Here is a 54,889-nt window from a genome sequence, read left to right as displayed (position 1 = left end):
CATCGCCGGCCAGGTGCCCACGGCGGCCATTGGCCTGGACGCTTTCCAGGAGTGCGACACCGTCGGCATCACGCGGCCTATCGTCAAGCACAACTTCCTGGTCAAGGATGTGCGTCAGATGGCCGAGGTGATGAAGAAGGCCTTCCACATTGCCCGCAGCGGCCGCCCCGGCCCGGTGGTGGTGGACATTCCGAAGGACGTGTCCTTCAACAAGACCGCTTACACAGGCTATCCCGAGTCGGTGGAGATGCGCTCCTACAACCCGGTGCGCAAAGGCCATGGCGGCCAGATCCGCAAGGCGCTGCAACTGTTGCTGTCGGCCAAGCGTCCCTACATTTACACCGGTGGCGGCGTGCTGCTGGGCAACGCGGTCAACGAGTTGCGCACGCTGGTGGACATGCTGGGCTATCCGGTCACCAACACGCTGATGGGCCTGGGCGCCTATCCGGCCACCGACCGCAAGTTCCTGGGCATGTTGGGCATGCACGGCACGCTGGAAGCCAACAACGCGATGCAGAACTGCGATGTGTTGCTGGCCGTGGGGGCCCGATTCGACGACCGCGTGATCGGCAACCCCAAGCACTTCGCTTCGGTGGACCGCAAGATCATCCACATCGACATCGACCCGTCGAGCATCTCCAAGCGCGTGAAGGTGGACGTGCCCATCGTGGGTGACGTCAAGGACGTGCTGACGGAACTGATCAGCATGGTGCGCGAGAGCAGCCACAAGCCCGACGAGAAGGCCTTGTCGGCCTGGTGGGAGTCCATTGAAGGCTGGCGCTCGCGCGACTGCCTCAAGTACGACCGGGGCAACACCGAAGTCATCAAGCCGCAGTTCGTCATCGAGACGCTGTGGAACATGACCCAGGACGCCGATGCCTACATCACCTCCGATGTCGGCCAGCACCAGATGTGGGCCGCACAGTACTACCGCTTCAACCAGCCGCGTCGCTGGATCAATTCCGGTGGTCTGGGCACCATGGGGGTCGGTATTCCCTACGCCATGGGCATCAAGCTGGCCAAGCCCGAGAGCGAGGTCTACTGCGTCACGGGTGAAGGCTCGGTGCAGATGTGCATCCAGGAGCTGTCGACCTGCCTGCAGTACAACACGCCGATCAAGATCCTGTCGCTGAACAACCGCTACCTGGGCATGGTGCGCCAGTGGCAGGAGATCGAGTACTCCGGCCGCTACAGCCACAGCTACATGGATGCGCTGCCCAATTTCGTGAAGCTGGCCGAGGCCTATGGCCACGTCGGCATGCTGATCGAGCGGCCCCAGGACGTGGAGGGTGCGCTGCGCGAGGCCCGCAAACTCAAGGACCGCACCGTGTTCATGGACTTCCGCACCGACCCCACCGAGAACGTGTTCCCGATGGTCCAGGCCGGCAAAGGCATCACCGAGATGCTGCTGGGCGCCGAAGACCTGTAATGTCCCCGCCGCCGGTACCGTGATCGGTGCCGGCAGTTCCCTTCAGACGAATCTATTTGTCGCCAAGCCCGCGGCTTACCGGCCACGGGGGAGGGCGCAGAAAAGAGGAATCGCACATGAAACACATCATCGCTGTCCTGCTCGAAAACGAGGCAGGCGCTCTCTCCCGCGTGGTGGGCCTGTTCTCGGCCCGTGGCTACAACATCGAGTCGCTGACCGTGGCACCGACGGAGGATCCGTCGCTTTCGCGCATGACCATCCAGACCACGGGGTCGGACGACGTCATTGAGCAGATCACCAAGCACCTGAACCGCCTGATCGAAGTCGTCAAGGTGGTGGACCTGACCGAAGGGGCCTACACCGAGCGCGAGCTCATGCTGGTGAAGGTACGCGCCGTCGGCAAGGAGCGCGAGGAGATGAAGCGCATGGCCGACATCTTCCGCGGTCGCATCATCGACGTGACCGAGAAGAGCTACACCATCGAACTGACGGGCGATCAGGGAAAGAACGACGCGTTCCTGGAAGCGATCGACCGCAGCGCGATTCTCGAAACCGTGCGCACCGGCGCCTGCGGCATTGGCCGGGGCGAGCGCGTGTTGCGCGTCTGACCCAGTTCTCCGGGCACCGCTGCGTCGCTTTCGCTGGCGAGGCGGTGCCTGCAACGGGGCTCGGTCGGCCGGTGGCGCTGGGGAGCCTGGCGCCACACTCGTTACCATTGCTGGTTTTTTTCAAGATTTCAACCGGAGCAACCTCATGAAAGTTTTCTACGACAAAGACTGTGACCTCAGCCTGATCAAGGGCAAGACGGTCGCCATCATCGGCTACGGCTCACAAGGCCACGCCCACGCCCAGAACCTGAACGACAGCGGCGTGAAGGTCGTGGTCGGCCTGCGCAAGGGCGGCGCCTCCTGGGACAAGGTCGGCAAGGCCGGCCTGAACGTGCTCGAAGTGAACGACGCGGTGAAGGCTGCTGACGTCGTCATGATCCTGCTGCCCGATGAGCAGATCGCCGAGGTGTACAAAAACAACGTCGAGCCGAACATCAAACAGGGCGCCTCGCTGGCCTTTGCCCACGGCTTCAACGTGCACTACAACCAGGTCGTGCCCCGCGCCGACCTGGACGTGTGGATGGTCGCCCCCAAGGCCCCCGGCCACACCGTGCGCTCCACCTACGCTCAGGGCGGCGGCGTGCCCCACCTGGTGGCCGTGCACCAGGACAAGTCCGGCAAGGCTCGTGACCTGGCGCTGAGCTACGCCATGGCCAACGGCGGTGGCAAGGCCGGCATCATCGAGACCAACTTCAAGGAAGAGACCGAGACCGACCTGTTCGGCGAGCAGGCCGTGCTGTGTGGCGGTGCCGTCGAGCTGATCAAGATGGGCTACGAAACCCTGACCGAAGCCGGCTACGCACCCGAAATGGCCTACTTCGAATGCCTGCACGAGCTCAAGCTCATCGTGGACCTGATCTACGAAGGCGGCATTGCCAACATGAACTACTCGATCTCCAACAACGCGGAGTTCGGTGAGTACGTGACCGGCCCCGAAGTGATCAACGACCAGTCCCGCGTGGCCATGCGCAACGCCCTCAAGCGCATCCAGAACGGCGACTACGCCAAGATGTTCATCCAGGAAGGCCGCCTGAACTACCCGAGCATGACCGCTCGCCGCCGCAACACCGCCGATCACAGCATCGAAGTGGTGGGTGCCCAGCTGCGTGCCATGATGCCCTGGATCGCCAAGAACAAGCTGGTCGACCAGACCCGCAACTGATCCCGGCGATACCCTGAGCCAAGGCCACTTCGGTGGCCTTGGCCATTTTCGGGCCTGTCCGGTGGCTTACACTGGCGAGCTGCGCGTGCGGGCCCATGTCTGTCACGCAGGCGGCGAGAACTTCATGCACGACGGAACCGATCCTCAACACGACTCTGCGGTCGACGCTCCCCGTCGACCCAAAAAGGGCATCTACATGCTGCCCAACATGATCACGCTGGCAGCGCTGTTCGGCGGCTTCTATGCGGTGGTCATGGCCATGAACGGGCGCTACGATCTCGCGACCACGGGCATCTTTGTGGCCATGGTACTCGACAGCCTTGACGGCCGTGTGGCGCGCATGACGCACACGCAGAGCGCCTTTGGCGAACAGATGGATTCGCTGGCTGACATGGTGTCTTTCGGCGCTGCGCCCGCCCTCATCGCCTACGAGTGGACCCTGCGCGACCTGGGTCGCTGGGGCTGGATCGCTGCCTTTGTCTACTGCGCCTGCGCGGCTTTGCGGCTGGCGCGTTTCAACGTCAACACCGGTGTCGTGGACAAACGCTGGTTTCAGGGGCTGCCATCGCCAGCTGCTGCAGCGTTGGTGGCCGGTTTCATCTGGCTGATGACCGATACCGAGGTGCCGGCCAACGAAGTCACCTGGATCATGTTCTGCCTGACGCTGTTTGCGGGCCTGACCATGGTGACCAACGTGCCGTTCTACAGCTTCAAGGACCTGAGCATCAAAAAGAGCGTGCCGTTTGCCGCCATCGTGCTGGTGGCCCTGGGCATTGCGGTGATCAACATCCATCCGCCCACCGTGCTGTTTGGCCTGTTCATCTTTTATGGCCTTTCCGGTTACGCCGTCTATGGCTGGCGCAAGGCCAAGGGCCGGCCCACCAGCGTCATCAGCACCTCGACCGACGAACCGGACGAGCGTGGGCTGCACGACTGAGTGCACCATCGCGCGCAATCTGTGCTACATTGATCGCCATGCAAAACCTGTCGCTAGCTCTACTACTGTTGTCCCACGGGCAGGTAAGGTAGCGCGCGTCAGTTTTTCTCTACCCGATCGGCCCGTATGCCTCCAGCAACGGGCCGTTTTCTTTTTTGTATGCAGGTTGCTGGTCGCTTTCCCTCCACCTTGGAAGACCCGCACCATGCTCAAGCAGCCTGCCACCAAATACCGTCCCTTCGCCCCCATCGGTCTCCAGGACCGCACCTGGCCGGATGCCGTGCTGACCGAGGCGCCGATCTGGTTGTCCACCGATCTGCGTGACGGCAACCAGGCGCTGGTGGAGCCGATGGACGCGGCGCGCAAGCTGCGCATGTTCGAGCTGCTTCTGTCCATCGGCTTCAAACAGATCGAGGTCGGGTTTCCGGCCGCTTCGCAGATCGAATACGACTTCCTGCGCAAGCTGATCGACGAGAAGCGCATTCCCGATGACGTGACGATCCAGGTCATGACGCCCGCTCGCGAGGAGCTGATCGCGCGCACCATCGAAGCTCTGCGCGGGGCACCGCGCGCCATCGTGCACGTGTACAACGCGGTGGCACCGGCCTGGCGCGAGGTGGTTTTCGGGATGACGGTGCCACAGGTGATGGAACTGGTGGCGCGCAGCGTGACCCAGGTGCGGCGCCTGACCGACGCCGCGCCGCAGACCGAATGGACGCTGCAGTACTCGCCCGAGACTTTCAGCCTGGCGGAGCTGGAGGTGTCGGCCCAGGCTTGCGAAACCGCGATCGCCGCCTGGGGCGAGGGACGCACCATCATCCTCAATCTGCCGACCACGGTGGAGAACGCCACCCCCAATGTGTTCGCTGACCAGATTGAATGGATGAGCCGGCGTTTCGGTCAGCGGCCGGGCGTGGTGCTCTCGGTGCACCCGCACAACGACCGTGGCACCGGCACGGCCGCGGCCGAACTGTCGCTCATGGCTGGCGCGCACCGCGTGGAAGGTTGCCTCTTCGGCAACGGTGAGCGCACCGGCAACCTCGACATCGTCAACGTCGCGCTGAATCTCTATACGCAAGGTGTTTCGCCAGGGTTGGATTTCTCGAACATCGACGAGATCCGTGCCACGGTTGAACACTGCAACCAGCTCCCTGTGCACCCGCGCCATCCTTACGTGGGTGATCTGGTCTACACCTCCTTCTCAGGCTCCCACCAGGATGCCATCCGGAAGGCGTTCGCCGCTCACGAGGCCGGCGACATCTGGGAGATCCCGTACCTGCCCATCGATCCGAAGGATTTGGGTCGCAGCTACGAAGCTGTGATCCGGGTGAACAGCCAGTCGGGCAAGGGTGGCATGGCCTACCTGCTCGAAAGCGAATACGGGTTGGCTTTGCCACGGCGCCTGCAGATCGAGTTCAGCCAGATCGTGCAGCGGGTGATGGACGTGCAGGGCAAGGAGCTCAGCGCGACCGATCTCTGGCAAATATTCCGCGACGAATACCGCCTTGACACGGAAGACGGCCTCCAGCATCGGGTGCAGGAAGTGCAGGGCAGTGGCAGTGACGCCGTGACGGTGCTGCACGGCGAGCTGCGCTGGCGCGGTGAAGCGCACGCCATTCGCGGGCGAGGGACCGGGCCGATCGATGCATTCAGCCGCGCCCTGGGCGAGGTCTGTGGCCATGCCATTCGCGTGGTCGATTACCACCAGCACGCCATGGGCGCTGGCGCCGATGCCCGTTCGGTGGCGTATGTCGAGATGCGGGTGGACGACTCCCGCACGCTGTTTGGCGTCGGTGTCGACGCCGACACCACGGCCGCGGCGCTGGCCGCGGTGGTTTCCGGCCTGGCGCGTGTGGCGGACCGTTCACCGGAGCAGGCACAATCCCAACCCGAGCCGGTCGCCGTGGCGGCCTGATACCCATAAGGAGAGACCCGATGACCGACAAGCTGATCATTTTCGACACCACCTTGCGCGATGGCGAGCAGTCGCCCGGCGCGTCCATGACCAAGGACGAGAAGCTGCGCATCGCCCGCCAGCTCGAACGGCTGAAGGTGGATGTGATCGAGGCCGGCTTTGCGGCCAGCTCGAACGGTGACTTCGACTGCGTGCAGGCGATTGCCAACACCATCAAGGATTCGACCGTGTGCTCGCTGGCGCGGGCCAATGACCGCGACATCGCGCGGGCTGCCGAGGCGCTCAAGGGCGCCCAGCGTGCGCGCATCCACACCTTCATTGCGACCAGCCCGTTGCACATGGAGAAGAAGCTGCGCATGACGCCCGACCAGGTGTTCGAGCAGGCCAAGCAGTCGGTGCGTTTTGCCCGCAACCTCGTGGACGACATCGAGTTCAGTCCGGAAGACGGCTATCGCAGCGATGTGGACTTCCTCTGCCGCGTGCTCGAAGCCGTGATCAACGAAGGCGCGACCACACTGAACATTCCGGACACCGTGGGTTATGCGATTCCCGAGTTGTACGGCAACTTCATCCAGACGCTGCGCGAGCGCATTCCCAATTCCGACAAGGCCATCTGGTCGGTGCATTGCCACAACGACCTGGGCATGGCGGTGGCCAATTCGCTGGCCGGCGTGAAGATTGGCGGCGCACGCCAGGTGGAATGCACCATCAACGGCCTGGGCGAACGCGCCGGCAACTGCTCGCTGGAAGAGGTGGTGATGGCCATCAAGACCCGCCGAGACTACTTCAACCTCGACGTGGGCATTGACACGTCGCAGATCGTGCCCGCCAGCCGCATGGTCAGCCAGACAACGGGCTTCGTGGTGCAGCCGAACAAGGCTGTGGTCGGCGCGAACGCCTTCGCGCACGCTTCGGGCATCCACCAGGACGGCGTGCTCAAGGCACGTGACACCTACGAGATCATGCGCGCCGAGGACGTGGGCTGGAGCGCCAACAAGATCGTGCTGGGCAAGCTCAGCGGCCGCAATGCCTTCAAGCAGCGCCTGCAGGATCTGGGCATCGAGATGGAGTCGGAAAGCGAGATCAACACCGCGTTCGCCAAGTTCAAGGAACTGGCCGACCGCAAGGCAGAGATCTTCGACGAGGACATCCTGGCTTTGTGCAGCGACGAGAGCGTCACCGCTGAGCGGGAGCAGTACGGCCTGGTTTCGCTGGCCCAACACAGCGAAACCGGCGAGCGACCGCATGCGGTCGTGGTCTTCACCGATGGGGGGCAGGAACTGCGTGGCGAAGCGGATGGCAACGGACCCGTCGATGCATCGCTCAAGGCGATCGAAAGCCATGTCCAGAGTGGGGCCGAGTTGGTGCTGTATTCGGTCAATGCCATCACCAGTGGCTCGACTGAAAGCCAGGGCGAGGTGACCGTGCGCCTGCAGCACAGCGGTCGGGTGGTCAACGGCGTGGGGGCCGACCCGGACATCGTGGTGGCGTCCGCCAAGGCTTACCTGAGCGCGCTCAACAAGCTGCAGAGCAAAGCCGAGCGCGTCGCCGCGCAAGGGTAGGGCCTTTTAAATCAAGAACTTGCAACGATTTCCATCGCCAGGACGCGCTTCGAAACCAAAAGTAGCACTTGTTCCGGTGGCTAATGAAGAAATCCATACAAGTTTTTGATATTGCTGATTTTTTCCGGTGTGTCTATACTCCGCTTCAGCGCATTTTTGGTTGGTTGGAGTGGGGTATGTTTTTTCGCATCGCACGGATTCGTCGGGTCTTGGGAATCGGCGCGGGCCTGATGCTCGCGTTGGCGCTTTCAGCGCCGGTGGTGGGTGAGGCGGCAACCAAAGCGAAGAAGCCGGTCGCCACTGCCAAGAAGAAAGACACCCGGAAAAGCACCGCTGTAGCCAAGTCGTCCAAAGGCAAGACTGCGGTCGCGAAAAAGCGATCACGTGACGACCGTGTCGCATCCAGGTCTTCGCGCAAAAAAGTCACGCTGGCCAAAAATGGCCGCAAGCAGGCCGTGACGACGGCAGTGGCAGCTTCGAGCATGGTACGCGTCGCGGCCGAACCCCGGTCGTCGGTGGGGCAGCGTTTGGGCCTGCGGGGCAGTGACGATCCGCTGGACCTCAATTCCAGCGTGGCCCTGGTGATCGATCAGGACACCAACGAAGTGCTGTTCAGCAAGAACGATGCGGCGGTGTTGCCGATTGCGTCGCTGACCAAGCTGATGACAGGCCTGGTGATTGCCGAGGCCAACCTGCCGATGGATGAGCAGGTCACGATCACGTCGGAAGATGTGGATGTCTACAAGGGCAGCAGTTCGCGGCTGACGGTGGGTTCCACGCTCACGCGCGGCGAGTTGCTGCACCTTGCCCTGATGTCCAGCGAAAACCGGGCAGCGCATGCTCTGGGGCGGACCTATCCGGGCGGGCTGCAGCAGTTTGTGCGGCAGATGAATGCCAAGGCACGGGAATTGGGTATGTTCGACACCCGTTACGTCGAACCCACCGGGCTGCTCAGCCAGAACCAGTCCAGTGCCCGCGATCTGGCGATTCTCGTGTCCGTGGCCTATCAACGGCCCCTGCTGCGCGATTTGTCCACGTCGCCAAGCCATCTGGTCGATCTGGGCAGTCGCACGCTGCAGTACAACAATTCCAACCGCCTGATCCGCAGCCCTGAATGGGATATCGGCTTGCAGAAGACGGGCTACATCTCCGAGGCAGGACGCTGCCTGGTCATGCAGGCCAAGATTGCCGGGCGTCAGCTCATCATGGTGTTTCTCGATGCTGCGGGCACGCTGGCCAGGGTGCAGGACGCCGAGCGCGTGCGCCGCTGGGTGGAGGCTCAGGGCAACCTGCAACTGCATGCTGTCCGGCCGCAGGGGTGAGGTGGTGTGATACGGCATGACCCGCCGCCGACCATAAAAAATAGCCTCCGCAGGAGGCTATTTTTTATGGTCGGCTCATGGGGCAAGACCGTGGGCGATCACCGCAGGCTGTGCTGAGGCAGGTCCACCGGGCAGCCCAGCGCGGCAGAAATTTCATGGGCGGTGGCTCGCAATTTGGGCACCCAGCCTTCATCGATGCGGTCGGCCGGTGCCGAGATCGACAGTCCGGCGACCAGCTTGTTCTGATCGTCGTAGATGCCTGCCGCCATGCAGCGCACGCCCAGCTCCAGCTCCTCGTTGTCGCGGGCCAGACCCGCCTGCCGGCACTGTTGCAACTCGCGTTCCAGCAGCGGCAACTGGGTGATGCTGTTGCGGGTGTTGCCCGCGAGGCCGGTGCGCGTGGCATAGGCCCGAACGCGCGTGGACTCTTCGGCCGCCAGGAACAGCTTGCCGGTGGAGGTCAGGTGCAGGGGCGCACGGCCGCCGATGGCGCGCACCACCTGCATGCCTGAACGTTCGCTGTAGGCCCGCTCCACATAAACGATTTCGTCGCCCTGGCGCACACTGAGGTTCACCGGCTGCTGGATCTGACGGTGCAGTTCGCGCATCGGGAGCAGCGCCGCGTCGCGGACATTCAGCCGGGCCTTCACGAGGTTGCCCAATTCGAGCAGACGCATTCCCAGGCGGTAGCTGCCTGCTTCAGGCCTGTCGACGAAACGGCCGATGGTGAGATCGTTGAGGATGCGATGGGCAGTGGAGGGGTGCAGACCCGTCTTTTCGCTGATTTCCTTGAGCGACACAGGCTCTTCGCGCGAGGCCAGCACTTCCAGCAGGTGGAACATGCGTTCGATGACCTGGACGGTGGGCGTGGAAGGCAGGGTATCGGATCGTTTGGTCATGACAGAGCAGGCCTGAACAGGCGTTTGCTCTATTTTACCTAATGAAATGCCGTTTCCTGTCGCGAGGGCGTGGCTGGCGGAAACGGTGTATGGGTTTCACCCTTGAACCCAGTGGCCGTCGATCAGCAGCTCATGGGGTTGAAAGCGCTCCTTGTAGCGCATCTTGTCGCTTTGTCCGATCCAGTAGCCCAGGTAGACGTGGGGCAGTTTGAGCGAGCGGGCCTGTTCGATCTGCCAGAGCACGCTGTAGGTGCCGTAGCTGGCTTTGTCATCGGGCTCGTAGAAGGTGTAGACGGCCGAAATGCCCTGGTTGAGCACATCGACGATGGACACCATCTTGAGCCGGGGAGGCTCGCCGGCGGGGCCCGGCTCGTAGAACTCCACCAGCCGCGAATTCACCCGGCTTTGCAGCAGGAACTGGGTGTACTGATCGATGCTGTCGTGGTCCATGCCACCGCCGGCATGGCGGCTGTTCTGGTAGCGCAGGTAGAGCTGGTAGTGTTCGGGGACGAAACACAACTTGAGCACCCGGGTCTGCAAGGCGGCATGCTGTCGCAGGCAACGCCGCTGGGTCCGGTTGGGTTCAAAACGGGCCACAGGGATGCGCAGCGGCACACAGGCATGGCAGCCGTCGCAATAGGGCCGGTAGGTGAACATGCCGCTGCGGCGGAAGCCATGGCTCACCAGGTCCGAGTAGGCGTCGTTGTGAATGAGGTGACTGGGGGTCGCCACCTGCGAGCGGGCCTGGTGGCCGGGCAGATAGCTGCAGGGGTAGGGCGCCGTCGCATAGAACTGCAGCGCCTGGAGCGGAAGTTCCTTGGGGTGCGTCACGCCTGCGGGTCGGTGTCGGTAAAAAGGTGATTCCAGTATACGGGGTCGAACCGCCAGGCGGGGGACGGATGTTGCAGTGCCTGACGCAGGTGGCGGCAGAATTCGGCGCGCGGCATGGTGGCCGCCCCCATGGAGGCGAGATGCGGGGTTTCCTGCTGGCAGTCGATGAGGGGCAGATGGTGGTGGCGTGCGAAAGCCACCAGAGCGGCCAGGGCCAGCTTTGACGCGTCGTTGCGCCGGCTGAACATGGATTCGCCGTACACCATGGCGCCCAGGTTGATGCAATAGAGTCCGCCCGCCAGATCACCGTCGATCCAGGCTTCCACGCTGTGGGCCGAGCCTGCCTGGTGCAGCTCGCTGTAGGCCTGGACCATGGCCGGAAGAATCCAGGTGCCGTCCTGCCCACGGCGGGGCGTGTGTGCGCAACTGCGGATGACCCGTTCGAAATCGTGATCGAAGCGGATGTCCAGTCGCGCGTCGCGCAACAGGCTGCTGAGCGTTTTGCGCAGGGAGCGGTGCAGGCGAAACCGCGCCGGATCCAGCACCATGCGCGGGTCGGTACTCCACCAGAGGATGGGCTGACCGGCGCTGTACCAGGGGAAGATGCCCCGCGAATACGCGCCCACCAGGGTCGGTACGTCCAGCACACCGCCGGCAGCCAGCAGACCGGGGGCCGGCTCTGCAGGGCCCCAGGCTTCTTCCACCGGTGGAAAGGCCTCGCCCGGTTCCAGCCAGGGCAGTGGATGAATGTCCTGCAGCCGGGTCATGCAGGCAAGGCAGGGCGTGGCCCGTATCGGTAGGCACCCATCACCGCGACAACCCCGACGGCGTCGGCGATCCAGTCCAGAACGTCGCCATGGCGCCAGCCCGTGGCCGCCTGAGCGCATTCGATCAGCACACCGAACGCCAGCAGTCCCACCGTCAGGCGGGAGGCTCGGGAAGGGTAGGCCAGCAGGCCCAGAACGCTGAGGATGGCAAAGCCCAGTGCGTGTTGGGCTTTGTCCCACCAGTCGAACCATTGAGGCGGCAGCTGGTCAACCGGGGTGACGGACAACGCGAACACGGTGCCCGTCGCCAGCCAGAAGGCCAGTTGCCACAGGGGCGTACGGGGATGAAACCAGGAGGCAGGAGGGCGCATGCTCAGGTTGAGAGTGGGGCTGAGCCATGGCAGGCACAGGCTTCGCCGTGCGCGGCAGCCACCAGTTCGTCCAGAATGCCGCAATTGCCATCGGGATGGCGGCCATCGCAGCGGGACTGCAGCCTCAGCAACTGCTTTTCCAGGGCGTGCATGCTCTGGAGCCGGGCGCGCACGCGGGCCAGTTGTTCCCCGATGAGGTCGTCGACACCGTCGCAGTGGCTCCCGGGGTCGTCCACAAAGCCCAGCAGGCGGGCAATCTCGGCCAACGGCATGTCGAGAGCCCGGCAATGGCGCACGAACGACAGCCGCTCCAGGTGGTGCGCTTCGTATTCGCGGTAGCCGTTGTCGCGCCGCGCGGGTGCCGGCAGCAAGCCCTGCTTTTCGTAGTAGCGGATGGTCTCCACGTCCACGCCCGTGGCGGCGGCCAGTTGTTTGATCTGCATGTCAGTACCTCGACAGGTTTGACACTGTAGCCGCTCCAAGGTTTCCAATGGGCGCCTTCTTGATCATTTTGCGGTGCTGCTGTTGCGTCCCTTGCCCTTCCTTGCCCGTTGCTGCGCGCTCCTGCTCGCCGGCTGCTGGCTGGCCTGGGTGCTGGGCGCCGGGCTTGGCGCGCTGGAGCCCCAGTCGACCACGCTTGAGCATTCGACAGTGCTCGATGCCGACGCGGTCGTGCACTTGGTTGCCAGTCTCCCGTCCGATACGGCCGCGCAGGCTTGCGAAACAGGCTGTCACGCGCATTGCTGCCAAAGCCTGTGGGCCGAGCCGTTCAGACTCGGCGTCCCCGACGCTCGCCATCGGGTGCCCATGTTCGAGGGCATCTGCTTGTCTGGCGCACCCGCCAGGCGGCCCGAGAGGCCCGACTGGTTGCTGACCATCTGAGCAGAGAGCCACGGCTGCGGCGTGGTGTCGCTGCAAAAGTGGTGCGGTGTGCACGCGGGTGCCCGCACACGGTGCAACCCTTCCTGGGTTGCTGAAACGAACCGATGGATGGCAGGGTTTTCAATGGCTCTTTTGGCTTGGTGGCGGCGGCCATCGCGCGCCCGTTGGTGTCTGGTGGTCGCCGCGCTGGCGGGACTGGACCAGATCAGCAAGGCGTTTTTTGCAGACTGGATCCCGCTTTACGGTGTGGTCGAAGTCACGCCCTTTTTCAATCTCGTGCACACCTTGAATGAGGGGGCTGCGTTTTCGTTTCTCGCCGATGCGGGCGGCTGGCAGCGGCTGTTCCTGATCGTGGTGAGCGTGGCAGTGATCGTGCCGGTCACCCTGGTGAGTCTGGCGGCATCCACTTCACCGATGGAGCGCAAGCTCGGGGCGCTGGTCGTTGCTGGTGGCCTTGGCAACCTGGTGGACCGGGTGCAGACCGGCGCAGTGGTCGACTTCCTCGACTTTCATGTCCAAGGCTGGCATTGGCCGGCATTCAACCTGGCCGATGTGTTCATCGTCTGCGCGGCCATGGTCTGGGTGATCTTGGCATGGCGCCCGGCGACACGGGTGCGTGACCACGCACCCGTGTCACCCGTTTCCGGAGACCGCTCATGAAGGCACCCTGGCTGTGGTTGCTGGCAGCGTGCGCGATGGCGGTATGCGCCACGGCGGGCGCCCTGTTTCTGGGGGAGGTCATGGGCATGACCCCGTGTTCGTTGTGCTGGTACCAGCGCATCTTCATGTTTCCCCTGGCCATCGTATTGCCCATGGCCTGCTACGTCGGTGATCGCCGCGGTGCCGTCTATGCCCTGCCGCTTGCAGCAGGGGGCACGCTCGCGGCGATCTATCACACCCTGCTGCTCGCCGGCATCGTGCCCAAAGCCTGGGTACCGTGTGGTGCCGGTGCCTCCTGTGCCGACCAGCGCCTTCTGATTCTCGGAGGGGTTCCCATCCCCTGGCTGTCTCTGGCCGCTTTCCTCGTCATTCTGGGCTCGCTGGCCCTCTATCTGAAAAAGACCTCACCATGAACACTCGCAAACTCATTGTGCTGGGCCTGGTGGCTCTGGTGCTGCTGGCCTTCGCGCTTGGCACCCAGGTCTATCAGCGCCAGACACAACAGGCCCAGGCCGACAAGGTGGCTCAGGAGACGGAGCGGCTGGTGCGCATGCATGCACCTGTGCTCGGGCCGCAGAACGCACCGGTGACCATCGTGGAATTTTTCGACCCGGCCTGCGAAACCTGCCGCGCGTTTTATCCACTGGTCAAAGAGCTCCTGCAACGCTATCCCGATGACGTGCGCCTGGTGATTCGCTACGCCCCTTTGCATCAGGGTTCGGATCAGGTGGTGCGCCTGCTCGAAGCCGCGAAACGACAGGGCCGGTACTGGCCGGTCTTGGAGGCGGTGCTGGCCGCGCAGCCCCTGTGGGCCGATCATGGGCAGCCCAATGTGGAGCTGGCGTTTGAAGCCGCTGCCCAGACCGGTCTGCTGGACATGGCGCGGGTGCGGGCCGATGCAGGCAGTGAGGCGGTGACCGCCATCCTGCAGCAGGACATCGCCGACCTCACCGCGCTGGGTGTCAACAAGACGCCCACCTTTTTTGTGAACGGACATCCGTTGCCGACCTTCGGTGCTGACCCCTTGAAGGCGCTCGTGGCGGAAGAAGTTGCAAAGAATCGGACTGGGCTTGAAAAAGGCAAAAAAATGTCGCTATAATCGTGGTCTGTTCCCTGATAGCTCAGTCGGTAGAGCGACGGACTGTTAATCCGCAGGTCCCTGGTTCGAGTCCAGGTCGGGGAGCCAGAACATTGCTGACAAGCAAAATTGAAAAGCCCTTGGTTTGAGAAAGCCGAGGGCTTTTTTCTTGCTGGTGTCGCGGTATGGCTGGAGGGGCGCCCGCTCTGTTGTTATCTTGTCCCGATATGACATCGACTTCAGCCCCTTCTTCCACGCCGGCACCAGCACCGGCTTCCATCTGGTTCACCCCACCCGATCCGGTCGCGCTCAATGCGCGGGGCCGGGGCACCGCGAATGAGCATGTGGGTGTCGAAGTGGTGGAGGTTGGTCCCGACTACCTCAAAGGGCGCCTGCCGGTGGATGATCGTACCCGGCAGCCGGCCGGGGTGTTGCATGGTGGCATGTCTGTGGTGCTGGCTGAAACCTTGGCGTCCTGGGGAGCGGCCTGCACCGTGGACCCGCAGCGCTTTCATTGTGTGGGGCAGGAGATCAATGCCAACCACGTGCGTGCGGCTCAGCGCGGCTGGGTCTACGGCACCGCGAGGCCCTTGCACATCGGTCGCACCAGCCAGATCTGGGAAGTGCACATCCATGACGAAGCAGGGCGCCTGGTCTGTGTTTCCCGGATGACTGCGGCTGTGCTCGCCACGGCGTCGCGCTATCAGCAGGTGCCAGCAACGCCATCGACTGGCGACTGAGGCTGGTCGGCCGGATTCAGGCCCCGCGCGCGGCGACGCCCAGCAACTGGTGCAGGCGGGAGCTGGAGGTGGTGTATTCAAGATGCACCGGCTTGCCCGGGAACACCAGGGGCACGGCTCCGTATGCGGCCATGACGCATTCGTGGAAGCCGGAGACGATGAGCTTTTTCTTGCCCGGGTAGGTGACGACGTCGCCCACGGCAAAAATGCCGGGCGCGCTGGTCGCCAAGGTGGCCGTGTCCACGACGACCTGTTTGCGTTCCAGTGCCAGGCCCCACTCGGCGATCGGCCCCAGGCGCGGCGACAGACCCAGGAAGGCGAGGATGCGGTCGACCGGCAGTGGGGTCTGTGAGCTGTCGGGCTCCAGCACCTGCAGGGTCGTGAGCCGGTCGCCCTCGGTGCCGATGCCTGTCGGCTGGCCGATGACCAGGCGCAGGCGGCCCGCCTGACAGGCGTCGCGCATGGCCTGCACGCGCTCGGGTTCGGCCTGGAAGACGTCGCGCCGGTGCATGAGCGACACGCTGGCGGCCTGGCCGCCGGTGCTCAGGGTCAAGGCGGCCGCCAGGGCCTCGTCGCTGTCCCCGGCGACCAGCACGTGCTGACCGGTCACCACCGGCAGCGTGGCCGGGTGGTAGAGCAGTTGCGTGCCCTCAAAGCGGTCCATGCCGTCAACTTTGAGCGGTCGCGGCTCGAACGCGCCCACCCCCGCAGCGATGAACACCGTGCGGGTCACGAAGCGGGTGCCTCTGTTCGTGGCGACGAGCCAGCGACCATCGGCCTGCGGTTCGACCTGGCGGACCGTCTGGCCCAGATGAAAGCGGGGGGTGAAAGGCTTGAGCTGCTGCAGCAGCCCCTCGGTCAGTGACCCACCGGTACATACCGGCACGGCCGGGATGTCGTAGATGGGTTTGTCCGGGTACAGCGCGACGGGCTGGCCGCCGGGCTGGGGCAGGGCGTCGACGATGTGGCAGGCGATTTCGAGCAGGCCGAGCTGGAAAGCCTGGAACAGGCCCACCGGGCCGGCGCCGATGATGACGGCATCGGTCTCGATCAGGTCGGTTGCGGCGGCGCCCGCGGCGTTCATCGGCGCGGCAGTGCGCTCAGCGGATCAGCTCGGAGAGCTTGCCGGTGCGGTCCTTCCACGCCTCGTGGTCGGGCAGCGGGTCTTTGCGCTTGGTGATGCTCTTCCAGTTGGGCAGTTTGGCCAGCTCGGCGTTGAGCTCGGTCATGTGCACCTGATCCTTGGGCAGATCTTCCTCGGCGTAGATGGCGCTGACCGGGCATTCCGGGATGCAGACGGCGCAGTCGATGCATTCGTCGGGGTCGATCGTCAGGAAGTTCGGGCCTTCGCGGAAGCAATCCACCGGGCAGACATCGACACAGTCGGTGTATTTGCAGCGGATGCAGGCTTCGGTGACAACGTGGGTCATGGTGCTGGGGACGTGCTGATTTCGGGGAAACCGTGGATTTTAGGCCGGAGCGAGGGTAGGCCTTCTGCAAAGGCCTTGTCTTGATCCAAGTTAAGCGGGAGCGGGGCTCAGAGCACCATCAGGGCGCCGGCGGTCTTGTGGCTGGCGGTGTCGACCAGCACCAGAGCGCCCAGGGCGCGCGACTGGTTGTAGGGCAGGGTCACCAGGGACTCCTGCAGCGCCAGCTCGATGTGGCCGATGGCGTTGGGCTCCAGCTGTGTGGCGTCCTGCTCTGCCAGGGTGTGGATGTCCAGCTTGTGCACGATGCGCTGCACCTTGGCCTTGACCCAGCGGTGGCCGTGCAGCGCCCAGTACACGCGGCCCGGCACCAGGGGCTCGTCGTCCAGCCAGGCGACGGTGGCGCGCAACTGCCGGCTGGCTTCGGGCAGACTGCCGTCGCCGGAGGCGTCCGCCAGCAGCCAGTCGCCGCGCGAGACGTCGACTTCGCGGTCGAGCACGATGCCGGCGCTGTGGCTGGCCGCCACATCGCCCGGCTGGCGCACATGGTCGAGCACCTGGGCGATCACCGCGGTCTGGTTGCTGGGCAGCACGCGCACCGCCTGGCCGGGCTGGGCGGCGCCGGTGGCCACACGGCCCCAGAAGGTGCGTCGGCCCTGGCTCGTGTCGGACGAGCTGCTGGGCGCTGCCGCCGGGCCGCCCCAAGGCTGCGCAGCCCCCTCGGGGGGCAGCGAGGACGCGCCAGCGCCGAGCGTGGGGGCGCCGGGCTTTTCCACCCACTGCACCGGGAAGCTGAACGGGAGGCCGGTGTCGGGCCGGGTGACGGGCAGGTGCTCCAGGATGTCGAGCAGCGTCGGCCCCTGGTAGCCGCACCAGCCGGCGTCGGCCGCCGCGTCGACCACGTTCCAGCCCTTGAGCGCCGAGACCGGCACGGTGGCGGCCACAGCGATGCCGGCGTCGCGGGCGAAGGTGGCCAGCGCGTCGGCGATGTGGCGGTAGGCCAGGGCGCTGTCGGCCACGGCGTCGAGCTTGTTGATGGCGAACACCACCGAGGGCACACGCAGCAGCTTGAGCAGCAGGCTGTGGCGGCGGGTCTGCGGCAGCAGCGCCAGGCCGGCGTCCTGCCAGGGCAGCTTGGTCGCGTCGACCAGCACCACGGCCGCATCGGCGCTGCTGGCGGCGGTGACCATGTTGCGGGTGTACTGCTCGTGGCCCGGCGCGTCGCCGATGATGAATTTGCGCGTTTCGGTGCTGAAGTAGCGGTAGGCCACGTCGATGGTGATGCCCTGCTCGCGCTCGGCCGAGAGGCCGTCGGTCAGCAGGGCCAGATCTGTCTCGCCCTGGCGCTGCACGCCGGCCAGGTGGTCCTGCAGCACGGCCTTGCTGTCGACCAGCAGGCGCCCGATCAGGGTGCTCTTGCCATCATCGACCGAGCCGCAGGTGATGAGACGCAAGGCGGCGCGGGTGTCGACGGAGGTGGATTCAGAAACAGCGGTGTTCATGAGGCTATGTTCGAAAGCAGTGTCTTAAAAGCGAGGGCGCCGCGGAACCGGCTTCGCCGGGCCGCCAGCGCCGCCCCTTGAGGGGCTGAGCTGGCTACACGCAGTGAGTCAGCGATGGGGGTGGGCTAGAAATACCCGTCCTTCTTGCGCTTTTCCATCGAGGCGTCGGAGGTCTTGTCGTCCATGCGGGTGGCGCCGCGTTCGCTGACTTCGGCGGCCAGGGTTTCGATGACGATGTCGTCCGGTGTGGCGGCCAGGCTGGCCACGGGGGCCGTGCAGGTGATGTCGCCCACGGTGCGGAAGCGCACGTCACGCACTTCCACGGTTTCGCCCTCGCGCGGCGGCGTGAGTTCGGTCACGGGCATGAGCAGACCACGGCGGTCCACCACGGGACGCTTGTGCGTGTAGTAAATGCTGGGCAGACCGATGTTTTCACGCGCGATGTACTGCCACACGTCCAGCTCGGTCCAGTTGCTGATGGGGAACACGCGGAAGTGTTCGCCCGGTTGCAGCCGGGTGTTGAACAAGGTCCACAGCTCCGGGCGCTGGGCCTTGGGCTGCCATTGGCCAAAGCTGTCGCGGTGGCTGAAGATGCGCTCTTTCGCTCGGGCCTTCTCTTCGTCGCGGCGGGCGCCGCCGATGAGCGCGTCGAAGCGGAATTCTTCAATCGCTTCGAGCAGCGTGACCGACTGGTGCACATTGCGGCTTTCGCCGGGGTGCGACAGGCGCACCGTGCCGCGCTTCATGGAGTCTTCCACGCTGCGCACGATGAGTTCGGCGCCCAGTTCCTTGGCGCGCTGGTCGCGGAAATCGGTCACTTCGGGGAAGTTGTGCCCGGTGTCGATCATCAGCAGCGGGTAGGGAATGCGGCCGGCACCAAAGGCCTTTTCGGCGCACTTGAGCATGACCAGCGAGTCCTTGCCGCCCGAAAACAGCAGGGCGGGGCGTTCGAAGGCGCCAGCCACCTCGCGCAGGATGAAGATGGTTTCTTCTTCCAGGGCGTCCAGGTGGGTGTTGCTCAGGTGGTGTTCGGCGGTTTGCAGCACGGCGGTGTCGGTTCGGGCGTTCATGGCGGGGTCCGTCGTTCGGGTCAGTGGGCCAGGTGCAAGCCGCATTCGCGGTTGTCCTCGCCCTTGGTCGGGTCCACGTAATCGAAGTTGTTGGGCAGGCCGTGCTTCACGCAGTATTCGTGCAGGTCTTTGGACGACCAGTGCAGCAGCGGCGCCACTTTGATGAGGCCGTCGGGATTGATGCTCACGGGGTCCATCTGGGCGCGCACGGCGGTGTCGGTGGCGCGCAGGGCGGTGAACCAGACCTTGGGCGCCGTCTCGCGCAGGGCGCGGGCAAAGGGCTCCAGCTTCACTTCTTCGGTGAAGGCAGCGTGGCGTGGATCGTCGAGCGCCGGGGTCGGGCCGTCCACGGCCTCGCGGTGGGCGCGCGAGCGGCGCGGCAGGTAGATCTTGAGGTTCAGGCCGAGCTGGCGCGTGACGGCGTCGGCGAACTGGTAGGTCGCTTCGGTGTTGTAGCCGTTGTCCATCCACACCACGGGCACGTCGGGGCGCACCTGGCTCACCATGTGCAGGATCACCGCCTCGAAGGGGCGGAAGTTGGTGGTGACGATGGCCGGCTGGCCCAGGCCGAGGGCCCAGGCCACCAGTCCGGGGGCGTTGCGGCCGAGGTTGGCGTTGACGGTGGCGAGGTCGATGGCGCTCATGCTGCGGGGTCCGTTCAGGCGTTGGCGAAGTGCGGGCGGGTGTCGACCGCGTCGCCCTGGTAGAAACCGGCGTAGTGCGCCAGCAGGCGGCGGCCGTGCTCGGCACTCTGGTCGGCGCGCAGCACAGCCTGGGTGAAGCCGCTGCGCTGCATCTGCACTAGCTGGTCGATCAGCACGTCGCCCGTGGCGCGGATCTGGCCGGCAAAACCCAGCCGGCGGCGCAGCAGAAAGGCCTGGCTGAAGGCGCGCCCGTCGGCGAACTTGGGGAACTGCAGTTCCACCACGTCGATGCCGTCGAGGCGCGCTTCGCGCGGGTCGGCGTCGTTGGCCAGCACCAGGCGGCGGCTGGCGTCTTCAGGTGGCACGAACTGGTCGGCCTGGAACAGCTGGAGGGGGGCTTGTGGGGCGCTCATGGGGGTCTTCGGTCGGTCTGGCTCAGGCGGTGGCGGCGCGCGCGGTGTGGGTGCGCACGGCATTGGCGGCGGCCTTGAACGCGTCGAGGCCGGTACGCCGCACCGTGGCGGTGAAGGTTTCGCCGTCCTGGCGTTGCGCGCGGTAGGTGTCGAGCAGGGCTTCGATCACGTCGGGCATTTCGTCGGCCGCGAACGAGGGGCCGATGACCTTGCCGGGCGTGGCCGCGCCGGACAGCCGCGTGCCGTCGGAGCCACCGAGCGTGACCTGGTACCACTCCTGGCCATCCTTGTCGACACCCAGCACGCCGATGTGGCCGCTGTGGTGGTGGCCGCAGGAGTTGATGCAGCCGCTGATGTGCAGGTCGATCTCGCCCAGGTCGTGCAGCTCGTCCAGGTCTTGGTAGCGGCTGAGGATGGCCTGCGCGATCGGCAGAGAGCGGGCGTTGGCCAGATCGCAGAAGTCACCGCCCGGGCAGGCGATCAGGTCGGTCAGCAAGCCGATGTTGGGCCGTGCCAGGCCCAGGCGCCGTGCTTCGCGCCACAGCTCGGGCAACTGGTCGCAGCGCACCCAGGGCAGCACCAGGTTCTGTTCGTGGGTGATGCGGGCTTCGCCGGCCGAGAAGCGGTCGGCCAGTTCGGCGGCCCGGTCGAGCTGGTCGGCCGACGCGTCGCCCGCGGCCTGGCCGACGCGCTTGAAGGACAGCGTGACGGCGCGCAGGTCCGGGTTGCGGTGGCCCCGCACGTTGCGTTGCAGCCAGCGGCCGAATTCCAGATCGTCCTCGGCTGCGACGCGCAGGATGTGCGCGATCTTCTCGTCGGCGCTCTTGCGGTCGCAGGTCAGGGCCTGCGGTTCGGCGAAGAAGCCGGTCACCCGCGCCAGTTCGGCTTCGGTGATGGTGTGGGGGGCGCCGTCCTTGTCGAGGATGTCGACGAACTCGGCCTCCACCGCGTCTATGAAGGTCTGGCCTTCGGCCTTGACCAGGATCTTGATGCGCGCCTTGTAAGCGTTGTCGCGGCGGCCGAAGCGGTTGTAGACGCGCACCACGGCTTCGAGGTAGTTGAGGATCTGCGCCCAGGGCAGGAATTCGCGGATCACGGTGCCGACGATGGGGGTGCGGCCCATGCCGCCGCCCACGCGCACCTGAAAGCCCAGTTCGCCGTCCACGTTGCGCACCAGGCGCAGGCCGACGTCGTGCCAGGGCGTGGCGGCACGGTCTTCGGTGGCGCCGGTGATGGCGACCTTGAACTTGCGCGGCAGGAAGGCGAATTCAGGGTGCAGCGTGCTCCACTGGCGCAGGATTTCGGCGAAGGGGCGCGGGTCGGCCACTTCGTCGGGGGCGATGCCGGCGTAGGCATCGGTGGTGATGTTGCGGATGCAGTTGCCGCTGGTCTGGATGCCGTGCATGTTCACGGTGGCCAGCAGGTCCATCACGTCGGCCGCGCGGTCCAGCGGAATCCAGTTGTACTGGACGTTCTGGCGCGTGGTGAAGTGGGCGCAGCGGTCGGGCAGGGAGGGCACGTCCGACAGGGCAGCGTTGGCCTGGGAAATGTCGTTGTCTTCCTTGTGGTCGTACTCGCGGGCGATACGCGCCAGCACACGCAGCTGTGCGCTGTTGACTTCGCCATAGGGCACGGCCACGCGCAGCATGGGCGCGAAGCGCTGGATGTACCAGCCGTTCTGCAGCCGCAGCGGCTTGAACTCGTCGCCGCCCAGGGTTCCAGCCTGGAAGCGCTCCAACTGGTCGCGGAACTGGGCCGCACGCTGGCGGACGAACTGTCGGTCGAAATCGGTGTACTGGTACATCGCGGGGCGGGTCGTGGGTCGTTGTGACGGAGAAAAGAAGCGGTGCGGATCAGAGCGCCATCAGCTTGAAGCCGGCATAGGCCAGCAGTGCCGACAGCACGGCGCGCACCAGGCGTTCGGGGGTGTGGCGGATCAGGCGCGTGCCCAGCCAGATGCCGGGCAGCGAACCGGCGAGCAGTTGCGCCAGCAGCGGCCAGTCCACCGAACCGAGGCTCGCGTGGCCCAGGCCGGCCACCAGGGTCAGCGGCACCGCGTAGGCGATGTCGGCGGCCACGATGCGGGGCAGGGGCAGCAGCGGATACAGCAGCAGGAGGACCGAGACACCGATGGCACCGGCGCCCACCGACGTCAGCGTGACCAGCGTGCCGATCACGGCGCCGAACAGCACTGGCAGGCTCCAGTGGCGGGCTTTGAAGGCCAAAGCCTCTTCACCGGCCGCCAGGGTGCGTGGCACCTGCTTACCCCGGAAAGCTTTGTAGAGCATGGCGGCGGCGGTCAGCAGCAGCGCAATACCCAGGGTGGCGGTCATCACCGACTGCACGCCCGGATTGGCGGGGCCGACACGGTGCAGCGCGAACAGCGTGAGCAGCGCCGCAGGCAGGCTGCCTGCGCACAGCTGCCCGACCACACGCCAGGGCACCAGGCGCTGCCGGGCCAGGTTCACCGTGCCGCCGGCTTTGGTGACGGCGGCGAACAGCAGGTCGGTGCCGACCGCGAGATAGGGCTTGACCCCGAAGAAGAAGATCAGGATCGGGGTCATCAGCGAGCCACCGCCCACCCCCGTCAGGCCCACGATGAGGCCAACGGCGAAACCGGCAAGGATGAGGGCGAATTCGGGCATGCCGGCACTGTAGTGAGGCAGGCTTATATGACAAACTATTTTTTGGTCATTCGAATATGTGTTTTTGGTAATAAGGGCGTGGACTACCGCTGAAGGCAGGCCTGGTTGTCTGGTCGATGCCGTGGACATCGCCGTCGCCGTAACATGCGCGCCATGCCTCCGGCGTGCATCTTTGTCAGCGTGATCGGTTTTTCCGATGTGGAACGCCACGCGCTCAATACCCTGTTCCGGCTCTCCCGCGACGGGGCGGTGGCTTACGCGCCCTGGGAGCCGCTGACCGCCCCCGGCGTGCCGGCCCCGACCACTCAAGCGGATGTGCTGCTGATCGACGGAGCGTGCGCCGAGGCGGTGATGGCGCAGGCGCGCGCCTTGCCCGCGGGGCCGCGCCTGATCTGGGTTGGCCCGGGTGCGCCCGAGCAGGCCTGGCGCGTGCTGGATCGGCCGATCCGCTGGGCGGAACTGCTCGACGACCTCGATGCCGTCTACGCGGCGCGCCAGGCCGGCCTCGGTGGGCTGGACCTTGACGTTTCGGCGCCAATGCCCCTGGACGTGCCCGAACCCACCCGGCGCCGCGCTTTGCTGGTGGGGTTGGCGCCGACCGAAAGCGCGCTGCTGCACCAGCGCCTCGCGCTGCGCGACATCACCGAGGTGGACGAGGCCGGCAGCACGGAGGCGGCGCTGGACCTGATGGGGCGCCACGCCTACGTGTGCGGGGTGTTTGATCTGGACGAACCCCACTTCGATGGCTGGTCGCTGGCGCAGTGGTTTGCCCGGCGCCATCCGCACGCGCTCAATGTGGGGTTGAGCCAGCATGCCGGACCGCTGGCCGGCTGGTGGCGGCGGCGGCGTGTCCGGCGCGACACGCGGCGCGTGGGCATCCATGCCCTGTTGCCCAAGCCGATGCCGGTCGCCGAACTCGGCGAGTGGCTGGGCAGGCTGTAGCCGCCTCAGGGACGGCAGAAGAAGCGGCTGTTCAGGCTTCGGCGGTGAGGGCGACGGGCTGGCGGCGCTCGGTTTTCCACGCAAAACGGGCCGGGTCGATGGCTCGGCGCAGATCGGGCGGCAGCGGATCGGGTTCCCCGCTGATCTGGCGAGCCAGGTCCTGTGCGCCCCAGTGCGACAGCGTGAGTCCGCGAGAGCCCAGCGCCGCAAACACATAGAGGCCAGGCAAGCGCGGCACTTGGTCCACGGTGAGGCGGCCGCGCCGGTGGCCGGCCTCCGCCATCAGCCGGCGCAGCGCTGGCACGTCGGGCACGGCGCCGATCAGGGGCACGCGGTCCAGCGAAGCGCAGCGCACGTCGGCCCAGCCCAGCAGGCGGCCTTCGTCCAGGGCCTGGCGCAGTTGTGTGGCCGCCGGGCGGCACAGGGCATCCAGGCTTTCCGCATTGCGCCGATGGGCCTGCTCGCTGAGCGTGCGGGTTTCCATGCCGCGCTCGTAGGTGGAGCCCATGGCCCACACCGTCTCAGGCCAGGCCGGGGGCAGGCCGCTGTCCTGATAACGCGGCACGAACACACCGTTGTCGCGCTGGGGGCGTTCGGCCAGCGGCGGGCCTTCCAGTGGCCCCAGGCTCATTTGCCCCTGCACCGGGCGCAGGGGCAGGGGGGCACCGGCCAGGGCGGGATCGGTGGCTTCGAGCAGCGCCAGGCTGCCCCAGGCGGCGGCGGCCACCGCGACCGGGGCGCTGACCAGCGTCTGGCCGTCTCGTGCCAGCGCTTGCCAGCCGGCTTCGGTGTGCCGGAGTCGGGCCACGGCAAAGCCGCAGCGCAGCGACAGCCGGCCCGTGGCGGCGGCTTCGTCCAGCCAGGCCTGTACCAGCGCGGCGGGACGCACCATGGCCGCCGGCCAGCGGCCCGGGTCGTGGCCCAGGTTGTCCACCTCGCACGGTTGCCAGCCGGCGCCGGGGCGAAGGCTGCGCGCCAGTTCGGCCCGCATGTCGTCCACGCCCAACGCCGACAGGCGCGACATGGGGGTGGGGGCGCGGGTCACGTGTGGGCTGAGCATGCCCACGGGCAGGGCCGATGCCCGTTGCGCCGGGCCATTTTCGGCATCGAGCAGGGTGACAGACCAGCCCCGCTGCACCAGCGCCAGCGCGGTGGCGGCGCCGGCCAGCCCGGCGCCGACAATCAGCGCATGCGACGGGGCCTCTGGCGGGGCAGACACGGTGTCGAAGGCTTCAGCCGTTGGCCGGCGGCGGCACGAAGCCCGCAGCGGCGTCGGCGCCTTCGCCGAAGAAATGCTTTTCCATCTGGCGCGCCAGGTATTGGCGGGCACGGGCGTCGGCCAGATTCAGCCGGTTCTCGTTGAGCAGCATGGTCTGGTGCTTGAGCCAGCCGGCCCAGGCTTCCTTGCTCACGTTTTCATAGATGCGCTTGCCCAGCTCGCCCGGGTAGGGCGGAAAGTCCAGGCCTTCGGCTTCCTTGCCGAGCTTGATGCATTGAATGGTGCGGGCCATGTGGGGTTCTCCAAAGATGTGAAACCGTATGAACGAAATGAATAAATATTCGTTCTGGTTTTGTCGGGAATACGGCAATATCGGCCGCCCCTGCAGGTCAGGGGCCGGTGGCCGGGCGGCCAAGCCCTCCACTTTAGCGCCGAACGGTTGATGAGCCGATGTGCGGGGTTGTTGCCCGCACGGTTTCTGACCTGGCGCAAAACCGGGTGGGGTACCGGGTTTCATACAATCCCCGATTGACTTTTTGCTTTTCTCGCGGCCTGGCAGCCCCATCTTTTGCCACCCGGGCTGTTTCTGTCCACCCCGGCCGTTCCCTTTGGCGGCCCCGAACCCTCGCAAGACCATGAGTGCATTCCTGGAAGAGCGCGTCCTCAGCGTTCACCACTGGACCGACCGCCTGTTCAGCTTCACCACCACGCGCGACACCGCGCTGCGTTTTTCCAATGGCCACTTCACCATGATTGGCCTCAAGGGCGAGAACGGCAAGCCGCTGCTGCGTGCCTATTCCATCGCCAGCGCCAATTACGAAGAGCACCTGGAGTTCCTGAGCATCAAGGTGCCCGATGGCCCGCTGACCAGCCGCCTGCAACACATTCAGGTGGGCGACACCATCATCGTCGGCAAGAAGCCCACCGGCACGCTGCTGATCGACTACCTGCTGCCGGCCAAGCGCCTGTACTTGCTGGCCACGGGCACCGGTCTGGCGCCCTTCCTGTCGATCGTGCGCGATCCCGAGACCTACGAAAAGTTCGAGCAGGTCGTGCTGGTGCACGGCGTGCGCGAGGTCAAGGAGCTGGCCTACCGCGACATGCTGGAAACCCAGCTCAAGCAGCACGAATTCCTGGGCGAGATCGTGTCGCAGCAATTGATCTACTACCCCACGGTCACACGCGAACCCTTCGTGCACCAGGGCCGCATCCCCAACATCATCGAAAGCGGCCAGATCGCCAAGGACACCGGCCTGCCCGAACTGAACCCGGCCGAAGACCGCGTCATGATCTGCGGCAGCCCGGAAATGCTGCGCGACCTCAAGGCCCTGTGCGAGAAGCGCGGTTTTGCCGAAGGCAACACCACGCGCCCGGGGCAGTTCGTGATCGAGCGCGCGTTCGCCGACAGCTGAGGCCAGCCGGCCCACGCATCCGGGAGCGCTGGTGACGGCTGCCGGTGCAGCCTCCATCCGTTCCTTGTTTCCGCCAGCAGCGCAGGAACTCCAGGGCGCTTGCCGGGTCCACCGGGGCGCCTTGTTTCATTTTCAGGAGTTCGCCTTGAGCGACACGATTGCAGCCCCTTCGGCATCCCTTTTTTCGGTCGCTTATTGGTTCGACCGGCATCCCCGCCGTTTGCTGGCGCTCGTGGCTGTGGGCTGTGTGGGTCTGCTGGCTTTCGGCATGTATCTGCAGCATGTGGTGGGGCTGGAGCCTTGCCCCATGTGTATCGTGCAGCGCTATGCCCTGATTCTGGTGGCCATCGTTGCGGCCATCGCTTCGGCCTTTGCCGGTCGCCTGGGGCGCTCCGTCGGGGTGGTGGGCGTGGGCGTGCTGGCGGCCTTCGGGGCGTTTGTGGCCGCGCGCCAGAGCTTCCTGCAATGGAACCCGCCGGAGATCATGGCCTGCGGCCGCGACTTCTACGGCATGATCGAATCGTTCCCGCTGCGCCGTGCCATCCCCATGATCTTCCGGGGCAGCGGCGACTGCGCAGCCATCGACTGGACCTTTCTCGGGCTGACCATCGCCAACTGGTCCTTCCTGTGCTTCAGCACCATCGTGCTGGTGTCGATCGGCCTGCTGTTGCGCGGCCGGCAGCGCGCCTGATGCCTCAGCATCCGCGGCCGCACGTTTGACACGCTGCGGCAAAGCCCCTAGAGTCGGCGCATGGCCTTCGTCGCACACACACTGGTTGCCCGCACCGAAGCCGCCCTCCTGGCGGCGGGTTTCGTGCTGCGCGCTCGCACCGTGGTCAGCGGCGGACTGCGCCAGCCGGCCGCAGATTCCCAAGCCCGGCGATAGCACTTCTCCTTCAAGCGCAACTCTCTATCGCCGGGCCAGAACCCGCGCGATGCCGTGCGGCTTTGCCGCCGCTGGCGCTTTTGGGAATTTGCCATGTCCACCTCCAAAATTGTGGAGCGCCTGCTCACGCGCTCTGACCACATCCGTCTGTCCCAGCTCGCTTCCGACGGTCTGGCCGACCTGCTGGCCGACGCCCAGGTGGTCGAACCCCCGTCGATCCCGGCCGATGTGGTGACCATGTACAGCCAGATCCTTGTGGCCGACGGGCCGCAAGGCCAGCTCCAGAAGTTCACCCTGTGTTACCCCGATGACGCTGAACCGCCGCGCGGTTTTATTTCGGTGTGCTCGCCTTTCGGCAGCAGCCTGCTCGGGCTGCGGGTTGGCCAAGCTGCGCACTGGCTGACGCCGGGCGGGGATGCGCGGACGGTGTGGGTTCGCTCCATCCTGTTCCAGCCCGAAGCCACCGGCGATTACGCCCTCTGAGCGCGGAGGGCATCGCATGGACTTTCCGAACAACGGCCCCGCGGGGGCCGATGGGGCATTGCCACGCCGTGTGCTGGTTCTGACGGACCTGTCGCTGGAGGCCGAAGCCGTGCTTGAACAGGCGGCGGCCCAGGCGCAGCGGCGTGGCGCCACGCTGACGGTGGCGCTGTGCCTATGGCAGCGGCCCGCGCGGTCGATGGACCTGCAGGCGCGGCTTCAACAGCGTGCGCGCCGGCTGGGGCGCCTGTGCGGGCAGGCGGTGACCGTGGCCGAAGGCGTGATCCGTGACGCAGCTTCTTTCGCGGCGGCCACGCAGGGGTATGACCTGGTCTTTCTCGCGCGGTACTGGCTGCTGCGCGACTGGTCGCATTGGCGCCTGCGGTGGCTGAAGCAGGCTTTGCTGCGCAGCACGGTGCCGCTTTGGCTGGTGGGCCCGGTGCCAACACGAACCGTGTCGCGTGTGCTGGTCGCGACCGCACCCGATGCGGGCGCCCGACACCTGGTGGCTTGTACGGAACAGTGGGTGCCGCAAGCGCCGGTCACGATCCTGCACGCGGTCACCTACCCGCATGGGAGCCTCCGCACCGAACGCGAGCACCCGGCGCTGGGCGACTTCCACGTGAACCGCCTGCGCGTCGAGAACGTCATGGCCTTGGAAAAGGCGGCGTATCCCGATGGGCAACCTGCGCGCGGTGTGCGCTACGCGCTGCCGTTCGGCCAGGCCGAGGTGCAGATCCGCAGGGCGGTGGAGATCGAAGCATCGCAGTTGCTGGTGCTCGGCCGCCGGCCTCCGTCGCGGCGCCCGTTCGCGCCGAACCGCTGGTTGGGGTGGGCGCTGCTGGCGGATTGCACCTGCGACGTGCTGGTGGTGCCGCTGGCGTTGCGCGCAGAAGCGCCCTGGTGGCGCAGACCCTGGCTCACCCGGTTCTGGCCGACCCTGAACAAGGAGCCGTCATGGAGCTGACTCGCGATTTCATCAAGGCCAAACAACCCTGCGCTTCGGGGTTTCGCTGGCTGTTGCGCACCCATGCCGAAGGCGGGGATTACCAGCCCCTGCTCGACGCGCTGGTGCGCGACGGGCGTGTGGGCGACGCCCTCTGGCTGCTGGACCAGTTCGGGCCCACCGATGCGGTGCTGCGGCTGCGTTCGCTGTCGGCCGATGCCCTGGTGTTTGCCGGCACGGTGCAGGTGGACGGCTCCGTCGAGGTGGACGGCGTGCTGCGCGCGGGCCGCTCCATCGTGGTGGCCGGTGGCATCCGGGTCGGTGGTGACCTCATCGCGGGCGAAGACCTCAAGGCCGGGGGTGCCATCCGCTGCCAGGGGCGTTTGCAAACCGGTGGCGACATCCGCACCCAGGCGGCTCTGGAAGTGGGCGGTGCATTGTCTTGCGAAGGCACGCTGCGTTGCGCCTGGCACCTGCAATGCGGAGGCCCGCTCGCCATCGCCGGCGAAGCGCGCGTGGGCGACGATCTGCTGGCCGGCGCCGACGTTCGGGCCGATGCTTCGCTGCACGTCAAGGGCCTCTTGCAGGCACACGGCAGCGTGCGCGTGGCCCAGGGGCTGCTGGGCGACAGCGACATCCGCTGCGCCGGTCATCTGGACGCAGGGTGGGGCATCCGCGCCCGAGGTGCCCTGCAGGCCGGGGGCGCCATCCGTGTGGGCGAAAGCCTGGCAGCGGGCGACGGCATCGTCGTGGGCGAGGGCTATGGCGTGTACGCCGGGCTGGTGGTACCCCGCGAAAGCTGGACCCACAGCGCCCGCGTGGAAACGCCGGAATGCCCGCACCAGCTCATGAGCGGGTGCTGGATCGACCCGCAGGCCGACCTTGCCGACAGAGCGCAGGCGCCCGCACACGCCCCGGAGTGGCCATGAGCACGGCCGCGCTTTCCCTGTGGGGCGCATTCGAGCGACATCCCCCACTCAATTGGGGGACTCGCTGGTGCGAACTGATCACCGAGTTGCGGGTGGACGTGTTGCTGCCGGAGCTTGAGCTGCAACAGGAACTGCAGCGGCTGAACGGGCGCTGGTCGCGGCTGCAACCGCCGCCCGAACCCCTGGCCAGCCTGCACCTGCCGGGGCGTGGGCTGGAAGTGCAGGCGCGCACCGCCGATGGCGAGCACTTTCTCTACGTGATCGACCGTCTGACCCGCCAGGTCGTGGCTTACGTCACCTTCAGCCGTCTGGTGGAAATCCACCGCCGTGCCGACCCGCACTTGCGCGCGCCGCACACCAAGGTCATGCCGGCGTGGCGGCGCCAGGGCATTGCCAGCGCCGTCTACCGCTGGTGGCTCGACAGCGGGCGTTCGGCCATCACGGGCGCCCGCCAGTCACCCGCAGCGCGCGCACTGTGGCTCTCGCTGGCACGGCACTACCGGTTGGTCTATGTGCGCATCGACCACAAGTGCCTGTACCCGATCGAAGCACCGGCCGACGCCGCCGCCCTGAGCGCGCTCAACGTGCGCGCGGTGCTGCTGGGGCGGGGGTGTGAGCTGGCGGATTTTGCGGAACCCGCATCTTGAAGGGGCGCGAAATGCGAGAAAGCTGCGATACACAGCGGTGGCGCTACTGGCCAAATGGAGTTGGAGTTGGAGTTGACCCACTTTGTGGACAGGGTCGGTTTGATTCTTAAACCCTATCGGGTGCTGTTTCGACCGGCACGATGGTGTCGTCGACAACGGTTGATTTTCCTTTCCGCTGCTAGACTCAATGCTCTCTAGTCTGTTCACAAACACATTGCTATTGACGGACCCGAGAGGCTATCCAATTCGTCAACGCAGCTCCTTCGGAGACTCCTACCCTATGAATAATCGGCACCCCTTCGCCACCCTCGGCCTTAGCCTCGGTCTTTGCCTGCCCGCAGGCGTTTTCGCGGCCACCGTGTCCCCGGATGATGTCAAAGCTTTGCCCATCGGAACTTCCTTTGTGGGGATCCCCTCGGGTGAGTTTGTCAAGGGTACGCCCATCACACAGAACAAAGGTAGCGAAGTCGAACTGCTGCGCACGGCCGACGGCTTCACGTACATCCATGCCAATGAAGGGCGTGGCGGCTCTGAGGCACAGAAGGTGGCGTGCAACAACATCACCCGGTCCGGCGGCAAGGGCAATGCGAACATCAATTGCGAACTGCCCGGTGGCAAGCAGATTCGTTTTGAGTGGCTGGATCTTGATAAGGTCAAGTACGAGTACTGGTTCAGCATGAAGGACAAAGCCGGACAGACGCAGAACAAGCCCGGGCAGGCGTCGGTCACGCTGGTCAAGAAGGAGCCGGTTCGCACGGGCAAAGTCATTCCGCCCGGTGTCTACACCGTGGACTTCGATGCCGAACTCAAGTGGGCTCCGGTCACCTACCTCCTGGAAGCCAACGGCAAATTTTTCGAACGGGGTGACAAGCTCCGTCAAGGCACGTGGCAGGAGATTGATGGAGATTTCTGTCACATCGACAGTGAAGTTCATTGCTACAAGCTGCTGCCGAGGGCTGCTGGCGACAAGGCATTCAAGCTTCAGTACAAGAGCGCCAACGGCAGCAACTCCTACGGCGCCACCTGGACACCGAACTGATCCTGTATTGGCGGGGCGGATTCCCGGATGCCAATGACACCGCCTGTCACATGACGGGCGGTGCCCCCGGGCAGATAGATTCCCAGTGCACCCTCCGCTGGCGAGCGACGGCCTCGAAAGAGCCATTGGCTGCAGCCTGTGCGGTCACTTTGTCCGCCTCCTCTGTTCCATGGGATCGGTGCCCTGGATCACACAGTTGGGAGCTGGTGAGCGTCGTCTCGTGACTGGCGGGCCTGTGCCAGCGTAACGTTGAGGCACTGCCCTAAAGGCATCAGCTTTTCTTTGCCCAGATAACGGTGCTTCCACCGCCACAGCTTGGACCCAATGGGGTTGACCAACAGACACAGGCCCGCTCCATCACGGAGTTTGGTGGGCTTGGGGCCGGGTTTGGTTTGTCGAATGGCCGTTTCAACCAGCGGTACGGCGGACTTTCCGGGGCGTGGGAGCACGATACCCCCAGGTCCCCGACTCAGTACCCCCCCAAAAAATACCCCCGAGCATGACAGGCTGTCAATGAACCAACGTGGATGATCCTGGAAAGAAAAAAAGCCCGCTTCCTAGGGGAAAACGGGCTCTTTGGTGTGTCTCGTGGACTTTGATGGAAGTCCTTGGACAGATCTGTGGCGGAGAGGGCGGGATTCGAACCCGCGGTGGGGATTAGCCCACACACGCTTTCCAGGCGTGCGACTTAAACCGCTCATCCACCTCTCCGCGAAGCCTGCGATTGTAGCAGGCTTGCGGGCTGTTTCCGGGATCAGGCGCCGGCTTTGCCGGTGGTGACCATCTTCATGGCCGACGCAATGAGGGCGGAAACCTCGGTCATGTTGCCGGGCACGATGAGGGTGGTGGTTGCGTCGGCAGCCACTTTGCCGTAGGCGTCCACGGCACGCTCGGCCACTTTCAGCTGCACCGCCTGTTCGCCGCCAGGTTGCCGGATGGCGGCGGCGATGCGTTCGATCGCGCCGGCCGTGGCGTCGGCCACGGAGGTGATGGCAGCGGCCTCACCCTGCGCGTTGTTGATCTGGGCCTGTTTTTCGCCCTCCGACTTGGCGATGAAGGCCGCACGCGCGCCTTCGGCCAGGTTGATCTGTTCCTGGCGCTTGCCTTCGGAGGCGGCGATCAGGGCGCGCTTTTCGCGTTCGGCAGTGATCTGGGCCTGCATGGCGCGCAGGATTTCGGCCGGCGGGGTGAGGTCCTTGATCTCATAGCGCAGCACTTTCACGCCCCAGTTGAGCGCGGCCTCGTCGATGGCCGACACCACGCTGGCGTTGATCATGTCGCGCTCTTCGAAGGTCTTGTCGAGTTCCAGCTTGCCGATGACCGAGCGCAGCGAGGTCTGCGCCAGCTGGGTCACGGCCATGATGTAGTTGGACGAGCCGTAGCTGGCCCGCATGGGGTCGGTCACCTGGAAGTACAGGATGCCGTCCACCTGCAACTGGGTGTTGTCGCGTGTGATGCAGACCTGGCTGGGCACGTCCAGCGGGATTTCCTTGAGACTGTGCTTGTAGGCCACCCTGTCGATGAAGGGCACCAGGATGTTCAGGCCCGGTGCCAGGGTGGCTTGGTACTTGCCCAGGCGCTCGACGACCCAGGCCGTCTGCTGCGGAACGACCTTGACGGCGCGGGTGATGAAGATGGCGGCTGCGACGAGCAGCAGGATGGCGATTTCCATGGATTCCTCTCTGGGTAGCGGGGTTCAGGCCTTGTCGACCAGCAGGCGGTTGCCCACAAGTTCGGCCACGCGGTAGTTGCCGGGCACGGGAGCCTGGCCGGGGCGCAGCATCACGCCCCACTGGGCTCCCCGGTATTTGACGCTGGCCGTGCCGTCCGGGTGCCATTGTTCGATGTGCACGATTTCGCCCACATCGAGGTTGACGCTGCGCAGGCTGCGCGGCGACGGATCGCCCGGGCGGCGCTTGCGAGCGAAGTACCCACCGAGCACCGCGGCCAGACCGACGATGGCAGCGACCACGACCTGGCTGGTCTGGCCCGCACCGAGGTGGGCGGCGACGGCGCCCGCCGCGGCACCGATGGCGAGCATGAGCAGGTAAAAGGTGCCGGTGAGCAGTTCCAGCACCACCAGCCCGCCCGCCAGCAGCCACCAGAGTGTTGAGTCGGCCATGGTTCCTCTCCTGTTTGAATGATGTTGTGAAGGCACGGCTGCGGGCCCGGTGCCCAGTCTGACGACATTCTGCAACGGATCGCTGCCGGTTCCTGCGCCGTGTCACGGGTTTTCCGTACACTTCGCGGCTTCCTTGGATCCCAATTTTGCGCGCGGCGACAGTGCCAGTTCGGAGAACGCCATGAAATTCCGCTTTCCCATCGTCATCATCGATGAGGACTTCCGCTCGGAGAACACCTCCGGCCTCGGCATCCGTGCGTTGGCGCAGGCCATCGAATCGGAAGGTTTTGAAGTGGTCGGCGTGACCAGCTACGGCGACCTGAGCCAGTTTGCCCAGCAGCAGAGCCGCGCCAGCGCGTTCATCCTGTCGATCGACGATGAGGAGTTCAGCCAGGGGCCGGACCTGGACCCGGCGGTGCTGAACCTGCGCACCTTCATCGAAGAAGTGCGGCGCAAGAACGCCGAGGTGCCGATCTACATCTACGGCGAAACCAAGACCAGCCGCCACCTGCCCAACGACATCCTGCGCGAGCTGCACGGCTTCATCCACATGTTCGAGGACACGCCGGAGTTCGTGGCGCGCCACATCATTCGGGAAGCCAAGAGCTACCTCGAAGGCATCCAGCCGCCGTTTTTCAAGGCGCTGCTCGACTACGCGGAAGACGGCTCCTACTCCTGGCACTGCCCGGGCCATTCGGGCGGTGTGGCCTTCCTCAAGAGCCCGGTGGGCCAGATGTTTCACCAGTTCTTCGGCGAGAACATGCTGCGCGCCGACGTCTGCAACGCGGTGGAGGAACTGGGCCAACTGCTCGACCACAACGGCGCCATCGGCGCCAGCGAACGCAACGCGGCGCGCATCTTCAATGCCGACCACTGCTATTTCGTGACCAACGGCACCAGCACCAGCAACAAGATGGTCTGGCACCACACGGTGGCGCCAGGCGATGTGGTGGTGGTGGACCGCAACTGCCACAAGTCCATCTTGCACAGCATCATCATGACGGGCGCGGTGCCGGTGTTTCTCAAGCCCACGCGCAACCACTACGGCATCATCGGCCCGATCCCGCAGAGCGAATTCGAGATCGAGGCGATCCAGGCCAAGATCCGCGCGAACCCGCTGCTGGCCGGTGTTGACGCCGAGAAGGTCAAGCCGCGCATCCTGACGCTGACACAGTCCACCTACGACGGCGTGCTCTACAACACCGAAACCATCAAGCACATGCTCGACGGTTACGTGGAGAACCTGCACTTCGACGAGGCGTGGCTGCCGCACGCGGCGTTCCACCCGTTCTATGGCACCTACCACGCCATGGGCAAGAAGCGCGCGCGGCCGCAGCAGTCGGTGGTGTACGCCACCCAATCGATCCACAAGCTGCTGGCCGGCATCAGCCAGGCCAGCCATGTGCTGGTGCAGGACTCGCAGAACACCAAACTGGACCGGCACCTGTTCAACGAGTCCTACCTGATGCACACCAGCACCAGCCCACAGTACAGCATCATCGCCAGCTGCGACGTGGCCGCCGCCATGATGGAGCCGCCCGGCGGCACGGCGCTGGTGGAAGAAAGCATTGCCGAGGCGCTGGATTTCCGCCGCGCCATGCGCAAGGTGGAAGCCGAATTCGGCACCGGTGAATGGTGGTTCCAGGTCTGGGGCCCCGATGAACTTGCCGAAGAGGGGGTGGGGCAGGCCACCGACTGGGTGCTCAACCGCGGCAAGGACGACACCGCCACCGAGGAGGACTGGCACGGCTTTGGCGACATGGCGCCGGGTTTCAACATGCTGGACCCGATCAAGGCCACCATCGTCACGCCGGGCCTGAACCTCAAGGGCGACTTCGCGGCCACCGGTATCCCCGCCAGCATCGTGACCAAGTTCCTGGCCGAACACGGTGTGGTGGTGGAGAAGACGGGCCTGTACAGCTTCTTCATCATGTTCACCATCGGCATCACCAAGGGCCGTTGGAACACGCTGCTGACGGCGCTGCAGCAGTTCAAGGACGACTACGCCAAGAACCAGCCGATGTGGCGCATCATGCCGGAGTTCTGCGCCAAGCACCCGCGCTACGAGCGTATGGGCCTGCGCGATCTGTGCCAGCACGTGCACCAGCTCTACGCCAAGTACGACGTGGCCCGTCTGACCACCGACATGTACCTGAGCGACCTGACGCCGGCCATGAAGCCCAGCGACGCGTTTGCCCACATCGCCCACCGCACCACCGAGCGTGTGGCGATCGACGAACTGGAAGGCCGGATCACCACGAGTCTGGTCACGCCGTACCCGCCGGGCATTCCGCTGCTGATTCCGGGCGAGGTGTTCAACAAGAAGATCGTCGACTACCTCAAGTTCAACCGCGAGTTCGCGCGCGAATGTCCGGGTTTCGAGACCGACATCCACGGCCTGGTGCAGGAAGTTGCGGCCGACGGCACCATTCGTTACTTTGCCGACTGTGTGAAAAAGGGGTAACCTGCTCCCGTACGGATTCAATCACCGACAAGGAGACCGGATGTTCCCTGAATACCGCGACCTGATCACCCAGATCAAGGGGCACGATCACCACTTCACCCGCCTGTTCGACAAGCACAACGCGCTGGATCAGGAGATCAAGAACAAGGAAGCCCACATCGAGCCGGGCACCCAGTTGGAGATCGAGCGGCTCAAGAAGGAAAAGCTGGCCATCAAGGACCAGATTTACCAGCACCTCAAGCAGGTCAGCGCGAACGCCTGACCGGGCGGGCGCCTTCGGCGGTTCAACGGGCCGTTTCGGCGGCTTCAGGCTGGTAGTCGGGCCGCTCGCGGACAAAGCTGGCAAAACGCGGCAGGCCGCTGCCGTGCAGCCCGCGAAAGCGGTAAGTCACCCAGGTGCCGATGGCCGGCGGCTCGCGGCGCTGGGTATCGGTGAAGCCGCTGCCGAGGCGAAAGCGGCGTCCGTCCGGCGTGCGCACCAGCAGGGCGCCCATCTGCCCGGTGTATTTGCCCTGGCCGGGCAGGTGTTCCAGCACCTGCGCTTCGGCGTCGTCGTGCGTTTTCAGTTTGAGCAGGTCGTCGCTGCGCAAGCCTCGGTAGGGCGCATCGCCCCGGTGCAGCATCAGGCCCTCGGCCCCTTCGAGCACGGCCCGGTCGAGCCGGGCCATCAGGTCGGCGTGGCTGTGCACGCGGGTCTGCGGCACGGCTTCCAGCCAGGGCTGCCCGACGCGGGCGATCAGGGTCTGGCTGTGCGCCAGGCGCTCGTCGAACACGCCGGGGTGGTCGGGCAGGTCGAACACCATGAATCGGATGCGGCGCCAGGCGGTATCGTCGGGCGTCTGCCGCCGCACAGTCGACAGCGCCCACTCGAACTGTCCGCGCCCAGCCCAGAGTTCGCCATCCATCGCCTCGGTGGGCCAGCCAGCGGTGAACCAGGCGGGTGCCTGGATCGCCTCGCCGCCACGGGTGATGAGCTGGCGGCCGTTCCAGTACCCGCGCACGCCGTCGTATTTTTCGCTGACCCAGTAGGCGCTGACGTCGATGCCCGGGTGGTAGACGTTGGCCAGCATGAGGGCCGGCCGGGTGGGGGCAGTGCCGTCGGTGGCCTGGGCGTGACCAGGGGGCGAGAGCGTCAGGCTGGCCAGGCAGGCCAGCAACAGGACCAGAGCACGGCGGCGGATCATCGGACCCTGCGCACCGTGCTCAGAGCACGCCTTCGCTGTCGCGGCTCATGCCGCCGGTCTGGCTGAAGCCGCCGTCCACGTAGGTGATTTCGGCCGTCACGCCCGAGGCCAGGTCCGACAGCAGAAACGCCGCCACGTTGCCCACTTCTTCGATGGTCACATTGCGCCGGATTGGCGAGGCGGCAGCGACCACCGCCAGCAACTTGCCGAAGTCCTTGATGCCGCTGGCGGCCAGGGTCTTGATCGGGCCGGCGCTGATGCCGTTGACACGCATGCCCCGTGGCCCGAGCGACTCCGCCAGGTAGCGCACCGACGCTTCAAGGCTGGCTTTGGCCAGGCCCATGGTGTTGTAGTACGGAATGGCCCGCATGGCGCCCAGGTAACTGAGTGTGAGCAGCGATGCGCGTTCATTCAGGTAGGGCAGGGCCGCCTTGGCCATCGCCGGGAAGCTGTAGGCGCTGATGCTGTGCGCTACCTGGAAGGCTTCGCGCGAGAGGCCCTCGAGAAAATCGCCCGCGATGGCTTCGCGCGGGGCAAAGCCGATGCTGTGCACAAACCCGTCGAACCGCGGCCAGACCTGACCGAGTTCGCTGAACAGCCGTTCTATCTGCGCATCGTCCGACACGTCGCACTCGAAAACCAGCGACGAATCGCATTCGGCCGCGAACTCGGTGATGCGGTCGCGGAAGCGTTCCCCCACGTAGCTGAAAGCCAGCTCGGCCCCTTGCGCATGGCAGGCCTTGGCGATGCCGTAGGCGATGGAGCGGTTGGACAGCACGCCCGTGATCAGCAGTCTTTTTCCTTGAAGAAAGCCCATTGCGGAGGTTCCTCTGGTGATTTCGGCCAGAATTGTCGCATGCGATTTTTGTGTCTGAAGCGACCCTTGGCCCGCCTGGCAGCCCGTCTCCGGGCGTTGGCCGGCGTGGTGATCGCCGCGGGGGTCACCTGTGGCGCAGTCCCGGCACTGGCGGCGTCTGCCTATGCGCTCTGGGGGCAGCCCAAATACCCGCCGGGCTTTGCGCATTTCGATTACGTCAATCCCGACGCCCCCAAAGGCGGTGAACTGCGGCTGGTGAGCAATCTGCGGGTGTCGACCTTCGACAAATACAACCCGTTCACGCTGCGTGGGACGGCGCCGGCCTATCTGTCGTCGCTGATGTTCGACACGCTGCTGACCGGATCGCTCGACGAAACCGGCTCGGGCTATGGCCTGCTGGCCGAAGACGTGGTGGTGGCGCCCGATCGCCTGTCGGCCACCTTCCGCCTGCGGCCGGAGGCGCGTTTCCACGATGGCCGGGCGGTGCTGGCCGCCGACGTGAAGCACAGCTACGACACGCTGATGGGCCCGCACACCTCGCCCGCCTACAAGACGCTGCTGGCCGATGTGGCCGGCATGGACGTGCTGGGCGATCGCACCGTGCGCTACCGCTTCCGCCTGCCCAACCGCGAGCTGCCGCTCATCGTGGGCGGCCTGCCGGTGTTCAGCCGTGCCTGGGGCGCCGGCAAGCCGTTCGACCAGGTGGTGATGGACACGCCGATCGGCAGCGGCCCCTACAAAATCGGCCCGGTGCGTTTCGGCAAGGACATCACCTATGTGCGCGATCCCGACTACTGGGCGCGCGATCTGCCGGTGCGCCGCGGCACCGCCAACTTCGACCGCATCACCGTCAAGATCTACAAGGACAACACGGCGCGCCTGGAAGCGCTCAAGGCCGGCGAGTTCGACCTGATGCGTTTTTTTTCAGCCGGTGACTGGGCCCGGCGCGTCAACGGCAAGCGCTTCGACACCGGTGAACTGGTCAAGGCCGAATTTCGCCACAGCCTGCCCACGGGCTTCCAGAGTTATGTGCTCAACACGCGGCGCCAGCCGCTGGACGACATCCGCGTGCGCGAGGCGCTGGGCCTGGCGATGGACTACGAGTGGATGAACCGCCAGATGTTCTACGGCGCCTACCAGCGCGTGCAGGGCCTGTTCGGCAACACCGCCTGTGCGGCGCAGGGCGCGCCGGACGCCGACCAGCTGGCGCTGCTGACACCGTGGAAGGCCCGGTTGCCCCCAGCGGTTTTCGGGCCAGCCTACCAGGCCCCCCGCACCGATGGAGACCGCTCCTTGCGCGACAACCTGCGCCAGGCGCAGGCCCTGCTGAAGTCGGCAGGCTGGCAGTACCGCGACGGCGCGCTGCGCGACGCCCAGGGCCAGCCGATGGTGCTGGAGTATCTGGACAGCGCCGAGACCGGTGCCCGCGTGGTCACCCCGTGGATCCGCAACCTGGAAAAGCTGGGGATTCGCCTGCGCTTTCGGCCCGTGGATTTCGCGCTGTACCAGGAGCGTCTGCGGAAATTCGACTTTGACATCATCTCCATCGCCTACGGTGGCACGCACAACCCCGGCGCGGAATACGCCGACCTGTTTGGCAGCCAGGCCGCCAGGACCGACGATTCGGGCAACTTCGCTGGCGTCAACAGCCCCGCCGTGGACGCGCTGATCGCCCGCCTGGGCAGCGTCTCGACCCAGCCCGATTTTCTGGCCGCTTGCCGAGCACTGGACCGCGTGATCTCGCACAGCCACGTGCTGATCCCGCAGTGGTCGGCCAGCACCCACCGCATGGTCTACAACGCCTGGCGGCTCGCGCATCCGGCGCAGATGCCGCCCTACGCCACGGGCGAGGACTGGGCCATCGACACCTGGTGGTCACGGTGACCACCCGCATCGCTTGCTCGCTGCGCGCAGCCGCTCCGCCCCTCAAGGGGCCACGTTGGCGGCCCGGCAAAGCCGGTTCCGCGGCGTTCTGGACGGCTTCCATTCGCGCCGGATCACCCCGCTTCGGCCTCTGAGATCGGTTACAAATTGACCATGTGGGTCTACATTCTCAAACGCCTGTTGTTGATGATCCCGACGCTGTTCGGGGTGTTGCTGCTGACTTTCGTGGTGATCCAGTTTGTGCCCGGCGGGCCGGTGGAGCAGTACCTGGCCGAAGCCCGTGCAGGCGCTGGCGGCGACAGCGGGGCCTTCAGCTACCGGGGCGGGCAAGGCGTCGACCCGAAGCGGCTCGACGAGATCAAGGCTTTGTATGGCTTCGACAAGCCCGCCACCCAGCGCTTCTGGGAGATGCTGGGCCGTTTTGCGCGCTTCGATCTGGGCACCAGCTTCATGCACAACAAGTCGGTGAGTGAGCTCATTGCCGAAAAGCTGCCGGTGTCCATCAGCCTCGGGCTTTGGACCTTTCTCATCAGCTACGGCGTGGCCGTACCGCTGGGGGTGGCCAAGGCGGTGCGCGCCGGTTCGCGCTTCGATCTGGTGACCACGCTGCTGGTGCTGGTGGGCTACGCCATCCCGGGCTTTGTGCTGGGGGTGGCGCTGCTGGTGATCTTCGGCGGGCAGTTGCAATGGTTTCCGCTGCGCGGCCTGACCTCGGCCAACTGGGACGAACTGAGCTGGGGCGCCCGCGTCGTGGACTACCTCTGGCATATCACGCTGCCGATCACCGCCATGGTGCTGGGCAGTTTCGCCGTCACGGCCATGCTGACCAAGAATGCCTTTCTGGAAGAAATCCGCAAGCAGTACGTGATGACCGCGCGCGCCAAGGGCCTGAGCGAGCGCAGCGTGCTGTGGAAGCACGTCATGCGCAACGCGCTGATCCCCATCGTCACCGGTTTTCCTGCTGCCTTCGTGGGGGCGTTCTTCACCGGCTCGCTGCTGATCGAAACGCTGTTTTCGCTCGATGGCCTCGGCCTGCTGAGCTACGAAAGTGTGATCCGGCGCGATTACCCGGTGGTGCTGGGCACGCTGTTCCTGTTCACGCTGATCGGGCTGGTGACCAAGCTGGTGTCCGACCTGTGCTACGTCTGGGTCGATCCCCGGGTCAAATTCGATTGAGCGACGACGGGCCATGACGACCACATCCCTTTCACCTTCGCGCCGGGCCTGGCAGCGCTTTCGCCGCAACCGCCTGGGGTATGGGAGCTTGCTGCTGTTCTGTGCGCTCGTGATGCTCAGCCTGATGGCCGAGCTGATCTCGAACGACCGCCCGCTGCTGGTGCGCTACGAAGGCCAGCTCTACGTGCCGCTGGTCCAGGATTACCCCGAAACCGTGTTCGGTGGCGACTTCGACACGCCCACCGACTACCTGGACCCGTTCATCCGTGCGCAACTGGCCAAAGACGGCAACTGGGCGGTCTACGCGCCCAACCCCTACGGGCCGAACACCCTGAACTACTTCGCCAAGGGACCGAATCCGTCGGCGCCAACTGCCGACAACTGGTTCGGCACCGACGACCGCGGGCGCGACCTGCTGGCGCAACTGATCTACGGCTTTCGCGTCAGCGTGCTGTTCGCGCTGGCGCTCACCGCCATCGGCACCGTGCTGGGCATCGTGACGGGCGCCATCCAGGGTTTTTTCGGCGGCAAGACCGATTTGGCGTTCCAGCGCTTCATCGAAATCTGGGGCTCCATGCCCGAGCTGTACCTGCTGATCATCTTCTCGGCCGTGTTCGCGCCCAGCGTGGGCCTGTTGCTGGTGCTGCTCAGCCTGTTCGGCTGGATGGGCCTGTCCGACTACGTGCGGGCCGAATTCCTGCGCAACCGGCAGCTCGATTACGTGCGCGCCGCGAGGGCCATGGGGCTGAGCAACGGGCAGATCATCTGGCGCCACGTGCTGCCCAACAGCCTGACGCCGGTGGTCACCTTCCTGCCGTTCCGCATGAGCGCGGCCATTCTGGCGCTCACCTCGCTGGATTTCCTCGGGCTGGGGGTGCCACCGGGCACGCCCTCGCTGGGCGAGTTGCTGAGCCAGGGCAAGAACAACATCGACGCCTGGTGGATCTCGCTGTCCACCTTCGGCGTGCTGGTGCTCACGCTGCTGCTGCTGACCTTCATGGGCGATGCGCTGCGCGATGCGCTCGACCCGCGCAAGCAGGACTGACCAAATGACAGAGACAGCCGTTTCCCCTTTGCTCCAGGTGCGCGATCTGCGCGTGGCCTTTCGGGGCCGTCCGGTGGTGCACGGCATCGGTTTCGACCTGTATGCGGGGGAAAAGCTCGCGCTGGTCGGTGAATCCGGTTCCGGCAAGACGGTCAGCGCCCTGAGCCTGTTGCGGCTGGTGCAGGGCGCGACCGTGCAGGGGCAGGCGCTGCTGGACGGTCGCGACCTGCTGACGCTGAACGAGCGCGCGCTGCGTGGCGTGCGTGGCGGCGACATCGCCGTGGTGTTCCAGGAGCCCATGACCGCCCTCAACCCGCTGTATGCGGTGGGCGACCAGATTGCTGAAGTGCTGCAACTCAAGCGTGGTCTCACGGGTGCCCAGGCAACTGCGGCCACGGTGGAGTTGCTGGCGTCCACCGGCATTCCAGAGCCGGCGCGGCGGGCCCGCGCCTTCCCGCACCAGCTCAGCGGCGGCCAGCGCCAGCGCGCCGTGATCGCCATGGCACTGGCCAGCCAGCCCCGGCTGCTGCTGGCCGACGAGCCCACCACGGCGCTGGACGTGTCCTTGCGCGGCCAGATCCTGGATTTGCTGTCCGATCTGCAACGCCAGCACGGTATGGCCGTGCTGCTCATCACGCACGATCTCAACCTGGTGCGCCGCTTCGCGGATCGCGTGGCGGTGATGGAAAAGGGGCATCTGGTGGAGCAGGGCGCGGTGGCCGAGGTGTTTGCCAGGCCGCAACACGCCTACACCCGGCAATTGCTGGACAGCCGACCGGTGCGCAACGTCTGCGAAGACCCGGTGCCAGCCGATGCCCGGCCGGTGCTGCAGGCGCAAGGCCTGACCGTGCATTACCCCGTGCCGCAGCCCGGCCTGGCGGGCTGGTTCCGCGCCGGGCGTTTCACCGCCGTGAAAGGGGTCGATCTGGCCGTCCCGCCGGGGCGCACGCTGGGCGTGGTGGGTGAGTCCGGCTCCGGAAAATCCACCCTGGCGCTGGCCACGCTGGGCCTGCAGGCTTGCGAGGGTCAACTGCAGGTTGTCGGGCAGGACTGGCAGGCAGCCGCCCGGGCCGGGCAGTTGCGTGCGTTGCGCCGGCAGGTGCAGGTGGTTTTCCAGGATCCGTTTTCTTCGCTCTCGCCGCGCATGACCGTGGAGCAGATCGTGGGGGAGGGCCTGGGCATCCACGAACCGGGGCTGGATGCTGGCCAGCGCCGCGAACGCGTGCTGGCCGCCCTGGCCGATGTGGGTCTCGCACCGACCGCCGATGGGGGCGCCGACTGGTTGCAGCGCTATCCCCACGAGTTTTCGGGCGGGCAGCGTCAGCGCCTGGCCATCGCGCGGGCACTGGTGGTGCAGCCCTCGCTGCTGGTGCTGGACGAGCCCACCAGCGCGCTGGACGTGACCGTGCAGCGCCAGGTACTGGCCTTGCTGCAGCGCCTGCAGCGCGAACGCGGCCTGAGCTACCTGCTCATCACCCACGACATCGACGTGATCCGGGCCATGGCGCACGAGGTGGTGGTCATGAAGGACGGCCAGGTGGTGGAGCGGGGTGAGTGCAGGGCCTTGCTGCGCGCGCCACAGCACCCCTACACGCAAACACTGGTACAGGCTGCCGCCTGATTCGGTTATTTTTCGGGTTGATTTTCGTCAATCCCCCATGCTGGCACACCGTCTATAAACCCGGGTTCCGTGCCGGCATGCGGCTTTTTCGCCTGCTACCGATGGCCATGACTTCCGCTTCCGCCCTTTCGTCCCAAACACCCGGCCCCATTCCTGTGGGCCTGCACTCGCCCTGGCGCTGGCTGGCGCTGGGTTGGGCCGACTTTCGCCGCAACCCCTTGCCCGGCCTCGTGCACGGCGCGCTGCTGGCGGCTTTTGGCTGGCTGTTGCTCTGGGCGGTCCATGACCGCTTCTGGCTCCTGGCGGGCGCGTTCTCGGGCTTTCTCATCGTGGCACCGATTCTGGCCACCGGGCTTTACCACGTGAGCCGGGCTGCTGGTGCGGGCCGGCGAGCCGGGCTGGGCGAGGTGGCCGGGCTGTGGCGCTCGGGCGACGGTCGCCTGGTGCGGTTCGGGCTGTTGCTCGGGCTGGCCGGCACGGGCTGGGTGCTCACCTCGGCCGGCCTGATCACGCTCTGGTCGGCCGAACCCATCCGGCAGCCGGTCGATTTCCTGCGCCATGTGGTGCTGGCGCGCGAACTGGGCCTGTTCGAAGTCTGGCTGCTGCTGGGCGCCTTGCTGGCCGCGCCGGTGTTCGCCTCCAGTGTGGTGGCCATTCCGATGCTGGTGGACACCAGTGTGCCGGTCAGCATGGCCGTGGCCGAGAGCTGGCGCACGGTGGCCGACCATCCCGTGCCCATGGTGTTGTGGGCGGTGATGATTGCCATCCTGATCGGCCTGGGCATGGTCACGGCCCTGCTGGGCCTGGTTGTGCTGGTGCCCGTGATTGCGCACGCCAGCTGGCACGCCTACTGCGATCTCACACGCCGCCCGGCCAGCGGCCATGTCACCCAGTCGGCGCCCGCCTGAGCTGCCGCCATCCCGAACCCATGGAAAACACGATTTTTGGCTACACAGAGGGGCAGATTGCCCAGTTCGGCCTGACTTTTGGTGTCGGTGCCTTCATTCTCTACATGCTGTTCATCGTGTTGAACCTGGCGCTGGAGGCCAAGGCGGGCAAGTTCGGCACCTTCATTCTGTTTCTGGTGTTGTCGCTGGGCATGCTGGGCTTCATCGCCAAAAACGTGATTCAGTGGATCCTGGGTATCTGATAAAGCAATTGGCTTGCCAGCGCGTTGCCGAACAGGTTACAATACGAGCTTCACGACCAAATGGGCGGGTTACTACCGGCCCATTTTTTTTGGTCGCGCGTTTTTCACCTTTTTAGGGCGCCCGTTTCGGGCGGCCTTGTTGCATTCTCAACCACATTCAAGGCGCTTCACGAACCGATGGCCTGGCAAGAAACCGTTGCGCAAACCGTGGCCGGACTCGGCTTCGATCTGGTGGACCTCGAGCGTTCTGCCGGTGGCTTGCTGCGGGTGACCATCGACCTGCCCTGGGAACCGCCGGCCGAGGAGCAGGCCGCCAGCGTGGAGCAGTTTGTGACGGTGGAGGATTGCGAGACCGTGACCCGGCAGTTGCAGTATCTGCTGGAAGTGGAAAACGTGGATTACCGGCGACTGGAAGTCGGCTCACCAGGCATCGACCGCCCGCTGCGACACCAGAACGACTTTCTGCGCTTCACCGGCCAGGTGATCGACATCACCCTGAAGGCGCCGATCGGCGCCACCGGTACCGAGGTGGCGGCCAACCGCAAAAAATTCCGCGGCACGCTCGAGCGGGCCGACGAAGAGGGCCAGTGGCGCATCGTCTGGAGCGATGAGCCGCCGGTCAAGCCGGGTCAGCGCGTGAGCAAGAAGCGGGTGCAGGCCCCGTTGCAGGCGCTGACCTTCCGTCTGGACGAATTGCAGCAGGCGCGTCTGGCGCCGCTGGTGAGCTTCAAGGGGCGGGGCGTCGCAGGCGCCTGAGCCCCGAGTGGACCCGGGAGGGTTGGCTGGGCCAGAACCTCCGATACCCGATTTGACGTACCTGGAAAAAGAAAACTGGAAAGGTGGGCGAGTGAAATGAATCGCGAAATGTTGATGCTGATCGATGCCATCTCGCGCGAAAAGAACGTCGAGCGCGACGTGGTGCTGGGCGCCGTGGAGCAGGCGCTGGCCTCGGCCACCAAGAAGCTGTACAAGGGCGAAGTGGACATCCGCGTGGCCATGGACCCGGATTCCGGCGCCTACGAAACCTTCCGTCGCTGGCTGGTGGTGCCCGACGAGGCGGGCCTGCAGAACCCTGATGCCGAAGAGCTGCTGTCCGATGCACGCGACGACATCGCCGACATCGAGGTGGGCGACTACATCGAAAAACCGGTCGAAAGCGTGCCGATCGGCCGCATTGGCGCCATGGCCGCCAAGCAGGTGATCCTGCAGAAGATCCGCGACGCCGAGCGCGAAATGCTGCTCAACGACTTCATGAGCCGTGGCGACAAGATCTTCGTGGGCACGGTCAAGCGCCTGGACAAGGGCGACCTGATCGTCGAAAGCGGCCGCGTGGAAGGGCGCTTGAAGCGCTCGGAAATGATTCCGAAGGAAAACTTCCGCACCGGCGACCGCGTGCGCGCCATGATCATGGAGGTGGACCTGACGCTGCGCGGCGCGCCCATCCTGCTGTCGCGCTCCGCGCCGGCCTTCATGATCGAGCTGTTCCGCCAGGAAGTGCCCGAGATCGAGCAGGGCCTGCTCGAAATGAAAGCCTGTGCCCGTGACGCCGGCTCGCGCGCCAAGATCGCGGTGCTCTCGAACGACAAGCGCATCGACCCCATCGGCACCTGCGTCGGTGTGCGGGGTTCGCGCGTCAACGCCGTCACCAACGAACTGGCTGGCGAACGCGTGGACATCGTGCTGTGGTCTGACGATCCGGCCCAGTTTGTGATTGGTGCGCTGGCGCCGGCCAACGTGCAGTCGATCGTGGTCGATGAAGAGAAGCACGCCATGGATGTGGTGGTGGACGAGGAAAACCTCGCCATCGCCATCGGCCGCGGTGGTCAGAACGTGCGCCTGGCGTCGGAGCTGACCGGCTGGCGCATCAACATCATGACCGCCGACGAATCGGCCCAGAAGCAGGCCGAGGAAGCCGACGGCATCCGCAAGGTGTTCATGGCCAAGCTGGACGTGGACCAGGAAATCGCCGACATCCTGATCGAGGAAGGTTTCACCAGCCTCGAAGAGGTGGCCTATGTGCCGCTGCAGGAAATGCTGGAAATCGAATCCTTCGACGAAGACACGGTCAACGAGCTGCGCGCCCGCGCCAAGGATGTGCTCCTGACGATGGAAATCGCCAAGGAAGAAAGCGTGGAAGAGGTGTCGCAGAACCTGCGAGACCTCGATGGGATCACGCCCGAGCTGATCGCCAAACTGGCGGACGGTGGCGTGCACACGCGCGACGAACTGGCCGACCTGGCCACCGACGAATTGACTGACATCACCGGTCAAACCCCCGAAGAAGCCACGGCCCTGATCATGAAGGCCCGCGCGCACTGGTTCAGCGGCGACGAAACGCCGGCATCGCACTGAACCCAGGAGGAACGAGCGGAGAACCCCACCTATGACAAGTACCACCGTCGCTGAACTCGCTGCCGAACTGAATCGCCCCACCAACCTGCTGCTGGAACAACTGGCTGCGGCAGGCGTGACCAAGGGCTCGGGCGGCGACACCGTCACTGAAGCCGACAAGCAATCTTTGCTGCAACACCTCAAGGCCGCGCATGGCACGGCCGGGGGCGAGCGCAAGAAGATCACGCTGGTCAAGAAGTCCACGACCGAAATCAAGCAGGCCGATGCCACCGGGCGCGCTCGCACGATCCAGGTCGAGGTTCGCAAGAAGCGCACCTTCATCAAGCGCGACGACGAGCCGTCCGCACCGGCTGAGGCATCCGCGCCCGTGGCGGTAGCGCCAGCGGCACCCGTGATCGACGAGGCCGAACTGGCACGCCGGGAAGAGGAAGCCAGCCGCCAGGCCGAACTGCTGCGCCGTCAGGAAGAAGAGCTGGCGCGCAAACGCCAGGAGCGCGAAGCGGAAGAAGCCCGTCAGGCCGAACTGGCCCGCCAGGCTGCAGAAGCAGAGGCTGCGGCCCAGGAAAAGGCCCGCCAGGCCCAGGCCGCCGAACAGGTTGCCAGCAAGGCCGCGCCCGCTTCCGAATCGGATCAGGCCGAGGCCCAAGCCCGCCAGAAGGCGCAGGAAGAAGCCCGTGCCCAGGCCGCCAAGGCCCAGGCAGACCAAGCCGCCGAAGCGAAGCGCCTGGAAGAGCAGCGCGCCGCCGAACTGCTGGAGCGCCGCCGCAAGGCCGAGGCCGAAGCGGCCAACATCCGCGCGATGATGGCTGCACCGGCACGCACGCTGGTGGCCAAGAAGCCGGAGCCGCCGCCCGAAGCCAAGGCCGGCATCAAGGGCACGCTGCACAAGCCCGCCGGTACGCCGGGCGCGGCCAAGCCGGCCGGTGCGACCGCTGGCGCGGCCGCCGGTGCAGGTGGCAAGAAGGAAGTCAAGTCGGAGAACCTGTCTTCGACCTGGAAAGACGACGCTGCCAAGAAGAAGGAAATCAAGACCCGGGGCGACACCTCGTCGGGCCGGGGCAACTGGCGCTCGGGTCCGCGCGGCGGGCGCAAGGGTGATCGCGACAGCCGCGACCAGTCGTCCTTCGCAGCACCGACCGAGTTCAAGCAGCTGGAAATCCACGTGCCCGAAACCATCACCGTGGCCGAGCTGGCGCACAAGATGGCGCTGAAGTCGTCCGAGGTGATCAAGCACCTGATGAAGCTGGGCCAGATGGTCACCATCAACCAGCCGCTGGACCAGGACACGGCCATGATCGTGGTCGAAGAACTGGGCCACAAGGCGGTGCAGGCGGCGCTGGACGATCCGGAGGCTTTCACCGAAGAGGAAATGGCGCACCACGATGCCGATCAGGCGCCGCGCGCGCCGGTTGTCACCGTCATGGGCCACGTCGACCACGGCAAGACCTCGCTGCTGGACTACATCCGCCGCGCCAAGGTGGCGGCGGGCGAAGCTGGCGGCATCACGCAGCACATCGGCGCCTACCACGTCGACACGCCGCGGGGCATGGTCACTTTCCTCGACACCCCGGGTCACGAGGCCTTCACGGCCATGCGGGCTCGCGGTGCGCAGGCGACCGACATCGTGATTCTGGTCTGCGCCGCCGATGACGGTGTGATGCCGCAGACCAAGGAAGCGGTCAAGCACGCCAAGGCGGCAGGGGTGCCCATCGTGGTGGCCATGACCAAGGCCGACAAGCCGGACGCCAACGTCGAGCGTGTGAAGGCCGAGCTGGTGGCCGAAGAAGTCGTGCCCGAAGAGTTCGGTGGCGATTCGCCCTTCATCGCCGTGTCGTCCAAGACGGGCATGGGCATCGACGATCTGCTGGAGCAGGTGCTGCTGCAGGCCGAGGTGCTGGAGCTCAAGGCGCCGGTCGATGCCATGGCCAAGGGCCTGGTGATCGAAGCACGTCTGGACAAGGGCCGTGGCGCCGTGGCCACCGTGTTGGTGCAGTCCGGCACGCTCAAGGTGGGCGATGTGGTGCTGGCAGGCCAGACCTCTGGCCGCGTGCGCGCCATGCTCGACGAGAACGGCAAGCCGGCCAAGGAAGCCGGCCCGTCGATCCCGGTGGAAATCCAGGGCTTGGCCGAGGTGCCGCAGGCGGGCGACGAATTCATGGTCATGGCCGATGAGCGCCGAGCCCGTGAAATCGCCACCTACCGCGCCGGCAAGTTCCGCAACACCAAGCTGGCCAAGCAGCAGGCCGCCAAGCTGGAGAACATGTTCTCCGACATGTCGGCGGGCGAGGTCAAGACCCTGCCCATCATCGTCAAGGCCGACGTGCAGGGTTCGCAGGAAGCGCTCTCGACGTCGCTGCTCAAGCTCTCCACCGAAGAGGTGCGGGTGCAACTGGTGTATGCCGGTGTGGGCGGCATCAGCGAGTCCGACGTCAACCTGGCTATCGCTTCCGGCGCCATCGTGATCGGCTTCAACGTGCGGGCCGAAGCCGGGGCGCGCAAGCTGGCCGAGGGCAACGATGTCGACATCCGCTACTACAACATCATCTACGACGCCGTGGACGAGTTGAAAGCGGCGATGTCGGGCATGCTGGCGCCCGAAAAGCGCGAGGAAGACATCGGCACGGCCGAGATCCGCACCGTGTTCGTGGCCTCGAAGATCGGTACCGTGGCCGGCTGTATGGTCACCTCGGGCTTCGTCACCCGCAGCGCGCATTTCCGCCTGCTGCGCGAGAACGTGGTTATCTACACGGGCGAACTCGAATCGCTCAAGCGCATGAAGGACGATGTCCGCGAAGTGCGCGAAGGCTTCGAGTGCGGTATCAAACTCAAGAACTACAACGACATCAAGGAAGGTGATCAGCTGGAGTTCTTCGAGGTCAAGGAAATCGCCCGGACGCTGTAAACCATGGCGAAGAAATCCTCCGTTCCCAACCGCGGGTTCCGCGTGGCCGACCAGATCCAGCGCGATCTGGCCGAGCTGATCGCGCGCGAACTCAAGGACCCGCGGGTGGGTATGGTCACCATCAACGCGGTCGAGGTCACCCCCGACTACGCGCACGCCAAGGTGTTCTTCAGCCTGTTGACCGGCAACCCGGAAGAGACGGCCGACGGCCTGAACGCGGCCGCAGGCTTTCTGCGCAGCGGCCTGTTCAAGCGCCTGCACATCCACACCGTGCCGACGCTGCATTTCGTGTTCGACCGCACCACCGAGCGTGCGGCCGACATGAACGCCCTGATCGCCAAGGCCGTGGCCTCCCGTTCCAAGGACGAGGACTGAGATGACGGCTGCTCCTCGTGCACGGGTGCAGCGTCGCCCCGTGCACGGGGTTCTGCTGCTCGACAAACCGCTGGGCTTCTCCAGCAACCAGGCTTTGCAAAAGGCCAAGTGGTTGCTGCGCGCCGAAAAAGCCGGTCACACCGGCACGCTCGATCCGCTGGCCACCGGGGTGTTGCCGCTGTGCTTTGGCGCTGCCACCAAGTTCAGCCAGCTGCATCTGGATGCCGACAAAACCTACGAAACTGTCGTCCGCCTGGGCGTGCGCACCAGCACGGCAGACGCCGAGGGCGAGGTGGTCCAGACGCGGCCGGTGACCTGCACGGTCGGGCAGGTGGTCGAGGTGCTGGACCGTTTCACCGGACCGATCGAGCAGGTGCCTCCGATGCACAGCGCGCTCAAGAAGGACGGCAAGGCCCTTTACGAATACGCCCGCGAGGGCGAAACGGTCGAGCGCGCGCCGCGCCGCGTGACCATCCACGACCTGGAACTGCTGGACATGCAGTTGCAGGGTGATGCCCCCAGCCTGCGCCTGCGCGTGCGCTGCTCCAAGGGTACCTACATCCGCACGCTCGGAGAAGACATGAGCGAGGCCCTGGGCTGCGGTGGCCATCTCACGATGCTGCGCCGCGTGCAGACGGGCCCTTTCAGCACCGAGCAGTGCCTCACGGTCGAGGCGCTGGAGGCGATGCCCGAAGCCGAGCGCCTGCAGCGGCTGCTGCCGGTGCAATCCTTGCTTGCCGATCACACGGGCGTCACGCTCGATGCCGACAATGCCGGGCGTTTTCTCAGCGGCATGCGCCGCCGGGGTGCCTGGCCCGATGCGCCGCATGTGGCCGTGTACGGCCCGCCGGCCGATTCCACCCGTCCGGGCGCGGTGCTGCTGGGCAGCGCCCACACCCAGGCCGGCGAACTCATCCCGGGGCGGCTGCTGAGCCCCACCGAAATACAGCAAATCCTGGAACCTGCAACATGAGCAAACAGATCCGCAACATCGCCATCATCGCCCACGTCGACCATGGCAAAACCACCATGGTGGACCAACTGCTGCGCCAGTCGGGCACCTTCGCCGACCACGAAAAAGTCGTGGACACGGTGATGGACAACAACGCCATCGAACGCGAACGGGGCATCACCATCCTGGCCAAGAACTGCGCCGTGAGCTGGCAGGGCACGCACATCAACATCGTCGACACCCCGGGGCACGCGGACTTCGGTGGTGAAGTGGAGCGCGCGCTGTCGATGGTCGATGGCGTGGTGCTGCTGATCGATGCGCAGGAAGGTCCGATGCCGCAGACGCGCTTCGTGACCAAGAAGGCGCTGGCGCTGGGTCTCAAGCCCATCGTGGTGGTCAACAAGGTCGACAAGCCCGGCGCCAACCCCGACAAGGTGATCAACGCCGCCTTTGATCTGTTCGACAAGCTCGGTGCGACCGACGAACAGCTCGATTTCCCCGTGGTGTACGCCTCGGGCATCAACGGCTGGTCGTCGCTGGAAGAGGGCGAACCGGGTGAGCAGTGGGGCCCGGACATGTCGGCGCTGTTCGACACGGTGCTCAAGCACGTGCCGCCGAACACCGGGGACGCTTCCGCTCCGTTGCAGCTGCAGATCTCCGCGCTGGACTACAACAGCTTCGTCGGCCGCATCGGTGTGGGCCGCATCAGCGCCGGCACGATCAAGCCGGCGATGGACGTGCTGGTGATGGAAGGCCCGGACGGCAAGCAGTTCAAGGGCCGTGTCAACCAGGTGCTGACCTTCCAGGGCCTGGACCGCATCCAGGTGCAAGCGGCTGGCCCTGGCGACATCGTGCTGATCAACGGCATTGAGGACGTCGGTATCGGCGTGACCCTGACCGACCCGGCCAACCCGAGCCCGCTGCCCATGCTGAAGGTGGACGAGCCCACGCTGACCATGAACTTTTGCGTGAACACTTCACCGCTGGCGGGGCGCGAGGGCAAGTTCGTGACCAGCCGCCAGATCTGGGACCGCCTGCAGAAGGAACTGCAGCACAACGTGGCCCTGCGCGTGAAGGAAACTGACGAGGACGGCATTTTCGAAGTGTCGGGCCGCGGTGAACTGCACCTGACCATCCTGCTGGAAAACATGCGCCGCGAAGGCTACGAGCTGGCGGTGTCGAAGCCGCGCGTGGTGTTCAAGGACATCGACGGCGTCAAGTGCGAGCCGATCGAGCTGGTCACCGCCGACATCGAAGAAGGCCACCAGGGTGGCGTGATGCAGGCCCTGGGTGAACGCAAGGGCGAACTGGTCAACATGGAACCCGACGGTCGCGGCCGTGTGCGCCTGGAGTACCGCATTCCGGCCCGGGGCCTGATCGGTTTCTCGAACGAGTTCCTGAACCTGACGCGCGGTTCTGGCCTGATCGCCAACATCTTCGACGGCTACGAGCCGCACAAGGGCGAGATCGGCGGGCGCAAGAACGGCGTGCTGATCTCCATGGACGACGGTGAAATCTTCACCTATGCCCTGGGCAAGCTGGACGACCGCGGCCGCATGTTCGTCAAGGCCGGTGACCCGGTGTACGAAGGCATGATCGTCGGTATCCACAGCCGCGAGAACGACCTGGTGGTCAATGCCACCCGCACCAAGCAGCTGACCAACTTCCGCGTCAGCGGCAAGGAAGACACCATCAAGATCACGCCCCCCATCGAGCTGACGCTCGAATACGGCGTGGAATTCATCGACGACGACGAACTGGTCGAGATCACGCCCAAGAGTGTGCGGCTGCGCAAGCGTCACCTGAAGGAACACGACCGCAAGCGCGCCTCCAAGGAGGCTTGACCCGCGGGCGCCCGCCGCGCAGCTCACCATGCCGTTCCAACTGCTCAGCCGCCTGACACACACCCAGGCGGTCTTTCTCATGGTGGCGGTGACCCTGATGTGGTCGATCGCCGGGGTGGTGGCACGGCAACTCGAAAGTGCGGCGCGTTTCGAGGTGACTTTCTGGCGCAGTGTCTTCACCGCGCTCTCGTTGCTGGTGATCCTGCCCTGGTGGCGAGCCGCCGACCGCGCGGCTGGCCTGCTACCGGATGACCCGGCATCGGGGCGCTTGCAGCGCCTGTGGGGCGTGCAGCCTGGTGCGCGGGCTTTCTGGATTTCCGGTGTCTGCTGGAGCGTGATGTTCACCGCCTTCATGCTGGCGCTGACCTTCACCAGCGTCGCCAACGTGCTGGTGATCATGGCAGCCGCGCCGCTGCTGACGGCACTCGTGGCTCGCTTTGCCATCGGCCAGTCGCTGCCCTGGCGCACCTGGGGCGCCATCGTGGCCGCCGGTCTGGGCATTGTCTACATGTACGGCGCACAGTGGCTGGGCGCGCTGCGGGACGACAGCGTGAGCGCCTCGGCGCTGGTGGCCGGTACGCTCATTGCCGCCTGCGTTCCTGTGGCCGCCTCCGTCAACTGGACCGTCGTGCAGCGCAGCCAGTCGCATGGGCAGCGCATCGATCTGGTGCCTTCCGTGTTGCTGGGTGCGCTGATCTCGACCCTGGCGACGCTGCCGCTGGCCTGGCCTTTCCACGCCACGGGGAAGGACATTGCCTGGCTGGCGCTGCTGGGTCTTTTCCAACTGGCCATTCCTTGTGCCTTGGCCGTGGTCTGCGCGCGTGCACTCAAGGCCCCGGAAGTCTCGCTGCTGGCCCTGCTGGAGGTGATTTTCGGCATTTTTCTGGCGTGGCTGGGCGCGGGCGAAGCGCCCGGTCATGCGGTGCTCACGGGCGGTGGTGTGGTCATCGCCGCCCTGGTGCTCAACGAGTGGCTGGGCTGGCACAGCCGGCGCGGCACCCCACGTATCCAGACTTTGCAATCCGAGGGCCGGCACCATGGCCCCCGACCCTAAAGACCACCGAGGAGCCTTGCCATGAACACCCCTGCCGTTTCACCGTCCGCGCCCGAAGCCTTTGTGGTCGCTGAAGTCCGGGGCCGCGTTGGCTGCCTCACCCTCAACCGACCCAAGGCGCTCAACGCGCTGTCGCTGGCCATGGTGCGCGACATCACGGCCGCGCTGCTGGCTTGGCGCGATGACGCCCAGGTGCTGGCCGTGACGATCCGCGGCATGGGCAAGGAGGGGCCGTTCGGTGCCTTCTGCGCGGGGGGCGACATCCGCTTCTTTCACCAGGCGGCGCTGGCAGGCGACCCGACGCTCGAGGACTTCTTCACCGAGGAGTACGCGCTCAACCACCTGATCCACACCTACCCCAAGCCCTACATCGCCTTCATGGACGGCATCTGCATGGGTGGCGGTATGGGCGTGAGCCAGGGGGCCAGCCTGCGCATGGTGACCGAGCGCTCCAGGCTGGCCATGCCGGAGACCAACATCGGCCTGTTCCCGGACGTGGGCGGGGGGTTCTTCCTCAGCCGCTGCGCCGGGCGGCTTGGTGAGTACCTGGCGCTCACTGGCCTGGTGCTGGGTGCGAACGAGG

Annotated in this window: 57 protein-coding genes and 2 tRNA genes (2 of these 59 cut by a window edge); 38 read left to right on the top strand and 21 right to left on the bottom strand. The window is 65.7% G+C overall.

Annotated features, from left to right (window positions below):
* The 7 genes from L0977_RS16205 to L0977_RS16175 all read left to right on the top strand — a co-directional run.
* Positions 1 to 1,429 carry the 3' portion of an acetolactate synthase 3 catalytic subunit gene (locus L0977_RS16205; protein ID WP_234265891.1) on the top strand. It extends 344 nt beyond the left edge of the window, so only the last 1,429 of its 1,773 coding nucleotides appear in the window; the start codon falls outside the window, past its left edge; its stop codon occupies positions 1,427 to 1,429.
* Between the two features lie 116 nt (positions 1,430 to 1,545).
* Entirely contained in the window at positions 1,546 to 2,037 is a 492-nt protein-coding gene (gene ilvN / locus L0977_RS16200) for an acetolactate synthase small subunit (protein WP_234265890.1), read from the top strand.
* Positions 2,038 to 2,182: 145 nt separating this feature from the next.
* Positions 2,183 to 3,199 carry a ketol-acid reductoisomerase gene (gene ilvC, locus L0977_RS16195; RefSeq protein WP_234265889.1) on the top strand — a complete coding sequence of 339 codons (1,017 nt, stop codon included), beginning with the start codon at positions 2,183 to 2,185 and terminating at the stop codon, positions 3,197 to 3,199.
* 124 nt (positions 3,200 to 3,323) lie between these two features.
* Entirely contained in the window at positions 3,324 to 4,136 is an 813-nt protein-coding gene (gene pssA / locus L0977_RS16190; protein ID WP_234265888.1) for a CDP-diacylglycerol--serine O-phosphatidyltransferase, read from the top strand.
* Positions 4,137 to 4,341: 205 nt separating this feature from the next.
* Positions 4,342 to 6,051, top strand: a complete 1,710-nt coding sequence (gene leuA, locus L0977_RS16185) for a 2-isopropylmalate synthase (RefSeq protein WP_234265887.1) — start codon at positions 4,342 to 4,344, stop codon at positions 6,049 to 6,051.
* Positions 6,052 to 6,071: 20 nt separating this feature from the next.
* Positions 6,072 to 7,613, top strand: coding sequence for a 2-isopropylmalate synthase (locus tag L0977_RS16180; RefSeq protein WP_234265886.1), 1,542 nt, complete (start codon positions 6,072 to 6,074; stop codon positions 7,611 to 7,613).
* Positions 7,614 to 7,789: 176 nt separating this feature from the next.
* The gene (locus tag L0977_RS16175; RefSeq protein ID WP_234265885.1) at positions 7,790 to 8,935 is read left to right on the top strand and encodes a serine hydrolase; all 1,146 of its coding nucleotides are present in this window, start codon (positions 7,790 to 7,792) and stop codon (positions 8,933 to 8,935) included.
* Between the two features lie 98 nt (positions 8,936 to 9,033).
* On the opposite strand, the gene L0977_RS16170 is transcribed toward L0977_RS16175, so the two are convergent.
* The 5 genes from L0977_RS16170 to L0977_RS16150 form a co-directional block, all read right to left on the bottom strand.
* Positions 9,034 to 9,834 (bottom strand): IclR family transcriptional regulator, encoded by an 801-nt coding sequence (locus L0977_RS16170; protein ID WP_234265884.1) that lies wholly within the window; start codon positions 9,832 to 9,834, stop codon positions 9,034 to 9,036.
* A gap of 96 nt (positions 9,835 to 9,930) precedes the next feature.
* Positions 9,931 to 10,665, bottom strand: a complete 735-nt coding sequence (locus tag L0977_RS16165) for an arginyltransferase (protein ID WP_234265883.1) — start codon at positions 10,663 to 10,665, stop codon at positions 9,931 to 9,933.
* The gene (aat, locus tag L0977_RS16160) at positions 10,662 to 11,432 is read right to left on the bottom strand and encodes a leucyl/phenylalanyl-tRNA--protein transferase (RefSeq protein WP_234265882.1); all 771 of its coding nucleotides are present in this window, start codon (positions 11,430 to 11,432) and stop codon (positions 10,662 to 10,664) included. Before aat ends, L0977_RS16165 begins: the two co-directional genes overlap by 4 nt.
* Entirely contained in the window at positions 11,429 to 11,803 is a 375-nt protein-coding gene (locus L0977_RS16155; RefSeq protein ID WP_234265881.1) for a VanZ family protein, read from the bottom strand. Before L0977_RS16155 ends, aat begins: the two co-directional genes overlap by 4 nt.
* 2 nt (positions 11,804 to 11,805) lie before the next feature.
* On the bottom strand, positions 11,806 to 12,246 hold the full coding sequence (locus L0977_RS16150) for a Cd(II)/Pb(II)-responsive transcriptional regulator (RefSeq protein WP_234265880.1): 441 nt from the start codon (positions 12,244 to 12,246) through the stop codon (positions 11,806 to 11,808).
* Positions 12,247 to 12,319: 73 nt separating this feature from the next.
* On the opposite strand from L0977_RS16150, the gene L0977_RS16145 reads away from it, so the two are divergent.
* The 6 genes from L0977_RS16145 (at position 12,320) to L0977_RS16120 (ending at position 15,163) form a co-directional block, all read left to right on the top strand.
* The gene (locus L0977_RS16145; protein WP_234265879.1) at positions 12,320 to 12,685 is read left to right on the top strand and encodes a hypothetical protein; all 366 of its coding nucleotides are present in this window, start codon (positions 12,320 to 12,322) and stop codon (positions 12,683 to 12,685) included.
* 108 nt (positions 12,686 to 12,793) lie between these two features.
* Positions 12,794 to 13,345, top strand: coding sequence for a signal peptidase II (gene lspA / locus L0977_RS16140; RefSeq protein ID WP_234265878.1), 552 nt, complete (start codon positions 12,794 to 12,796; stop codon positions 13,343 to 13,345).
* Positions 13,342 to 13,758, top strand: coding sequence for a disulfide bond formation protein B (locus tag L0977_RS16135; RefSeq protein ID WP_234265877.1), 417 nt, complete (start codon positions 13,342 to 13,344; stop codon positions 13,756 to 13,758). The genes lspA and L0977_RS16135 overlap by 4 nt, the downstream gene beginning before the upstream one ends.
* A 17-nt stretch (positions 13,759 to 13,775) precedes the next feature.
* A complete protein-coding gene (locus L0977_RS16130; RefSeq protein ID WP_234265876.1) occupies positions 13,776 to 14,444 on the top strand; it encodes a DsbA family protein in 669 nt (222 codons plus the stop codon).
* An 11-nt stretch (positions 14,445 to 14,455) separates the two neighbouring features.
* Positions 14,456 to 14,531: transfer RNA gene (locus L0977_RS16125), tRNA-Asn, on the top strand.
* Positions 14,532 to 14,650: 119 nt separating this feature from the next.
* Entirely contained in the window at positions 14,651 to 15,163 is a 513-nt protein-coding gene (locus L0977_RS16120) for a hotdog fold thioesterase (RefSeq protein WP_234265875.1), read from the top strand.
* Positions 15,164 to 15,179: 16 nt separating this feature from the next.
* Here the strand turns inward: L0977_RS16120 and L0977_RS16115 are convergent, their stop codons facing one another.
* The 8 genes from L0977_RS16115 to L0977_RS16080 all read right to left on the bottom strand — a co-directional run bounded on the left by L0977_RS16115 (position 15,180) and on the right by L0977_RS16080 (position 22,864).
* Positions 15,180 to 16,247, bottom strand: coding sequence for an NAD(P)/FAD-dependent oxidoreductase (locus L0977_RS16115; protein ID WP_234265874.1), 1,068 nt, complete (start codon positions 16,245 to 16,247; stop codon positions 15,180 to 15,182).
* A 16-nt stretch (positions 16,248 to 16,263) separates the two neighbouring features.
* A complete protein-coding gene (gene fdxA / locus L0977_RS16110) occupies positions 16,264 to 16,593 on the bottom strand; it encodes a ferredoxin FdxA (protein ID WP_234265873.1) in 330 nt (109 codons plus the stop codon).
* A gap of 107 nt (positions 16,594 to 16,700) precedes the next feature.
* Positions 16,701 to 18,092 carry a sulfate adenylyltransferase subunit 1 gene (locus L0977_RS16105; protein WP_234265872.1) on the bottom strand — a complete coding sequence of 464 codons (1,392 nt, stop codon included), beginning with the start codon at positions 18,090 to 18,092 and terminating at the stop codon, positions 16,701 to 16,703.
* Positions 18,093 to 18,217: 125 nt separating this feature from the next.
* A complete protein-coding gene (gene cysD, locus L0977_RS16100; RefSeq protein WP_234265871.1) occupies positions 18,218 to 19,162 on the bottom strand; it encodes a sulfate adenylyltransferase subunit CysD in 945 nt (314 codons plus the stop codon).
* Between the two features lie 20 nt (positions 19,163 to 19,182).
* Positions 19,183 to 19,806, bottom strand: coding sequence for a phosphoadenosine phosphosulfate reductase domain-containing protein (locus tag L0977_RS16095; protein WP_234265870.1), 624 nt, complete (start codon positions 19,804 to 19,806; stop codon positions 19,183 to 19,185).
* A gap of 14 nt (positions 19,807 to 19,820) precedes the next feature.
* A complete protein-coding gene (locus L0977_RS16090; RefSeq protein ID WP_234265869.1) occupies positions 19,821 to 20,219 on the bottom strand; it encodes a DUF934 domain-containing protein in 399 nt (132 codons plus the stop codon).
* A gap of 22 nt (positions 20,220 to 20,241) precedes the next feature.
* Positions 20,242 to 22,023, bottom strand: a complete 1,782-nt coding sequence (locus L0977_RS16085) for a nitrite/sulfite reductase (protein ID WP_234265868.1) — start codon at positions 22,021 to 22,023, stop codon at positions 20,242 to 20,244.
* Positions 22,024 to 22,072: 49 nt separating this feature from the next.
* Entirely contained in the window at positions 22,073 to 22,864 is a 792-nt protein-coding gene (locus tag L0977_RS16080) for a sulfite exporter TauE/SafE family protein (protein ID WP_234265867.1), read from the bottom strand.
* 144 nt (positions 22,865 to 23,008) lie between these two features.
* On the opposite strand from L0977_RS16080, the gene L0977_RS16075 reads away from it, so the two are divergent.
* On the top strand, positions 23,009 to 23,806 hold the full coding sequence (locus L0977_RS16075) for a hypothetical protein (protein WP_234265866.1): 798 nt from the start codon (positions 23,009 to 23,011) through the stop codon (positions 23,804 to 23,806).
* A gap of 31 nt (positions 23,807 to 23,837) precedes the next feature.
* Here L0977_RS16075 and L0977_RS16070 read toward each other — a convergent pair whose 3' ends face one another.
* Together L0977_RS16070 and L0977_RS16065 are read right to left on the bottom strand one after the other, a co-directional pair.
* A complete protein-coding gene (locus L0977_RS16070) occupies positions 23,838 to 25,025 on the bottom strand; it encodes an FAD-dependent oxidoreductase (RefSeq protein WP_234265865.1) in 1,188 nt (395 codons plus the stop codon).
* 13 nt (positions 25,026 to 25,038) lie between these two features.
* Positions 25,039 to 25,317, bottom strand: a complete 279-nt coding sequence (locus L0977_RS16065; protein ID WP_234265864.1) for an oxidative damage protection protein — start codon at positions 25,315 to 25,317, stop codon at positions 25,039 to 25,041.
* A gap of 343 nt (positions 25,318 to 25,660) precedes the next feature.
* Between L0977_RS16065 and L0977_RS16060 the strand changes: the two genes are divergently transcribed.
* The 8 genes from L0977_RS16060 (at position 25,661) to L0977_RS16030 (ending at position 31,364) form a co-directional block, all read left to right on the top strand.
* Positions 25,661 to 26,437, top strand: coding sequence for a ferredoxin--NADP reductase (locus tag L0977_RS16060; RefSeq protein ID WP_234265863.1), 777 nt, complete (start codon positions 25,661 to 25,663; stop codon positions 26,435 to 26,437).
* Between the two features lie 145 nt (positions 26,438 to 26,582).
* Positions 26,583 to 27,128, top strand: coding sequence for a disulfide bond formation protein B (locus tag L0977_RS16055; RefSeq protein WP_234265862.1), 546 nt, complete (start codon positions 26,583 to 26,585; stop codon positions 27,126 to 27,128).
* Between the two features lie 60 nt (positions 27,129 to 27,188).
* On the top strand, positions 27,189 to 27,323 hold the full coding sequence (locus L0977_RS25470) for a hypothetical protein (RefSeq protein ID WP_267966469.1): 135 nt from the start codon (positions 27,189 to 27,191) through the stop codon (positions 27,321 to 27,323).
* A gap of 93 nt (positions 27,324 to 27,416) precedes the next feature.
* Positions 27,417 to 27,806: a GreA/GreB family elongation factor gene (locus tag L0977_RS16050; RefSeq protein ID WP_234265861.1), complete on the top strand. Its 390-nt coding sequence runs from the start codon at positions 27,417 to 27,419 to the stop codon at positions 27,804 to 27,806.
* A 16-nt stretch (positions 27,807 to 27,822) separates the two neighbouring features.
* Entirely contained in the window at positions 27,823 to 28,770 is a 948-nt protein-coding gene (locus tag L0977_RS16045; protein ID WP_234265860.1) for a universal stress protein, read from the top strand.
* Entirely contained in the window at positions 28,761 to 29,678 is a 918-nt protein-coding gene (locus L0977_RS16040) for a FapA family protein (protein ID WP_234265859.1), read from the top strand. Before L0977_RS16045 ends, L0977_RS16040 begins: the two co-directional genes overlap by 10 nt.
* Positions 29,675 to 30,325, top strand: a complete 651-nt coding sequence (locus L0977_RS16035) for a hypothetical protein (RefSeq protein WP_234265858.1) — start codon at positions 29,675 to 29,677, stop codon at positions 30,323 to 30,325. The genes L0977_RS16040 and L0977_RS16035 overlap by 4 nt, the downstream gene beginning before the upstream one ends.
* Before the next feature lie 280 nt (positions 30,326 to 30,605).
* Positions 30,606 to 31,364, top strand: coding sequence for a hypothetical protein (locus L0977_RS16030; protein ID WP_234265857.1), 759 nt, complete (start codon positions 30,606 to 30,608; stop codon positions 31,362 to 31,364).
* Positions 31,365 to 31,552: 188 nt separating this feature from the next.
* Here the strand turns inward: L0977_RS16030 and L0977_RS25705 are convergent, their stop codons facing one another.
* From L0977_RS25705 to L0977_RS16015, 4 genes are all read right to left on the bottom strand, one after another.
* Entirely contained in the window at positions 31,553 to 31,813 is a 261-nt protein-coding gene (locus L0977_RS25705; protein ID WP_442786644.1) for an Arm DNA-binding domain-containing protein, read from the bottom strand.
* A 172-nt stretch (positions 31,814 to 31,985) separates the two neighbouring features.
* Positions 31,986 to 32,075, bottom strand: a tRNA-Ser gene (locus L0977_RS16025).
* 43 nt (positions 32,076 to 32,118) lie between these two features.
* Positions 32,119 to 33,036, bottom strand: a complete 918-nt coding sequence (locus tag L0977_RS16020) for an SPFH domain-containing protein (RefSeq protein WP_234265856.1) — start codon at positions 33,034 to 33,036, stop codon at positions 32,119 to 32,121.
* 24 nt (positions 33,037 to 33,060) lie between these two features.
* Positions 33,061 to 33,486, bottom strand: a complete 426-nt coding sequence (locus L0977_RS16015) for an NfeD family protein (protein ID WP_234265855.1) — start codon at positions 33,484 to 33,486, stop codon at positions 33,061 to 33,063.
* 181 nt (positions 33,487 to 33,667) lie between these two features.
* Between L0977_RS16015 and L0977_RS16010 the strand changes: the two genes are divergently transcribed.
* Both L0977_RS16010 and L0977_RS16005 read left to right on the top strand, forming a co-directional pair.
* The gene (locus L0977_RS16010; RefSeq protein WP_234265854.1) at positions 33,668 to 35,950 is read left to right on the top strand and encodes an arginine/lysine/ornithine decarboxylase; all 2,283 of its coding nucleotides are present in this window, start codon (positions 33,668 to 33,670) and stop codon (positions 35,948 to 35,950) included.
* A gap of 40 nt (positions 35,951 to 35,990) precedes the next feature.
* Complete coding sequence (locus L0977_RS16005) at positions 35,991 to 36,212, top strand: YdcH family protein (RefSeq protein ID WP_234265853.1); 222 nt, start codon at positions 35,991 to 35,993, stop codon at positions 36,210 to 36,212.
* A 22-nt stretch (positions 36,213 to 36,234) separates the two neighbouring features.
* Here the strand turns inward: L0977_RS16005 and L0977_RS16000 are convergent, their stop codons facing one another.
* Together L0977_RS16000 and fabI are read right to left on the bottom strand one after the other, a co-directional pair.
* Positions 36,235 to 37,134: a DNA ligase gene (locus L0977_RS16000; RefSeq protein ID WP_234265852.1), complete on the bottom strand. Its 900-nt coding sequence runs from the start codon at positions 37,132 to 37,134 to the stop codon at positions 36,235 to 36,237.
* A 19-nt stretch (positions 37,135 to 37,153) separates the two neighbouring features.
* Positions 37,154 to 37,951 carry an enoyl-ACP reductase FabI gene (gene fabI, locus L0977_RS15995; RefSeq protein WP_234265851.1) on the bottom strand — a complete coding sequence of 266 codons (798 nt, stop codon included), beginning with the start codon at positions 37,949 to 37,951 and terminating at the stop codon, positions 37,154 to 37,156.
* 66 nt (positions 37,952 to 38,017) lie between these two features.
* Here fabI and L0977_RS15990 point away from each other — a divergent pair, with 66 nt between their 5' ends.
* The 14 genes from L0977_RS15990 to L0977_RS15925 form a co-directional block, all read left to right on the top strand.
* The gene (locus tag L0977_RS15990; RefSeq protein ID WP_442786643.1) at positions 38,018 to 39,835 is read left to right on the top strand and encodes an extracellular solute-binding protein; all 1,818 of its coding nucleotides are present in this window, start codon (positions 38,018 to 38,020) and stop codon (positions 39,833 to 39,835) included.
* A gap of 153 nt (positions 39,836 to 39,988) precedes the next feature.
* The gene (locus L0977_RS15985) at positions 39,989 to 41,011 is read left to right on the top strand and encodes a microcin C ABC transporter permease YejB (RefSeq protein ID WP_234265850.1); all 1,023 of its coding nucleotides are present in this window, start codon (positions 39,989 to 39,991) and stop codon (positions 41,009 to 41,011) included.
* 13 nt (positions 41,012 to 41,024) lie between these two features.
* The gene (locus L0977_RS15980) at positions 41,025 to 42,056 is read left to right on the top strand and encodes an ABC transporter permease (RefSeq protein WP_234265849.1); all 1,032 of its coding nucleotides are present in this window, start codon (positions 41,025 to 41,027) and stop codon (positions 42,054 to 42,056) included.
* A 4-nt stretch (positions 42,057 to 42,060) separates the two neighbouring features.
* Complete coding sequence (locus L0977_RS15975) at positions 42,061 to 43,677, top strand: ABC transporter ATP-binding protein (protein ID WP_234265848.1); 1,617 nt, start codon at positions 42,061 to 42,063, stop codon at positions 43,675 to 43,677.
* Between the two features lie 107 nt (positions 43,678 to 43,784).
* Positions 43,785 to 44,585: a DUF2189 domain-containing protein gene (locus L0977_RS15970; protein WP_234265847.1), complete on the top strand. Its 801-nt coding sequence runs from the start codon at positions 43,785 to 43,787 to the stop codon at positions 44,583 to 44,585.
* A gap of 20 nt (positions 44,586 to 44,605) precedes the next feature.
* The gene (locus L0977_RS15965; RefSeq protein ID WP_234265846.1) at positions 44,606 to 44,827 is read left to right on the top strand and encodes a DUF2788 domain-containing protein; all 222 of its coding nucleotides are present in this window, start codon (positions 44,606 to 44,608) and stop codon (positions 44,825 to 44,827) included.
* Positions 44,828 to 45,004: 177 nt separating this feature from the next.
* Positions 45,005 to 45,583, top strand: a complete 579-nt coding sequence (rimP, locus tag L0977_RS15960; RefSeq protein ID WP_234265845.1) for a ribosome maturation factor RimP — start codon at positions 45,005 to 45,007, stop codon at positions 45,581 to 45,583.
* A 96-nt stretch (positions 45,584 to 45,679) separates the two neighbouring features.
* Complete coding sequence (nusA, locus tag L0977_RS15955; RefSeq protein ID WP_234265844.1) at positions 45,680 to 47,179, top strand: transcription termination factor NusA; 1,500 nt, start codon at positions 45,680 to 45,682, stop codon at positions 47,177 to 47,179.
* Positions 47,180 to 47,210: 31 nt separating this feature from the next.
* Positions 47,211 to 50,081: a translation initiation factor IF-2 gene (gene infB / locus L0977_RS15950; RefSeq protein WP_234265843.1), complete on the top strand. Its 2,871-nt coding sequence runs from the start codon at positions 47,211 to 47,213 to the stop codon at positions 50,079 to 50,081.
* Between the two features lie 3 nt (positions 50,082 to 50,084).
* Positions 50,085 to 50,456, top strand: coding sequence for a 30S ribosome-binding factor RbfA (gene rbfA, locus L0977_RS15945; protein WP_234265842.1), 372 nt, complete (start codon positions 50,085 to 50,087; stop codon positions 50,454 to 50,456).
* A gap of 1 nt (position 50,457) precedes the next feature.
* On the top strand, positions 50,458 to 51,429 hold the full coding sequence (truB, locus tag L0977_RS15940; protein WP_234265841.1) for a tRNA pseudouridine(55) synthase TruB: 972 nt from the start codon (positions 50,458 to 50,460) through the stop codon (positions 51,427 to 51,429).
* Complete coding sequence (typA, locus tag L0977_RS15935) at positions 51,426 to 53,252, top strand: translational GTPase TypA (protein WP_234265840.1); 1,827 nt, start codon at positions 51,426 to 51,428, stop codon at positions 53,250 to 53,252. Before truB ends, typA begins: the two co-directional genes overlap by 4 nt.
* Positions 53,253 to 53,280: 28 nt before the next feature.
* Positions 53,281 to 54,306: a DMT family transporter gene (locus L0977_RS15930; RefSeq protein ID WP_234265839.1), complete on the top strand. Its 1,026-nt coding sequence runs from the start codon at positions 53,281 to 53,283 to the stop codon at positions 54,304 to 54,306.
* 21 nt (positions 54,307 to 54,327) lie between these two features.
* On the top strand, positions 54,328 to 54,889 hold the 5' portion of the coding sequence (locus tag L0977_RS15925) for an enoyl-CoA hydratase/isomerase family protein (protein ID WP_234265838.1). 554 nt of this gene lie beyond the right edge of the window; only the first 562 of its 1,116 coding nucleotides appear in the window; the start codon lies at positions 54,328 to 54,330; its stop codon lies off the right edge, out of view.

The organism is Hydrogenophaga sp. NFH-34, from assembly GCF_021401345.1.
Lineage (GTDB): Bacteria > Pseudomonadota > Gammaproteobacteria > Burkholderiales > Burkholderiaceae_C > Hydrogenophaga > Hydrogenophaga electricum.
This window is presented reverse-complemented; position numbering and strand designations above follow the sequence as displayed.

What these genes read in the sequence shown, in the direction of transcription:
- L0977_RS16015 (WP_234265855.1), bottom strand. Translation starts at nt 33,486, where the DNA reads ATGGCCGACTCAACACTCTGGTGGCTGCTGGCGGGCGGGCTGGTGGTG.
- L0977_RS16065 (WP_234265864.1), bottom strand. Translation starts at nt 25,317, where the DNA reads ATGGCCCGCACCATTCAATGCATCAAGCTCGGCAAGGAAGCCGAAGGC.
- L0977_RS15985 (WP_234265850.1), top strand. Translation starts at nt 39,989, where the DNA reads ATGTGGGTCTACATTCTCAAACGCCTGTTGTTGATGATCCCGACGCTG.
- infB (WP_234265843.1), top strand. Translation starts at nt 47,211, where the DNA reads ATGACAAGTACCACCGTCGCTGAACTCGCTGCCGAACTGAATCGCCCC.
- fabI (WP_234265851.1), bottom strand. Translation starts at nt 37,951, where the DNA reads ATGGGCTTTCTTCAAGGAAAAAGACTGCTGATCACGGGCGTGCTGTCC.
- L0977_RS15965 (WP_234265846.1), top strand. Translation starts at nt 44,606, where the DNA reads ATGGAAAACACGATTTTTGGCTACACAGAGGGGCAGATTGCCCAGTTC.
- L0977_RS15930 (WP_234265839.1), top strand. Translation starts at nt 53,281, where the DNA reads ATGCCGTTCCAACTGCTCAGCCGCCTGACACACACCCAGGCGGTCTTT.
- L0977_RS16035 (WP_234265858.1), top strand. Translation starts at nt 29,675, where the DNA reads ATGAGCACGGCCGCGCTTTCCCTGTGGGGCGCATTCGAGCGACATCCC.
- typA (WP_234265840.1), top strand. Translation starts at nt 51,426, where the DNA reads ATGAGCAAACAGATCCGCAACATCGCCATCATCGCCCACGTCGACCAT.
- L0977_RS16095 (WP_234265870.1), bottom strand. Translation starts at nt 19,806, where the DNA reads ATGAGCGCCATCGACCTCGCCACCGTCAACGCCAACCTCGGCCGCAAC.
- L0977_RS16030 (WP_234265857.1), top strand. Translation starts at nt 30,606, where the DNA reads ATGAATAATCGGCACCCCTTCGCCACCCTCGGCCTTAGCCTCGGTCTT.
- L0977_RS16000 (WP_234265852.1), bottom strand. Translation starts at nt 37,134, where the DNA reads ATGATCCGCCGCCGTGCTCTGGTCCTGTTGCTGGCCTGCCTGGCCAGC.
- L0977_RS16005 (WP_234265853.1), top strand. Translation starts at nt 35,991, where the DNA reads ATGTTCCCTGAATACCGCGACCTGATCACCCAGATCAAGGGGCACGAT.
- L0977_RS16175 (WP_234265885.1), top strand. Translation starts at nt 7,790, where the DNA reads ATGTTTTTTCGCATCGCACGGATTCGTCGGGTCTTGGGAATCGGCGCG.
- L0977_RS16170 (WP_234265884.1), bottom strand. Translation starts at nt 9,834, where the DNA reads ATGACCAAACGATCCGATACCCTGCCTTCCACGCCCACCGTCCAGGTC.
- L0977_RS16150 (WP_234265880.1), bottom strand. Translation starts at nt 12,246, where the DNA reads ATGCAGATCAAACAACTGGCCGCCGCCACGGGCGTGGACGTGGAGACC.
- L0977_RS16155 (WP_234265881.1), bottom strand. Translation starts at nt 11,803, where the DNA reads ATGCGCCCTCCTGCCTCCTGGTTTCATCCCCGTACGCCCCTGTGGCAA.
- L0977_RS15975 (WP_234265848.1), top strand. Translation starts at nt 42,061, where the DNA reads ATGACAGAGACAGCCGTTTCCCCTTTGCTCCAGGTGCGCGATCTGCGC.
- L0977_RS16010 (WP_234265854.1), top strand. Translation starts at nt 33,668, where the DNA reads ATGAAATTCCGCTTTCCCATCGTCATCATCGATGAGGACTTCCGCTCG.
- fdxA (WP_234265873.1), bottom strand. Translation starts at nt 16,593, where the DNA reads ATGACCCACGTTGTCACCGAAGCCTGCATCCGCTGCAAATACACCGAC.
- L0977_RS16135 (WP_234265877.1), top strand. Translation starts at nt 13,342, where the DNA reads ATGAAGGCACCCTGGCTGTGGTTGCTGGCAGCGTGCGCGATGGCGGTA.
- rbfA (WP_234265842.1), top strand. Translation starts at nt 50,085, where the DNA reads ATGGCGAAGAAATCCTCCGTTCCCAACCGCGGGTTCCGCGTGGCCGAC.
- L0977_RS15970 (WP_234265847.1), top strand. Translation starts at nt 43,785, where the DNA reads ATGACTTCCGCTTCCGCCCTTTCGTCCCAAACACCCGGCCCCATTCCT.
- L0977_RS16085 (WP_234265868.1), bottom strand. Translation starts at nt 22,023, where the DNA reads ATGTACCAGTACACCGATTTCGACCGACAGTTCGTCCGCCAGCGTGCG.
- ilvN (WP_234265890.1), top strand. Translation starts at nt 1,546, where the DNA reads ATGAAACACATCATCGCTGTCCTGCTCGAAAACGAGGCAGGCGCTCTC.
- leuA (WP_234265887.1), top strand. Translation starts at nt 4,342, where the DNA reads ATGCTCAAGCAGCCTGCCACCAAATACCGTCCCTTCGCCCCCATCGGT.
- cysD (WP_234265871.1), bottom strand. Translation starts at nt 19,162, where the DNA reads ATGAACGCCCGAACCGACACCGCCGTGCTGCAAACCGCCGAACACCAC.
- aat (WP_234265882.1), bottom strand. Translation starts at nt 11,432, where the DNA reads ATGACCCGGCTGCAGGACATTCATCCACTGCCCTGGCTGGAACCGGGC.
- L0977_RS16115 (WP_234265874.1), bottom strand. Translation starts at nt 16,247, where the DNA reads ATGAACGCCGCGGGCGCCGCCGCAACCGACCTGATCGAGACCGATGCC.
- lspA (WP_234265878.1), top strand. Translation starts at nt 12,794, where the DNA reads ATGGCAGGGTTTTCAATGGCTCTTTTGGCTTGGTGGCGGCGGCCATCG.
- L0977_RS16050 (WP_234265861.1), top strand. Translation starts at nt 27,417, where the DNA reads ATGTCCACCTCCAAAATTGTGGAGCGCCTGCTCACGCGCTCTGACCAC.
- L0977_RS16045 (WP_234265860.1), top strand. Translation starts at nt 27,823, where the DNA reads ATGGACTTTCCGAACAACGGCCCCGCGGGGGCCGATGGGGCATTGCCA.
- L0977_RS15980 (WP_234265849.1), top strand. Translation starts at nt 41,025, where the DNA reads ATGACGACCACATCCCTTTCACCTTCGCGCCGGGCCTGGCAGCGCTTT.
- pssA (WP_234265888.1), top strand. Translation starts at nt 3,324, where the DNA reads ATGCACGACGGAACCGATCCTCAACACGACTCTGCGGTCGACGCTCCC.
- rimP (WP_234265845.1), top strand. Translation starts at nt 45,005, where the DNA reads ATGGCCTGGCAAGAAACCGTTGCGCAAACCGTGGCCGGACTCGGCTTC.
- L0977_RS16120 (WP_234265875.1), top strand. Translation starts at nt 14,651, where the DNA reads ATGACATCGACTTCAGCCCCTTCTTCCACGCCGGCACCAGCACCGGCT.
- L0977_RS16080 (WP_234265867.1), bottom strand. Translation starts at nt 22,864, where the DNA reads ATGCCCGAATTCGCCCTCATCCTTGCCGGTTTCGCCGTTGGCCTCATC.
- L0977_RS16075 (WP_234265866.1), top strand. Translation starts at nt 23,009, where the DNA reads ATGCGCGCCATGCCTCCGGCGTGCATCTTTGTCAGCGTGATCGGTTTT.
- L0977_RS16020 (WP_234265856.1), bottom strand. Translation starts at nt 33,036, where the DNA reads ATGGAAATCGCCATCCTGCTGCTCGTCGCAGCCGCCATCTTCATCACC.
- nusA (WP_234265844.1), top strand. Translation starts at nt 45,680, where the DNA reads ATGAATCGCGAAATGTTGATGCTGATCGATGCCATCTCGCGCGAAAAG.
- L0977_RS16180 (WP_234265886.1), top strand. Translation starts at nt 6,072, where the DNA reads ATGACCGACAAGCTGATCATTTTCGACACCACCTTGCGCGATGGCGAG.
- ilvC (WP_234265889.1), top strand. Translation starts at nt 2,183, where the DNA reads ATGAAAGTTTTCTACGACAAAGACTGTGACCTCAGCCTGATCAAGGGC.
- L0977_RS16105 (WP_234265872.1), bottom strand. Translation starts at nt 18,092, where the DNA reads ATGAACACCGCTGTTTCTGAATCCACCTCCGTCGACACCCGCGCCGCC.
- L0977_RS16060 (WP_234265863.1), top strand. Translation starts at nt 25,661, where the DNA reads ATGAGTGCATTCCTGGAAGAGCGCGTCCTCAGCGTTCACCACTGGACC.
- L0977_RS25470 (WP_267966469.1), top strand. Translation starts at nt 27,189, where the DNA reads ATGGCCTTCGTCGCACACACACTGGTTGCCCGCACCGAAGCCGCCCTC.
- truB (WP_234265841.1), top strand. Translation starts at nt 50,458, where the DNA reads ATGACGGCTGCTCCTCGTGCACGGGTGCAGCGTCGCCCCGTGCACGGG.
- L0977_RS16040 (WP_234265859.1), top strand. Translation starts at nt 28,761, where the DNA reads ATGGAGCTGACTCGCGATTTCATCAAGGCCAAACAACCCTGCGCTTCG.
- L0977_RS16090 (WP_234265869.1), bottom strand. Translation starts at nt 20,219, where the DNA reads ATGAGCGCCCCACAAGCCCCCCTCCAGCTGTTCCAGGCCGACCAGTTC.